Consider the following 54,086-nt stretch of genomic DNA (forward strand, 5'->3'; position numbering starts at 1 on the left):
GAACAGATTCGCCGATATCAGGCCCGTTGGGAATCCGACAGGCTGCTAGAGCGGGTTCCGTGAGCCTATGCGAACGGAAACCGCTCTGGCGCGCCGGGATCACGCGGCGCGCTGCGCCACCGCCGGCGGCGCCGGCCCGCCCGCCATCCAGTCCAGCAGCTCGACGGTATGCACCACCGGCATCCGGTCCCCGGCGAGCTGGGTCAGGCAGCCGATATTTCCCGCCGCGATCAGGTCCGCCCCCGTCCGGTCCAGATTGCCGAGCTTGCGGTCGCGGAGCTGCGCCGCGATCTCCGGCTGCAGGAGGTTGTAGGTGCCCGCGCTGCCGCAGCAGATATGCGGCTCGGCAGGCTCCTTCACCGTGAAGCCCGCCCGTGCCAGCAGCTGCTTGGGCGCCGCCGTCACCCGCTGCCCATGCTGCAGCGAGCAGGCCGCGTGATAGGCGACCGTCAGCCCCGGCGGCTCCCGGCTTGGCAGGTAGCCGAATTTCACCAGCGCCTCGGAGACATCCATGGCCAGCGCGGCGACCTCCGCCGCCCGCTCCGCCTCCGGCTCCTCCCGGAACATGAAGCCGTAGTCCTTCACCGTTGTCCCGCAGCCGGAGGTGTTGATAACGATGCCGTCCAGCCCCTCGCCGTCGATCTCCCGGCCCCAGGCGGCGATGTTGGCCCGCACCAGCCGCATCGCCGGGTCGTGCTGGCCCATATGGTGGTCGAGCGCCCCACAGCAGCCCTGCTCCCGGGTGATGACCACCTCGACCCCCATCCGGGTCAGCAGGCGGATCGTCGCCTCGTTGATGGACGGGGCGAGCACCTGCTGCGCGCAGCCGGTCAGCAGCGCGACGCGCCCGCGCCGCTCGCCGACCGCGCGATGCACCTGCGGTGCCTGCATCGGGCTCGGCGGCGGCAGCGCGCCGGGCGCCAGCCGCAGCATCGCCCGTAGCCGCTGCGCCAGCACGTGCCGCCCCGGGATCAGCCCGGCGACGCCCCGCCCCAGCCGCGCCCCGGTCAGCGCCGCCCGGAACCGCTTCGGATAAGGCAGCACCCCGCTGAGCACCCGCCGCAGCGCCCGCTCGTGCCAGGGCCGGTCATAGGTCTCCTCGATGTAGCGCCGCGCATGGTCGACGAGGTGCATGTAGTGCACGCCGGACGGGCAGGTCGTCATGCAGGACAGGCAGGAGAGGCAGCGGTCGACATGCCGCACCACCTCCTCCGTCGCGGGCTTGCCGCCCTCCAGCATGTCCTTGATCAGGTAGATGCGCCCGCGCGGGCTGTCGAGCTCGTCGCCCAGCAGCAGGAAGGTCGGGCAGGTGGCGGTGCAGAAGCCGCAATGGACGCAGGTGCGGAGGATGCCGTTGCTTTCGCGGGTATCCGGGTCCCGCAATTGCTCCGTCGAGAAATGGGTTTGCATCGCCCGAATATAGGCTGCCGCCGGCCCGGGCGAATAGGGCGCCGGGCGCCGGGGCGCCGCCTGTCGCGGCATCGTATGCGGCGCGGCGGCCGAACCGCCGCGCCAGCGTCAACCCGGGCCGGGCCGGGCGAGCGCCTTCCGGAACACCACCTTGTCCTCGCCGGCCCGGAAGAAGTCGCGGATCAGCGCCTCCCGCTCATAGCCCTGGCTGCGGTAGAAGGCGCGGGTGCCCTCGAAATCCAGCAGGCCCGAGGTCTCGACGAGGAGCAGCCGCCCGCCCTGCGCCGCCACCGCCCGCTCCACCGCCGCGACCAGCGCCGTCCCGAGCCCGGCCCGCTGCCGGTCGGGATGGACCGCGATCAGCAGCATGTTCCAGGTCCCCTCCGTCATGCGCTCCGGCGCGGCATAGGCGACCGTCGCCCCCGCGAGCGCGGTCAGCCAGACCTCGCCGGCCGCGCCGCGGAGATGCGCATCGAGCATGCCGGCCAGCATCTCAGGCGGGAAGAGCCCGGTCGCGGCGATCATCGATTCCAGCGCGGGGAGGTCGTCCCGCCTCACCGGCCGGATCGCAGCGGCGCCTGCAGTGTCGGTCGTCGTCGCCATCGGCCTCGCCTCGTCCCCGGGGATCGAGGCGCTTCGCCCCGCCGGGCGCTGAGGTTACGCGGGCGCCATCGCCCGGCCGGCCTATCGCTGTCCCGGCCGCCCCCTGGCCTCGGTCACCCCGTCGCGGATCAGCAGCTGCATCGCCTGCGCCAGGCAGTCGTTGAGCTTGTCCGTCGCCGCCACCCGCTCATGCCGCCCGGCCCGCTCGACATCGACGATGTCGGCCTCCGCCCAGGCCTGCATTAGGTCCCACCGCCGCAGCACCGGCACGCCATGCGCCGCCGCTGTCAGCCGGAGCGCATCCCGGTAGGCATCGACATTGGCATTGGCGCGGAGGAAGCGGGAGAATTGCTGGTCCATCAGCACCGCATCCGCCCCCGCCGCAACGATCTGGCCGAGGCCCTCGTTCAGCTCCGTGACCATCTCGTCGAGGTCGAGGCCGCGGATCGCCTCGGTCGCCCCGGTCTGCCACAGCACCAGGTTGAAGGGCACCCGCGCCAGCTCGGCCGCGATGACCGCCGCCGACTCCGCCGTGGTGATGCCGCGCCCGCCCCGCGTCACCATCTCGAGCTGCAGCCGCGGCACCCGGGCGCGGATCAGCGCCTCCAGCCGCGCCGGCCAGGCGGCTTCCGGCCCGCTCGTCCCCGGCCCCAGCACCGAGGCGCTGCCGACGACAAGGATCCGGAGGGTCCCCTCGCCCGCCGCCCGCGCCGTCGCCGGCAGCGCCGCATTGGCGGAGAGCAGTTCCGGCGGCGCGTCGCAGGCCATGCCGCCGGCCCTCGCCGCAGGCGGGGCCAGCAGCAGGCCAAGCAGCAGCAGGACGCGGCCGGCGCTGAGGGTCATGATGCTTTCGTAGAAGAGCCAGCCGGCGCCCGCAAGTCGACAGGCGCCGGATTCGTTGCATGATGCGGCATTTCGCCCCGCTCCCGCATCCGGTACCAGGCGCCGACCACCCCGATCGAGACCAGCGCCGCCAGCCCCGCCAGGTTCACCGCCGCCTGCATCGCCCAGCCATCGTCCTGCTCGAGCGCCAGCCGCCCGAGGAAGGCAAGGAAGATCCCGGCGCAGAAGACCGGCAGCCCGTGCTGGCCCATCAGCACGAAGGGCGCCGCCAGCCGGCCCCGCAGCCAGTGCGCCCCGCGCGGCACCGCATGCCCGACCAGATAGGCAAGCGCCAGGATGGAGAGCAGCCGGAAGGGGTGCAGCCCCGTCTTGTCGATGGTCGTCAGCAGGTCGGCCAGCGGCTGCGGCAGCGCCGCCAGCCAGAGCTGCCCGTAATCCCCGAGCAGCACCACGCCGAGCCCGAGCACCAGCACCACGACGGCCGCCGCGATCAGCAGCGGGTGGAAGGGCACCGCCGGCGCCGGCCCCCGCCGCCGCGGCGCATAGCCGAGCAGCGCGCCGGTGACGAACAGCACCTGCCAGGCCAGCGGGTTGAAGAACCATCCGCCTCCCGTCCAGTTCGGCAGGTTGATGTCGAGCAGCCGCACTCCGACATAGCCGGCGGCCGAGAGCCCCATCAGCAGCCAGGGCCGGCGCAGCAGCGGCAGCACCGGCACCAGCAGCAGCAGCAGCACGATGTAGAGCGGCAGGATGTCGAGGAAGGCCGGCTGGAACCGCAGCAGCAGGGCCTGGAGCAGGGCGAGGTAGGGCTGCTCACCGAACACGTCGAGATGCATCTCGTCCAGATAGGCCGTGCTCTCGAGCGCCGCGGCGGAATAGCCGACCTGGGCGGTGAAGACGACGAAGAGGAAGATATGCGCCACATAGAGCGTGCCGACGCGCCTGAGCAGCGCCGCCGCCGCGAAGGGCCAGCCCCGCCGGTCGAGCGTCGCGCCATAGGCGAGCCCTGCGGCATAGCCGGCGAGCAGCACGAAGGCCTCGGTTGCGTCGCAGAGGGCGGCGTTGCGGAGCGTGAGCTCGCCGAGCCGGTTGCCCGGGATGTGGTCGATGAGGATGAACCAGAGGGCGATGCCCCGGAAGACATCGGCCCGAAGGTCGCGGACCGGCTTGCCCGCTACCGGCTGCATGCCCCGGATCAGCCCCCGCATCGTCACCTCCGGGCGGAGACATGGCTGCCTTGCGTCCGCTGCGCAAGCCGCAGCGTTTCGGGGCTGGCGCGCCGCCCCCGCTTGGGGCAGCCTGGGGCCATGCGTGCCGTCCTTCCCGCCTTCCTGCTCGGCCTGGCGCTCCTGTTCCCCGCGCCGCTCCGGGCGGAGGAATCCTGCCCCAAGGCCCCGGCCCAGCGCCTGTCCCTGCCCGTCACCCGCGCCACCCTGTCGCGGGGCGGGCCGGTGACGGTGATCGCCTTCGGCTCCTCCTCCACGGAGGGCGCCGGCGCCACCGGCCCGGACCGGACCTACCCCGCCCTGCTCGAGGCCGGCCTGCACGCCGCCCTGCCCGAGGCCCGCCTCACCGTGCTGAACCGCGGCCGCGGCGGCGAGGACGTGACCGAGATGATGGCGCGGATGGAGCGGGACGTGATCGAGGCCCGCCCGACCCTCGTCATCTGGCAGGCCGGCGCCAATGCGGTGTTGCGCGGCCTGGCCCCTGAGGCCTTCGCCGCCCTGCTGGAAGACGGCATCGGGCGCCTCCGCGGCCTCGGCGCCGATGTCGTGCTGATGGACAGCCAGCGCGCCCCCCGAATCCTGAGCGCCCCGAATTTCGCGCTGTTCGACCGGGCGATCCGCGACACCGCCGCGCGGCTGCAGGTCCCGCTCTTCTCCCGCGCCGCGCTGATGGAGGCCTGGGCCGCCGCCGGCACGCCGGCCAGCGAAATGATCGGCCCGGACGGGCTGCACCACAACGACCACGGCTATGCCTGCCTGGCCCAGGCCCTCACCCACGCCATGGTCGACGCCGCCGGCCCGCGCCGCATCGCCGGACGCTGAGGCCGGGCTTCCTTGCCCCGGCCTGCCGGCGGGGTTATAGGAATATTTTCAAATCCCGGCCCGCATCCGGGACCCTGGGCCCGGGCCGGCCCCTCCCTAAAACCCTCAATTCCTCAATGGCCGCCCCGAAGGCGAGGCGGTTCAACCGCTTGGCTCCGCTCGGCTTCAAGCGTTGAGGCAGTCGCAGCCGGGCAACCTGGCTCAGCTCAGAGATACCACTGCCCGGTCGCCGCATGATGCGCCTCGACCTGCGCCGCCAGCGCGTGCCAGTCGGTGGCGGCCTGGCCCGGCGCGGGCACCCGGTCCGCATGCGAGTGCCCGGTGGCGGCATGGTTCGCCTCCACCTGCTTCGCCAGCGCGTTCCAGTCGACCGGCGCGGGCGCGGGCGCGGGCGGCGTCACCGGGTCGGCGAACCACTTGCCCGTCGCCGCGTGGTTCGCCTCAACCTGCTTCGCCAGCGCGTTCCAGTCGACCGGCTTCGGCGCCGGCGTCACCGCCTCGAAGGCGTCGAGCGCGATGGCAGCCACCTGCCGCCCCATCGCCTGCCCCGCCTGGTCGTCGAAGGCGAAATGGATGCCGCCGTAGATGCGGCTCATCCCCGCCTCCTTCGCCGCATCCTCGAAGCCGTCGAAATGCCGCGTCACCCCCGGCATGCCCGGCGAGGTGGTGTCGAAGGGCACGTCTTGGCCGTAGACGGAGCCGAGCACCGCCGCCGCCGCCGCGCTGAAGGTCGAATGGCCGGAGACGTAGGAGGGGAAGGCCGGCGTCGGCAGCAGCGGCAGCCAGTCGGGCTGGCCCTCGGTCGCGCGGATCGCCGTCACCGGCCGCCAGAACTCGTAGTCGAATTTAGCGTCCCAGGCCGCGATCCCCGCATCGGCCAGCGCGACGTTCAGCTTGGCAAGCATCAGCGCATCCGCCGCCAGCCCTTCGCCGCGCTGCTCGGCGATCTGGTCGGCGATGACGTTCCAGTGTCCGGGCGGCGTGTAGGTGCCCGCGCCATCCGCCCAGAATTTGGCGATCTCGGTCTGCTCCGCCGTGCGCAAAGTGCTGTTCGCCGCGCCCAGCGCCTCCACCTGCTGCAGCGCCTGCCGGTAGGCCGCGCTGTCGAGGGCGGGCGGCGGCGGCGGCCGTACCTGGTCCGGGCTCGTCATGGCAAAGGGCTGAAGCGTCGCCCATTGCGGGTTGATCGCCGGGAGGTAGAGGTTCGGCGTCGGCTGCCAGACGCCCGGCGCATCGCTCCGCTCCGGCAGCGTCACCGCCTTGTCCCAGCCGTCATTCGCATAATGCGCCGCGACGCTTGCCCCGACCGCGTGGCCGAAGTCGAGGCTGGCGGCGTTGCAGGCATCCTTCGAGAGTGCGGCGAGATCGGCCTGGAAGCTGGCCTTCAGTGTGGGGAAGAGCGCCTCCAGCGCCGCCTCGGCCGCGGCTGCGGCGGCGACGGAGGCATCCGCATGCGCCGGCGCGGCGGCGGTCGGCAGGAAGGTCGTGCCGTGCTGGACGGCGGCGACGGCGTCATAGACGGCGATGCTCTCGATCGCCAGCACGCGCGAGGCTTCGGGCGGCGTGATGCCCGCGCTGCGGATGGCCTCGAGGGTAATCCTGTTCCATTGAAGGGCGGCGTCGTCCTGCACTCTGCGTAATCCTTAGGACCCGTTGCCCCGGCGGGGCGCAACCTGCACCGGGGCGCGGCGGCGGGGAATGCGCGCCGCGCTCAAGATCCCGCAAGGACACGTCCCTATGCGGTGTACATCCGCCCTGGGTTGAGGATACCCTTCGGATCCATCACCGCGCGGATGCGCCCGCGGATGCCGGCGAGCACCGGCCCCTCCTCCGGCAGCACCGGCAGGGCGGCGCGCAGCGGCTCCGGCGCGCGGAACAGGGTGAAGCTGCCGCCCGCCTCCCGCGCCGCCGCCATCACCCGCTGGTGCGATCCGGCCGTCGCCGGCCCCGCCAGCCAGACCAGCCCGCCGCCCCAGTCGAGCAGCGCCCGCGGCAGCCCCGCCGCCGCGACCACGCCCGGCCCCGCGGTCGGCTGGACGGAGACGCGCCAGACGGCATCCTCCGGCGTGGCGCCCAGCGGCTCCGCCTCGCGGATGCCGCGCCAGAGCTCGCGGCTCTCCGCATCCTCGATCACCACGGCATCCCCGAAGCGCGCCAGCGCCTCGCGCAGCCGGCCGAGCCGGTAGGCGACGGACTCGGCGAATTCCTCGATGCGGAGGAGGGCCCGCGGCGCCTCGCCCGGCAGCAGCGCCGCGCCGCTCACCCCATAGGGGCTGCCGAGCCCGGCCGAGAGCACCCGCACCCCCGTCGCCAGGTCCGGCACGGTGACGGCGAGCGTGCCGCTGCGCTCGGCGGCCGGCAGCACCTTCAGCGTCACCTCGGTGATGACGCCGAGCGTGCCATGCGCCCCGGTCAGCAGCTTGCAGAGATCGAGGCCGGTGACGTTCTTCAGCACCCGCCCGCCGCTGCGGAAGACCTCGCCGAGCCCGTTCACCGCGCGGATGCCCATGACATGGTCCCGCATGGCGCCCGCGGTGATGCGGCGCGGGCCGGACAGGTTGGTGGCGACGAGGCCGCCGAGCGTCGGCGGCTCGCTCCCGCCGAAGATGGCGAAGAGCATGGGCGGCTCGGCGATCACCTGCTGCCCGCGCTCGGCCAGCGCCGCCTCGATCTCCGGCAGCGGCGTGCCCGCCCAGGCCGAGAGGATCAGCTCCTGCGGCCGGTAGAGGGTGATGCCGGAGAGGTTGCGCAGCGAGAGGGTGCGCGCCGCCTGCACCGGCCGCAGCAGGGCACGCTTGGTGCCGCGTCCCTCGATCGCCAGCGGCTCGCCCGCGCCGGCCGCCGCGGCGACCGCGGCGGAGACCCCCGCCTCGTCGGCGGGCGCGATGAGCGAGGTCATGCCGCCTGCCGCAGCACCGGGTTGTCCGCCAGCGGGAAGACCTTGGCCGGGTTCAGCAGCCATTGCGGATCGAAGGCGGCCTTCAGCGCCCGCATCTGCTGCAGCTCGAAGGGCGTGAACTGCACCGGCATCAGGTCCCGCTTCTCAACGCCGACGCCATGCTCGCCGGTGAGGCAGCCGCCGACCTCGACGCAGAGGGTCAGGATGTCGGCGCCGAATTGCTCGGCATCGTGGAAGCTCTTCGGGTCGTTGGCGTCGAACATGATGAGCGGGTGGAGGTTGCCGTCGCCCGCATGGAAGATGTTCGCCACCTGCAAGCCGTAGCTCGCCGACATCTCGCCGATGCGCTTCAGCACGAAGGGCAGCTGTCCCGTCGGGATGGTGCCGTCCATGCAGAGATAGTCGGGCGAGATGCGCCCGACCGCACCGAAGGCCCCCTTCCGCCCCTTCCAGATGGCGAGCGACTGCTCCGCCGTCTCGGCGACCTTGAGGCTGATCGGGTCGAACCGCTCGCAGATCTCCTTCAGCCGGCCGAGCAGCATGTCCTGCTCCTCCGTGCTGCCCTCGACCTCGATGATGAGCATCGCCTCCGCATCGAGCGGGTAGCCAGCGTTGGCGAAGGCCTCGCAGGCATGGATCGCCGGCCGGTCCATGAATTCGAGCGCGACGGGGATGATGCCGGAGGCGATGATCGCATCCACCGCCTGGCCGGCGACCTCGTTGGCGCGGAAGGCGGCGAGCATGGCGCGCTGCCCCTCGGCGGCATGGAGGATGCGCACCGTCACCTCGGTGATGACGGCAAGCTGACCCTCGGAGCCGGTGAGCAGGCCGAGCCAGTCATAGCCCGCCGCATCGAGGTGCCGGCCACCCACCTCGAAGACCTCGCCCTCGATGGTGACGCCCTTGAGGCCAAGCAGGTTGTTGGCGGTGACGCCATACTTCAGGCAATGCGCCCCGCCCGAGTTCATGTTGACGTTGCCGCCGATCATGCAGGCGAGCTGCGAGGAGGGGTCGGGCGCGTAGAAGAAGCCGTCGGCCGCCACATGGTTGGTGATGCCGAGATTGGTGACGCCCGCCTCCACCACGGCGAGGCGGTTGGCGTAGTCCACCTCAAGGATCCGGTTCATCCGCATCAGCCCGAGCACCACGGAATCGGCCAGCGGCAGCGCCCCGCCGGAGAGGCTCGTCCCCGCCCCGCGCGGCACGACGCGGACGCCGTTGCGGTGGCAGAAGGCGAGGATCGCCGCGACTTCCTCCGTCGTCCGCGGCAGGGCGACGGCAAGCGGCGGCTGGCGATAGGCGGAGAGGCCGTCCGTCTCGTAGGGCTTGACGCGGGCCGGCTCGATGATGATGCCATCGCCGGGCAGAACGGCCTGGAGGCCGGCCAGGATCTCGTCGCGGCGGGCCATGACGTCGGGCTTGGGGGCGGGCAGTTCGATCATGGCGCGGGCTCCTCCTGAGGCTGCAAAATGGGCGGCGGGGTGGCATCGGGCAAGCGCCGGGCTTGCTCCGGCGGGGGCGCAGCGTCACTCTCCGCCGCCTTTTCCTTCCGGGAGCCACCCTTGCCCCTCCGCCGCGTCCTGTTGCTGGCCCTCGGCCTGATCGCCCTTGCCCCTGCCGCCTTCGCCCAGCTCCGCGAGGGCCGCTATGCCGTCGAGGGACAGAACCCCGACGGCACCCCCTATGACGGCGAGTTCGAGCTGCGGGAGGGGCCGAACGGCGCCTGGCTCGCCCGCTGGCTGGTCGGCAATGCGCAGATCATCGGCCTCGGCCTGATCCAGAGCGGGATGCTGGCCATCTCCTTCGTGGTGGACAACCGGCCCGGGGTTGCGATCTACGGCGTAGAGCCGGATGGCAGCCTGCGCGGCACCTGGACCACCGGCGGCGGGCTCGGAACGGAGACACTGAAGCCGCAATGACGCAGAAAAACCCGCCGCGGCGAGGCCTGCGGCGGGTCCGAACCCTTTGACGAACGGCCTGCGGCCGGTGCTTAGCCCTGGCGGGCCTTGAGGCGCGGGTTCTTCTTGTTCAGCACGTAGAGGCGGCCGCGGCGGCGCACCACCACGCAGTTCTTGTCGCGCGTCTTGGCGGTCTTGAGGCTGTTGCGGATCTTCATGACGCGGACTCACTGGCAAGGCGAAGGGGTTGCGGCGAGGGCTCGCGCCACCGCCGGGGAGGGCGCGGGATAAGCGAAGCCCCTGCCCGAGTCAATCGCGACCGCCCCCCTGGCGCAGGAAGCCGTCCCGCGTCTGCGGCAGCTTGCGGCCGAGGATCCCCTCCGCCACCTGGGTCCGCAGCACCTGCGCGGTGCCGCCGGCGATGGCGAACATCCGCGCATCCCGCACCATCCGCTCCAGCGGGTTCTCCCGGCTGTAGCCAGCCGCGCCCCAGAGCTGGAGGGCATTGTTGGTGACCTCGATGGCGGTATCGGCCGCCAGCACCTTGGCCTGGGCGGCGGCCAGCCGATCGGGGAAGCCTGCCGGCCCGGCGCTGCGCGCGGCGCGCCAGACCAGGGCGCGGGCGGCCTCCAGCCTGATCGACATGTCGGCCAGCATCCAGCCGACGCCCTGGAACTCGGCGATCGGCCGGCCGAACTGGTGCCGCTGCCCGGCATAGTCCAGCGCCTCGCGATAGGCCCCGGCGGCGATGCCAAGCGCGACCGTCGCCGCGCCGACGCGCTGGCCGTTATAGGCATCCATCAGCCGGCCGAAGCCGCGGGCGAAGCCGCCCGGCGGATGCAGCACCATCGCATCCGGCACGACCAGCCCCTCGAAGCGGATCTCCGCCTCCGGCATGCCCTTCAGCCCCATCGAAGGGATGCGGCGATGGATGACGAGGCCGGGCGGGTCCCGCTCCCCCTCCCGCACCACGAGGAACCCGCCGATGCCGAGGTCCCGCCCCTCCTCGAAGGCGCGGGCGAAGATGAGGTGCAGGCGGGAGATGCCGCCGCCGGTGATCCAGTGCTTCACCCCATCGATCACCCAGCCGTCGCCGCGGCGGACGGCGCGCGTCGTCATCTCGGTGGCGGCGGAGCCGGCCTCGGGCTCGGTGATGCAGATGGCCGGCTTGTCGCCCCCGAGCACCAGCCCGGCGGCGAGGCGGCGCTGCTCCGGGCTGCCATAGGCCATGACGGCGCCCAACGCGCCCATGTTGCTCTCGACCGCGATTCGGCCGCAGACGGCGCAGGCGGCCGAAAGCTCCTCGATCACCAGCACTGCATCGAAGTAGGAAAGGCCCGGCCCGCCCCATTCGCGCGGAATGGTCAGGCCCATCAGCCCGGCCTCCTGCATGCGGCGGACCATGGGCCAGGGGTATTGTTCCGTACGGTCGGTGGTGGCGGCCTGGGCGGCGGCCTCCTGCGCCACCTCCTGCGCCCGGTCGCGCAGGCGCACCTGTTCCGCGGTCAGCCCGTCCATGTCGTTCGTTCCCATCCCTTGCCGACAGGGTTAGGACGCTTGCAGCGCCGCCGCAATGGCCGGGGCGAGGCCGCGGAACTCCGCCGCGCGCGGGCTGCGCGGGCGCCAGGCCAGCGCCAGGCTGCGGCTCGGCGGTGCGCCGCCCTCCTGCTCCAGCAGGCGGATCTCGACCGCGGCGCCGGCCAGCACGCCGCCCTCGAGGGCAAGCTGCGGCAGCAGGGTCACGCCGAGGCCGCCGGCGACCATCTGCACGAGGGTATGGAGCGAGGTGGCGGCGACTCCGTCCTCGGCTGGCAGCACGCCGCGCGGCAGGCCGCAGGCATCGAGTGCATGGTTGCGAAGGCAATGCCCATCCTCCAGCAGGAGCAGCCGCTCCGCGCCGAGGGCGGCGACCGGCACCCGCTGCTTCGCCGCGAGCCGATGGCCGGCGGGCAGCGCGGCGAGGAAGGGGTCGGCCGCGATCGGCAGCGTCTCCATCTCGCCGCAGGCGCAGGGGAGCGCGAGCAGCAGCAGGTCAAGCCGCCCGGCTTCGAGCTGGGCCACCAGGCGGTCCGTCTGATCCTCCCGCAGCCAGAGGCGGAGGCGGGGAAAGGCCTGGCGCAAGGCCGGCATCAACCGCGGCAGCAGGAAGGGGCCGATGGTCGGGATGACGCCGAAGCGCAGCGGGCCGGAGAGCGGGTCCCGCGCTGCGGCCACCGTCTCCGCCACCGCCTCCAGCGCCGAGAGGGCGGTGCGGGCGCGGCCGACCACTTCCAGCCCGAGCGGGGTGAAGACCGGGCGCTTGGCGGAGCCGCGCTCCAGCAGATGGGCATCGAGCTGCCGCTCGAGCGCGATGATGCCGGCCGAGAGGGTCGATTGCGTCACCGCGCAGAAGGTTGCTGCCCTGCCGAAATGGCCATGGTCGGCGAGGGCAAGCAGGTAGCGGAGCTGCTGGGGGCTGGGGAGGGACAGCATGGGCAAGAGATGGTCGATTCGATCGACTACGTCAATCGAAATTCCAAAAACTATTCATTGGACCGAAATGCTGCGCTGCGTCATAAGCGGGACCGTGCCTGAAGGCGCCACCCATTCGGCTCCGTTTATGGCGCTGGCCACATTCCTAGGGGATTTCCTGCATGCTGACCGTCGGCGACAAGTTTCCGTCCTTCGCCCTGACCGCCGTGAAGGCCGGCCCCGAGGGCCTTGGCGGCCCCGGCAAGTCCTTCACCGAGATCAACTCCCAGACCGATGCCGGCAAGTGGAAGATCGTCTTCTTCTGGCCGAAGGACTTCACCTTCATCTGCCCGACCGAGATCGCGGCCTTCGGCAAGCTGGCCGGCGAGTTCGCCGACCGTGACGCCGTCCTCTACGGCGTCTCGACCGACAGCGAGTTCGTCCACCTGAACTGGCGCGTCTACAACGAGGACATCAAGAACCTCGAGATCCCGATGCTGGCCGACGTCAAGCGCGAGCTCTCCGAGGCGCTCGGCATCCTCCACAAGGAGGAGGGCGTGGCGCTGCGCGCGACCTTCATCGTCGACCCCGACGGCACCATCCAGTGGGCCTCGGTGAACGGCCTCAATGTCGGCCGCAACCCGCAGGAAGTGCTGCGCGTGCTCGACGCGCTGCAGACCGACGAGCTCTGCCCCTGCAACTGGACCAAGGGCCAGGAGGCCCTCGACGCTCAGAAGCTGTTCAACAAGGCGGCTTGATCCGGCCGAGGGGGGCAAGGCCCCCCTCGCCTACCCTTTCCTGCCAAGGAAAGGGTGCGCCGAACGGACCGGCCGCGGTCCGCTCCACCCACCCCCAAAAATCGATCCGGAAGGAGCCAAGCCATGTCGCTGGAAGCCCTGCGCAACCGCCTGCCTGACTACGCCAAGGACCAGAAGCTCAACCTCGGCAGCCTCTCGACCGAGCCGGTGCTGACCGAGCAGCAGCGCGCCGGCACCTTCGTCGTCTCGGCGCTTGCCTCCCGCAACCCTGACGTGATCCGCGACATCCTCGCCGAGTTCGGCCCGAAGCTGAGCGCCGAGGCGCTGACCGCCGCCAAGGCCGCGGCCTCGATCATGGGGATGAACAACATCTACTACCGCTTCACCCACCTGGTCGTCGGCGACTACAACACCATGCCGGCTCGGCTGCGGATGAACGTTATGGCGAAGCCGGGCGTGGAGAAGGTGGATTTCGAGCTCTGGTCGCTCGCCGTCTCCGCCATCAACGGCTGCGGCATGTGCATGGAGGCGCATGAGAAGACGCTGCTGCAGCACGGCGTCTCGAAGGAGACCATCCAGTCCGCCGTCCGCATCGCCGCCGTGGTGCATGCGACCGCCGCGACCCTCGATGGCGAGGCCGCGCTGGCGGCCTGATTCACCAGGGCTTAACGCGGCTGATCCATCCTCGGGCATGAACCGAGGATGGGGAGCGCCCTGATTGATGCCCGACGGCGCCGAGCCCATCACCCCTGCCGATTCCCGCCGGGCGATGGATCGGGAGCTCTTCCTGACCTTCGCCCTCGCCGCGGCCGAGCTGCTGGTGGAGGTGACGCCCGAGGGCCGCGTCGCCTTCGCCGCCGGCGCCTTCCAGAGCCGGCTCGGCCAGCCTCCCGAGGCCTGGCTCGGCCGCCCGGTGCGGGAGCTGGTGGCCCTCGCTGACCGCGCTGCCTTCGATACCGGTTTCAGCCTGCTCCTCGGCCGGGACCGGATGGCGCCGACGGCCTTCCGCCTGAACGATGCCGCGGGCACCCGGGTCTCCATCGGCGGGCTGCGCCGGCCCCGGCACGAGAGCCGCAACATCTGCCTCACCATCGCCGCCGCCCCGCAGGGGGCCGCGCGGCCGGCGCTGGCCGACGCCGCGGAAGTCCGCCGCAGCCTGGAGACGGATGGCGGGACGGGCAGCCTCGGCCTGATCGAGATCGAGGCGGCAAGGCCCGAAGCCGCCGCCATGATCGACGAGCACCTGACGGAAGCCCTGCCGGCCAGCACCCTGGCCACGGCGCTGAGCCAGGGGCGCTATGGCGTCATCGGGCAGGGGCTGGAGGTCGGCGCGCTCGGGCGGAAGCTGGAGGGCCTGCTCCAGGAGGCCGGGCATGCGGCCTCGGTCAACGCGGCCAGCCTGCCGCTCGAAGCGCCTGGGCTGACGCCGATGCAGGCGACCCGGGCGCTGCGCTACGCCCTCTCCACCTTCGGCCGCGGCGGCGTGGCAGCGGTGTCGGAGGCGGGGTTCGACCATGAGCTGAACGGCTTCGTCACCCATGCCTATGCGCGTGCCGCGGGACTGCGCCGGGCGATCGCCGAAAGCCGCTTCCGCCTCGCTTTCCAGCCCATCGTCGCCCTCTCCACCGGCGAGGCGCATCACCACGAGGCGCTGATCCGGCCGTAGCCGGGCGGCGAGGCGCCGCAGGACCCGCAGCAATTCGTCCTGCTGGCGGAGGCGCTCGGGCTGTCGGCGGAGCTCGACTGGGCGGTGCTGCGAAGCGTCGGCGCCCTACGCGCCCGCGGCCTGCCGCTCTGCATCGACGATTTCGGCTCGGGCGCGGCGAGCTTCCGCTACCTGCGCCTGCTGCGCGTCGACTACGTGAAGATCGACGGCGCCTATGGCCGGCACGCGCGGCGCAGCGACAAGGACCGGGCCATCATCGCCGCCATGGTGGACCTGGCGCATGGGCTCGGCGCCGCCGTGGTCGCCGAGCAGATCGAGACGGAAGCGAATGCGGCGGTGATGCGCGAGCTCGGGGTGGAGCTGGGCCAGGGCTGGCATTTCGGCCGGCCCGGGCCCCTGCCGGGGCGCGGCTGAGGCGGCCTCAGGCGACGCGGTGCGGCGGCTCGGTGCCCTTCAGCAGCACGGCGTCGAGGTTCTCGAGCGCGCGGTTGCCCATGGCGTCCCGCACCTCGATCGTGGCGCTGCCGAGATGCGGCAGCAGGGCGACGTTCTCGAGCGTCAGGTAGCCGGGATTCACGCGCGGCTCGCCGTCATAGACGTCGAGGCCGGCGGCGCGGATATGGCCCGACTTGAGTGCGGCGATCAGCGACTCGTCATGGACGGAGACGCCGCGGCCGCTGTTCACCACCAGCGCCCCCTTCTTCATCTTGGCGATGCGGGCGGCGTTCAGCCAATGGCGGTTGGCCTCGCCCCCCGGGACATGCATCGAGAGGATGTCGATGGTGCCGAGGAAGCCGTCCTCGTTGTCGTGGTAGATGGCGCCCTGCTCCAGCTCGGGGGGGAGCTTCTGGATGTCGCGGTAGTGGATCTCCATGCGGAAGCCGCGGGCCATCGCCGCCAGCTCCCGCCCGATGCGGCCGAAGCCGAGGATGCCGAGCTTCTTCCCCTCCAGCGTCACGCCCATGAGCTGGGTCGGGGCCCAGCCCTTCCACTGCCCGGCGCGCACGAGGCGCTCGCCCTCGCCGGCGCGGCGGGCGGCCATCAGCATCAGGGTGAAGGCGCACTCTGCCGTGGCGAAGCTCAGCACCTCCGGCGTGTTGACCACGGCGATGCCGCGGGCGCGGGCGGCGGCGAGGTCGATATGGTCGGTGCCGACGCTGAAGGTGGCGATGACCTTCACGCTCTCCGGCAGGGCGTTGATGCAGGCGGCGCCCAGCGCGTCGCCGGCGGCGCCGAGGATGCCGGCGGCGCCCACCTCCCCTGCCCGGCGGGCGATCTCGGCGCCGTCGGTGGCCCAGCCCTCGTCCCCCGGGTTCAGCCGGGCGTCGTAGTCGCGGGCGGCGCGGGCCTCGATGGCATCGGGCAGCTTGCGGGTGACCAGCAGGACGGGCTTCGGCATGGGGGACGTCTCCTCGGTTGGGCCCGTCTTAGCATCGGGGCGGCGTCTTGCCAGCCGGGGCGGCCAAAGGCAGGGTCGCGCGACAGGATGGCAATTCCCCACGAAGCCGCTTCGCGGCTTTGCGGGGACCCCCAATGCAAGGGAGCGGGACGCATGGATCTCGGGTTGAAGGGCCGCCGGGCTCTGGTCATGGGCGGCACCAAGGGGCTCGGCCGCTCCATCGCCGATGCGCTGGCGGCGGAGGGCGCTGCGGTCGTCATCAGCGGGCGCGACCAGGGGCGGCTGGACGAGGCGGCAGCGGCGCTGAAGGCGGCGGGCGCCCCCTCGGCCAGCGGGATCGTCGCCGATGTCGCCTCCTCCGCCGACATGGACCGGCTGGCGGACGGCGCCGTCGCGGCCATGGGGGGCGTCGACATCCTCGTCCTGAACCATGGCGGGCCGCCGCCCTGCACCGCCAGCCAGATCACCGAGGACGCGCTGCTGGAGTGGTTCCAGCACATCGTCGTCTCGCCCATTCGCATCACCAACCGGCTGCTGCCGGCGATGCGGGAGCGGGGCTGGGGGCGTGTCATCGTCGTCGGCAGCACGGGGATGCAGCACCCGATCCCGACGCTCGCGCTCTCCAACACGCTGCGCGCCTCGATCTGGGGCTGGCTGAAGACGCTCTCGGGCGAGGTGGCGAAAGATGGGGTGACGATGAACGTCCTCGCCCCAGGCACCATCCAGACGGATCGGGTGACGCAGACCAGCACGGCGCGGGCGAAGCAGAAGAACATCTCCCTCGAGGAGGCGCTGGCCGAGGCGGCCGCCGAGATCCCGGCCGGGCGGCTCGGTACGCCTGCCGATTACGGGCCGATGGGCGCCTTCCTCGCCAGCGAGCGCGGGGCCTACATCACCGGCAGCATGATCCGGGTGGATGGCGGCCGGGTGCGGGGGATGGTCTGATACTCCCGACGACGCCGCTGCGCAGCGCGGCGGGACCCCCATTGATAATCCCCACAATGCCGTTGCGCGGCGCCGTGGGGGCCCCAGTGATTATCCCCACGGCACCGCTGTGCGGCGCCGCGGGGGCCCCAAGGGAGCGCGGCTCAGGTCTTGCATTCTGGCGGCGCGAAGGAGTGCGTGGATGCTGCCGAACCTGACCCCGGATGTGGACCTGGCCGACCGGCTCTTCGCCGAATTGCGGGCGCGGAGTTTCGACGGCGTCGGCGTCACCCGCGAGGCCTATGGGCCCGGCGAGCGGATGGCGCATGCGCTGGTCAAGGATGCGGCGGAGGCGCTGGGGATGGAGACGCGGGCCGACCCGGTCGGCAACCTCTACATGACGCTGGCGGGGGCGGACCGGGGGGCGAAGCGGGTTATCCTCGGCAGCCATCTCGACAGCGTGCCGCAGGGCGGCAACTACGACGGCGCGGCGGGGGTGCTGGCCGGGCTCGCCGCCGTGGCGGGGATGAAGCGGGCGGGCTTCGTCCCGGCGCGGGACGTCACCGTCATGGCGATCCGCGCGGAAGAGGCGGGGGCCTGGTTCCCGACCAGCTATCCTGGCAGCCGCGGCGCGCTGGGGATGCTGGCGCCGGCGGAGCTCGCGGTGAAGCGGATGGACAATGGCCGCCCGCTTGCCGACCACATGCGGGAGGAGGGGTTCGACCCCGGCTTCGTCGAGCGCGGCGAGCGGGTGCTGGGGCCGGACAACGTCGCCGCCTATCTCGAGGTCCACATCGAGCAGGGGCCGGTGCTGGATGCCGAGGAGATCCCGGTCGGCATCGTCACCGGCATCCCCGGCAGCCGGCGGCTGCGGGCGGCGCGGGTGATCGGTGAGTACAACCACTCCGGCGGCACGCCGCGGAAGTACCGGCGGGACGCGGCCATCGCCCTCGCCGAGCTGGCTGTCGCCCTCGACGAGGCCTGGTGCCGGATGGATGCGGAGGGGCGCGCCATGGTCTGCACCTTCTGCACCCTGGCGACCACGGCCGAGGCCGGCTTCACCAAGATCGCCGGCGAGGCGAGCTTCATGCTGGATGTGCGCAGCACCGACCTGCGCAACTGCGACCGGCTCTTCGAGGTGCTGCACAACAAGGTGGCGGAGATCGAGGCGCGGCGCGGCGTGCGCTTCGAACTCGGCGCCGAGGGCGGCAGCACGCCGGCGCTGATGGATGCCGGCGTGCAGGAGGGGCTGCGGCGCGCGGCCGCGGCGCTCGGCATCCCGGCCAAGGTGATGGCCTCGGGCGGAGGGCATGACGCAGGCGCCTTCGCCAATGCCGGCATCCCAGCGGGGATGCTCTTCGTCCGCAACCAGAATGGCAGCCACAATCCGCACGAGGCCATGCGAATGGAGGATTTCGAGAAGGCGTGTGCGGTGACGCAGCGCTTCGCAGCGGAGTATGGCTCTTGAGCGCAAAGCTGGCCGTCGATATCGGCGGCACCTTCACCGACCTCGCCGTCGAGACCGAGGAGGGACGCTGGACCGCCAAGGTGCTGACCACTCCGGCGGCGCCGGAGCGGGGCGTGCTGGAGGGGGTGCGCGCTGTGCTCGAGCGCGCGGCGCTGCGGCCTTCCGACATCGCCCTCGTCATCCATGGCACGACGCTCGCCACCAATGCCGTCATCGAGCGCAAGGGAGCGAAGACCGCGCTGCTGACGACGGAGGGGTTCCGCGACGTCCTCGCCCTCGGCAATGAGAGCCGCTACGACCAGTACGACCTGAATATCGAGCTGCCGCAGCCGCTGGTGCCGCGCCGCTGGCGGCTGCCCGTCCCGGAGCGGCTGGACAATACCGGCAAGGTCCTCGTGCCGCTCGATGCGGCCGCCGTCGAGCGGCATGTCGCTTTCATGCGGGAGGAAGGGATCGAGGCGGTTGCCATCGGCTTCCTCCACGGCTTCGTCAATCCGGCGCATGAGCGGCAGGCGGCCGAAATCGTCCACCGGCTCTGGCCGGAGGTGCGGGTCTCGCTCTCCTCCGAGGTCTCGCCGGAGATGCGGGAGTGGGAGCGCTTTTCCACCACCGTCGCCAATGCCTATGTGCAGCCGCTGATGGCGAGCTACCTGCACCGGCTGGAGGTCGGCTTGCGCGAGGCGGGGCTCGCCTGCCCGCTCTTCATGATGCTCTCGGGCGGCGGGCTGACCTCGCTCGAGACGGCGGCGCGCTTCCCGATCCGGCTGGTGGAGAGCGGCCCGGCGGGCGGCGCCATCTTCTCCGCCCATGTGGCGCGGCAGCGCGGGCTGAAGGAGGTGCTCTCCTTCGACATGGGCGGTACCACGGCCAAGATCTGCCTGATCGATGGCTACCAGCCCCAGGCGAGCCGCACTTTCGAGGTGGCACGGGTCGGACGGTTCAAGAAGGGCTCTGGCCTGCCGCTGCGCATCCCGGTGATCGAGATGGTGGAGATCGGCGCCGGCGGCGGCTCCATCGCGGCGGTCGATAGCATGGGGCGGATCACCGTCGGGCCGGAGAGCGCGGGGGCGGATCCCGGGCCGGCCTGCTACGGGCGCGGCGGCACGAAGCCCGCGGTGACGGATGCCAACCTCACCCTCGGGCGCTACGACCCGGCACTATTTGCCGGCGGCAACCTGCGCCTGCACCCGGAGCCCGCACGGGATGCACTGGCATCGGCCGTCGGCGGGCGGCTCGGGCTGTCGGCCGAGATGGCGGCGCTCGGCGTTGTCGAGATGGTCGACGAGAACATGTCGAACGCCGCCCGCGTCCATGCGATCGAGAGCGGCAAGGGCTTCGGCGGGCGGACCATCATCGCCTTCGGCGGCGGCGGCCCCGTCCATGGCTACCGCGTCGCCGAGAAGATCGGGGTGAAGCGGCTGCTGGTGCCGAGCGGGGCCGGCGTCGGCAGCGCCATCGGCTTCCTCCGCGCGCCGGTCGCCTATGAGGTGGTGAAGAGCCTCTACCAGCGATTTGCGTCATTCGACGTCGCGGCGGTGAATGCGCTGCTCGCCGGCATGGCGGCGGAGGCGGCGCGGGTGGTGGCGGAGGGCAGCTTCGGCGCACCGACGACCGAAAGCCGCATCGCCTATATGCGCTATGTCGGGCAGGGGCATGAGATCGCCGTCGCGCTGCCCTCGCGCAATCTGACGGCCGATGATGTGCCGGCGATCCGCGCCCTCTATGACCAGGAATATTCCCGCTTCTACGACCGCCCGGTGCCCGGCAGCGATGTGGAGATCATGAGCTTCGCCGTCACCGTGGCGACGCTGGTGGAGCCGGTGGAGCCGGCCGCCGAGGTCCTGGATGCCCCCGTCCCCTCCCCGATCCGCCACCAAGCGGTGCGCGACACGGCGACGGGCGAGGTGGAGGATTGGGCGGTCTATGATCGCGAGGCCATGGCGCCGGGCGCCACGCTGCGCGGCCCCTGCATCGTGGCGGAGGCGGAGACCAGCACGCTGGTGGGGCGCGGCTGGACATGCCGGATGGATGGGCTCGGCTATCTCGATCTGGTGCAGGAGGCGTGACCATGAAGGAAACCGGGGCTCTCGCAACCATCCAGCGCCAGATCCAGTGGAACCGCCTCATCGCGGTGGTCGAGGAACAGGCGCAGACCATGATCCGCACCGCCTTCAGCACCACGGTGCGCGAGGCGGGGGACCTCTCGGCCGGCATCTTCGACCTCCAGGGCCGCATGTTGGCCCAGGCGGTGACGGGGACGCCGGGCCATGTGAACTCGATGATGGAATCGGTCGGGCATTTCCTGGCGAAATTCCCCGCCGAGACGATGCAGCCGGGCGACCACTACATCACCAACGATCCCTGGCTCGGCACTGGGCACCTGCACGACCTCACCGTAGTCACGCCGGCCTTCCGGGGCGGCAAGATCGTCGGGCTCTTCGCCAACACCGCGCATATCATCGATATCGGCGGGCTCGGCATGGGGCCGGAGGGGCGGAGCGTCTTCGAGGAAGGGCTCTACATCCCGATCGTGAAGTGCTTCGACCGGGGGCGGCCGAACGAGACCTTCTTCGACTTCCTCCGCGCCGGCAGCCGCACGCCGGTGGAGCTGGAGGGCGATGTCTACTCCCTCTGCGCCTGCAACGATGCCGGCGCCAAGCGGCTCGTCGAGATGATGGACGAGTTCGGCATGGAGAGCATCGACCCTCTCGCCGAGTACATCTTCGAGAGCTCGCTGCACGCGACGCTGGAGGAGATCCGCAAGTTGCCGCAGGGCACCTATGGCGGGCAGATCAAGTCGGACGGCTATGAGTTCGAGGTCACGCTGCAGGCGGCGATGACCATCGAGCAGGATCGGATCACCGTCGACTATGCCGGAACCTCCGGCCTCTCGACGCGCGGGATCAATGTCCCGCCGGCCTATTGCCGGGCCTATTCCTGCTTCGGGATCAAATGCGTCGTGGCGCCCGAGATCCCGAACAACTGGGCCTCGCTCAGCCCCTTCCACATGGTGATCCCGGAGGGCTGCATCCTCAATGCGCCGCGACCCTATCCGGTCTCCGTCCGCCATGTCGTCGGACAGTTGCTGCCGGACCTAATGATGGGCTGCCTGCACCAGGCGGTGCCGGACCGCGTCAATGCCGAGGGGTCCTCGGCGCTGTGGAACCCGCCGCTTAGGGGCGGCAGCCAGGTCTCCGGCCAGGCGGCGGAGGTCGAGGATTTCGAGATCATCACCTTCAACTCCGGCGGCACCGGCGCGCGGCCGGTGAAGGACGGGCTGGACGGCATCGCCTTCCCGAGCGGCGTCCGCACCATGCCGGTGGAGGCGACGGAGAATGTCGCGCCGGTGATCTTCTGGCGGAAGGAGCTGCGGCCGGACTCGGCCGGGCCCGGCCGTACCCGGGGCGGCTTCGGCCAGGTGATGGAGATCGGCGCCAAGGGCGATGCGGAATTCGCCGTTAACGCCATCTTCGACCGCGTTGCCAACCCGCCGAAAGGGCGCGAGGGCGGCGGCGAGGGCGCGGGCGGCTGGGTCGGGCTGAACGACGACAACGGCACGCCGCTCCGTACCAAGGGCTTCCAAGTCATCCCCAAGGGCCGGCGGCTGCTGCTCAAGCTGCCGGGCGGCGGCGGCATGGGCGACCCGAAGCAGCGGGACCCGGCGCTGGTGCGGCGCGACGTGGCGGATGGGCTCATCACCCGCCAGGCAGCGCGGGAGATCTACGGCGTCGAGGTCTGACGCCGTAGCCCGGGGTCAGGTCCGCACGAGCGGGCAGCCGCCCTCGGCGAGTGGGCGGAAGGCCTCCTCGGCCCCGACGGTGCCGAGGAGCTTGTAGTAGTCCCAAGGCCCCTTGCTCTCGCCGGGCGCCTTCACCTCGAAGAGATAGGCCGGGTGGATCTTCCGTCCGTCCTCCCGCACCCGGCCGGGACCGAAGCAGTCGTCGTCGGCCGGCATCGCCTTCATGCGCTGCACCACGTCGAGGCCGCTTGCCTTGGCGCGCTCCAGGCCGAGATCGGCCACCGCCTTCAGGTAGTGCAGCACGCCGGAATAGGTGCCGGCATGTTCCTGGTTCGGGGTGTTGGTCGGCGTCTTCGGCTTGACGCGGTTGAGGAAGGCGCGGGTGCGGTCGTTGAGGTCCCAGTAGAAGGCCTCGCAGACCGTCAGCCCCTGCGCCACCTCGAGGCCCATGCCGTGGATGTCGGTGACGAACATCGGCGTGCCGACCAGCCGCGCCCGGCGCGTCACGCCGAATTCCCGTGCCTGCTTGATGCAGTTGACCATGTCGGCACCGGCCATCAGCAGCCCGACCACCTTGGCGCGGCTCGCCTGGGCCTGGACGAGGAAGGAGGAGAAATCCGAGGTGCCCGGGAAGGGAAAGCGCGCCGCGCCCAGCACGCGCCCTCCGGCGATGCCGATGAAGCGCGTCAGGTCCCGCTCCATCTGGTGGCCGAAGGCGTAGTCGGCGGTGATGAAGTACCAGCTGTCGCCGCCGCTCCTGACCGTCGCCTGGCCAACCGAATTGGCCAGCATCCAGGTATCCGCCGTCCAGTGGATGGTGTTGGCCGAGCAGCGCTCGCCGGTGATCGCCGCATTCAGGGCGCCGCTGTTGACCTGGACCTTGTTCTTCTCCTGCACGAGCCCGGCCAGCGCCAGCGCGATGGCGGAGTTGTTGACCTCGCAGATCATGTCGACGCCGCGCTGGTCGATCCATTGCCGGGCAAGGGCCATGGCGACATCGGGCTTGTTCTGGTGGTCGCCCTGGATCACCTCGACCGGGATGCCGCGGACGGCAAGGCCCAGATCTTCCACGGCCTGCTGCGCGCAGGCGAAGGAGGTGGGGCCGGAGGTGTCGCGGTAGGGGCCGGAGAAGTCGGCCAGCACGCCGATCCGGATGGCATTGCCCTGCGCCCCGGCCCCGCCCGGCCAGGCCAGCGTGGCGCCGAGGCCGGCCAGCAAGTGCCGGCGGTCGAGTGCGATCATGGTCCGTCCCCTCGTCTTTGGCGGCGAGACTGCCGCCCCGGGTGCGGAATGGCAACGGCGAGCCCGGCACGGCCTTCCCCCCGGCCCGGCGGAGGGGTAACCCTGGGGAGATAGAACCCGACCCGGGAGACCCACGCCCATGGCCCTCCGCTGCGACCTCATCATCCGCGATGCCACCCTCTTCGACGGCACGGGCGGGCCGCGCCGCGTCGGCGATGTCGGCGTCACCGGGGAGCGGATCGTGGCAGTCGGCGATCTCGGCGGCGCCAGCGCCGACCGGGAGGTGGTCGCCACCGGCCGCGCCCTCGCGCCCGGCTTCATCGACGCGCATACGCATGACGACCGCGCCGTGCTCTGCGGCCCCGCCTGCCTGCACTGCAAGTCGAGCCAGGGCGTCACCACCGTCGTCGTCGGCAATTGCGGCGTGTCGCTCGCGCCGCTGCGCATCACCGGCGACCGGCCGCCGCCGCCGCTCGACCTCGTCGGCGACAGCGGCCTCGCCTTCGACAGCTTCGGCGAGTATGCCGAGGCGCTGCGGAAGACGCCGGCCGCCGTCAACACCTACGCCCTCGTCGGCCACCAGACGCTGCGCTACCGCGTCATGGGCGAGGACCTCTACCGCCCCGCGCGCGATGCCGAGATCGCCAGGATGCGGCAGATGGTCGCCGAGGCGCTGGCCGAGGGCGCCTCGGGCTTCTCCACCGGCCTCTGGTACAAGCCGAACATGCATGCGACGACGGAGGAGGTGATTGCCGTCGCCGAGCCGCTGCGCGCCGCGGGCGGCATGTACTTCACCCATATGCGGGACGAGGCGGACCGCGTCTGCGCCTCGATCGAGGAGACGCTGAAGATCGGCAAGAAGGTCGGCGTGCCGGTCTGGATCAGCCACCACAAATGCTCGATGCCGGAGAATTACGGCCGCAGCGTGCAGACCCTCGCGCTGCTCGAGGCCAGCGCCTCCCTCCAGGAGGTGGCCTACGACATGTACCCCTACCCGGCCGGCTCCACGGTGCTGATGCCCGACCGGCTGCGCGAGGATGTGCGGGTGATCATCACCTGGTCGGTCCCGCATCCGGAATTCGCGGGGAAGGACCTCGCCGAGGTGGCGCGCAACTGGAACATGGACCAGCGCGCCGCGGCGGAGAAGCTGAGCCCCGCCGGCGCCATCACCTTCCAGATGGACGAGGAGGATGTGCGGCGCATCATGGCGCATCCGATGTCCGTCATCGGCTCCGACGGCATCCCGCATGACGACCATCCGCATCCGCGCCTCTGGGGCACCTTCCCGCGCGTGCTCGGCTTCTACTCGCGCCAGCTCGGCCTGCTCGACATGGAGACGGCGATCCACAAGATGACGGGCCGCACCGCCTCGCTCTTCGGCATGGTGGACCGCGGCGTGCTGCAGCCCGGTGCCTATGCCGACCTCGTGCTGTTCGACCCGCACCGGATCATCGACCGCGCGACCTTCGAGGACCCGAAGCAGGAATCGGAGGGAATCGAAGAGGTCTGGGCCAATGGCGTCCCGACCTTCCGCGCCGGCGCTGGCCTCACCGGCGAGACGCCGGGCCGGCTGATCCGCCGCCACCGCGCCGCATGACGGAGGCGGAGGCCGCGGCCGGGGCGCTCCCGGTCCAGCGCGGCACCATGCTCCGGGCGACGCTGCTCGGCGGGGCGATCCTCGCCGCGGTGGCGGCTGCGTCCTGGCTCGGCGGGCAGGAGCAGGCGGCCTCGCCGCTCGAGCGCTTCCAGCGGCTCGGGCCAGCGGGGGCGGCTGCGGCGCTGAAGGCGGAGCTGGCGCAGGACTTCCCGCCCGGCACGCCGGTGACGCCGCTGCTGCAGCGGTTGCAGGGGCTCGGCCTCGCCTGCAACCCGCCGACAGGAGAGCGGGCGGGATGGGAGTGCGCGCTCGCCTTCCGCACAGAGGGCCAGCGGAGCACGCAGTTGCGCGCCAGCATCGGGGTCGCGGGCGACCGGATCCTCGGCATCGAGACGGCGGCGGAGACCCGCAACTAGGCCACGACCCGCGGCCAGCAGATCGTGGTTCGGGCAGTCGTTTGATCGCGTGTTTCACGCCCCCGGCCATTCCGGCCCGTGGCGATCACGCTCAGGGAGCAAGGCATGGCCACGGCGGCGGAGCGCATCGTCGAATTCCTAGGCGCGCAGGGCATCGACCGCGCCTTCTGCGTGCCGGGCGAGAGCTACATCGCACTCCTCGATGCGCTGCACGGCTCGCCGGTGGACCTCGTTACCTGCCGGAGCGAGGGCGGGGCGGGCTTCATGGCCGTCGCCGATGCCAAGCTGACGGGGCGGCCCGGGGTGGTGCTCGTCTCGCGCGGGCCGGGGGCCTGCAATGCCTCCATCGCCGTGCATACGGCGGAGCAGGATGCGGTGCCGCTGATCCTGCTGATCGGCCAGGTGGAGCGGCGGGACCTGCGGCGCAACGCCTTCCAGGAGATCGACTACGCCAACATGTTCCGCGGCATCGCCAAATGGGTGGGCGAGGCGACGGATGCGGAGCAGGTGCCGGAGCTGATCGCCCGGGCCCATGCGCAGGCCTGCGGCGGCGTGCCCGGGCCGGTGGTGCTCGCACTGCCGGAGGATGTGCTGGCGACGGATTGTGTCGCCCCTGCCCTGCCCGCGACCCTGCCCAGCCCCCTGCCCCCCTCGCCCGCCGATGCCGCGCGCCTCGCCGCAATGCTGCGGGCCACGGAGCGGCCGATCCTGCTCGCCGGCCATGGCTTCGAGGCCGAGGGCGGGCGGGAGGCGCTACGCGCCTTCGCCGAGGCCTGGGCGTTGCCGGTCGCCGTCTCCTTCCGGCGGCAGGACCTCTTCCCCAACCGGCATCCGCTCTATGCCGGCGATCTCGGCCTGCGCAACCCGGATGCGCAGCGGGCGGCCTTCGCCGAGGCCGACCTGGTGCTGGCGCTGGGGACGCGGCTGACCGACATCACGACGCAGGGCTGGTCCTGGCCGGCGCCGGGGCAGCGGCTGGTCCATGTCTGCGCCGACCCGCGCCTCCTCGGCTGGCTCTTCCCGGCGGAGCTGGCGATCGCCGCCGACGCGCGGGCGACCATCGGCGCGCTGGCTTGGGAGGCGCCGGGCGCGCCGGCCGGGCGCGAGGCCTGGGTGGCGCGGCTGCACGACCTGCATCTCTCCGACTGCCAAGTGGCGCCGTGCCAGTGGGCGGATGGCGTCGCCTTCGCCGAGGTCGCCAGGCTGATCGAGCGGGTGGCGCCGGCGGATGCCATCGTCACGCTCGATGCCGGGACCTTCGGCGCGCCCTTCTATCGCAAGGTCGGCTGGGCGCCGCCGCAGCGGCTGCTGGCGCCGGTCTCGGGCGCGATGGGCTTCGGCGTGCCGGCCGCGGTCGCGGCCGCGCTGCGCCATCCGGAGCGGCGCGTGATCGGCCTCGTCGGCGATGGCGGCGCGCTGATGACGGGGGGCGAGTTCGCCGTCGCCGTGGCGCGCGGGGCACCGATGACGCTGATCCTCTCCGACAATGGCAGCTATGCCAGCATCCGCATCCACCAGGAGCGGGCGCATCCCGGCCGGGTCTCCGGCACCAGCCTCGTCAATCCGGATTTCGCCGCCTGGTGCGCCGCCTTCCGGGTGCCGGTGACGGTGGTGGAGGGCCAGGGCGACCTGCCGGCGCTGGAAGCGGCGCTGCGGGCACCGGGGCCCTCGGCGGTGATGGTGCGGACCTCGCTGGAGGCGGTGCTGCCCCGGCGGTAGCTCCCTCCATCCGGTGCCAGTCGCCGGCGGCCTCGCGGGCGGCGACCTCCTCGGCCAGCAGGGCGAGCACCAGCGCGGTGGCGCGGGAGGGCGCGCGGTCGGTCGGCAGGGCCAGCACCACCTGGCGGCGCGCCACCGGCCGCACCAGCGGGGCGGAGCGGAGGCGGCCGGCCTCCTCCTCCGCCCGGATCGCCGAGCGGGGCAGAACCGCCTCGCCGATGCCGCTCACCACGAGTTCCTTCAACACGCCGAAGCTGTCCGCCTCCACCGCCACCCCGAGGGCGATGCGGGCTCGGGCCGCCGCCGCCTCGAGGATGCGGCGGAGGCCGTGCTGGCGGCTCGGCATCACCAGCCGCCGGCCGGCGAGCGCGGCAAAGGGCACCGGCTCCGGCCCGATGCCGCTGCCGGCGGCGCCGACCAGCACCATCTCCTCCGTCAGCAGCGGCGTGACGCGGAGATGGAGCGCCGTTGCCGGACCATAGAGCAGCGTCGCATCGGTGACGCCGCGCTGGACCCATTCGATGAGATGGCCGGTATAGCCCTCGACAATGCGGAGCGAGAGGCCGGGATGCTCGAGCGCCACCCGCCGCGCCAGCGGCCCCGCGAGGACGGTGGCGATGGTCGGCATCATGCCGAGCGCCACCTGCCCGGCGACGGCGCCGGCGAAGCCGCGCACCTCCTCCACCGCGCGCTCGAGCTGGCGGACCGGGCCGTCGATCCGCTCGAGCAGCGCGACCCCGGCCTCGGTGAGCTGCATCCCGCGCCCGTGCCGGGCGAAGAGCGGCAGGCCGATCTCCGCCTCCAGCAGGCGGATCTGGCGCGAGAGGGCGGGCTGGGCCAGGTGCAGCCGGTCCGCGGCGCGGCTGAGCGAGCCGGAATCGGCGACCTCGCGGAAGGTGCGGAGCTGCTTCAGGTCCATTCCCACAGCCTATAGCGGATGGTTATGGGTGCCATCGCTGATTTCGAATTCCGTGAAGCCTCGCCCGGGCGCATCCTCCCCGTCCTTGCCAGGGCCCGGAGCGCGCCCTAATCCCGAAGCCCGGAGGAACACGCCATGGACCAGTCGATGCCGATCGCCGACCCGCATGCCGAGATCCGCGAGGAGGTGGCGAAGCTCTGCGCCCGGTTCCCCGGCGAATACTGGCGCGAGGTGGACCGCGAGCGCGCCTATCCGACCGAGTTCGTCCGCGCCCTCACCGAGGCCGGCTATCTCGGCGCGCTGATCCCGGAGGAATATGGCGGGGCGGGGCTGCCGCTCTCGGCGGCCGCCGCGATCCTCGAGGAGATCCACCGCTCCGGCGGCAATGCCGGCGCCTGCCATGCGCAGATGTACATCATGGGCACCATCCTCCGGCATGGCAGCACAGCGCAGAAGCAGCGCTACCTGCCGGCCATCGCCTCGGGCGAGCTGCGGCTGCAGGCCTTCGGCGTCACCGAGCCGACCAGCGGGACGGACACCACGGCGCTCCGCACCTTTGCGAAGCGGGAGGGCGACAACTACGTCGTCAACGGCCAGAAGATCTGGACCAGCCGCGCCGAGCATTCCGACCTGATGCTGCTGCTGGCCCGCACCACGCCGCGCGGCGAGGTGGCGAAGAAGACCGACGGGCTCTCGACCTTCATCGTCGACATGAAGGCCGCGCTCGGCAACGGCCTCACCATCCGCCCGATCCGGACGATGATGAACCACAACACCACCGAGGTCTTCTTCGACAACATGGTGGTGCCGGCGGAGAACCTGGTGGGCCAGGAGGGCCGCGGCTTCCGCTACATCCTCGACGGCATGAATGCGGAGCGGCTGCTGATCGCCTCCGAGAGTATCGGCGACGCCAAGTGGTTCATCCGCAAGTCCGTCGGCTACAGCAAGGAGCGCGTGCTCTTCGGCCGGCCGATCGGGCAGAACCAGGGCGTCCAGTTCCCCATCGCCCGCGCCTATGCGCAGATGCGCGCCGCCGAGGCGCTGCTGCAGCAGGGCCTCGCCAAATTCGAGCGCGGCGAGGCCTGCGGCGAGGAGGCGAATGTGGCGAAGATGCTCGCCGCCGAGGCCGCCTGGGCGGCGGGCGAGGCCTGCATCCAGACGCATGGCGGCTTCGGCTTCGCCGAGGAATACGACGTGGAGCGGAAGTACCGCGAGGCGCGGCTCTACCAGGTGGCGCCGATCAGCACCAACCTCGTGCTGAGCTATGTCGGCGAGCACGTGCTCGGGATGCCGCGGAGCTACTGAGATGCCCGTCAACCCCTGGCCTCCGACGCTCGGTGGACGCGTCACGGCGGATGGCTGCATCACCAGGCTATGCTCCGTCATCAACCAGCCCTCCGACGAGATCGAGAGGCGAATCGGCTATTCCGCCGGCAGGCTGGACGGCGGCTGGTGGCTCCTCTTGCTGATGGATCGCGTGCAAGCGGGGGAGTTCGAATTCTTCGGCTATTCCAACTCGTCCGGCGGGCGGAGCGGCCATCCGCGCGAAGGCAACGGCCGCGAGACGGTCGAGGCGTCGTTGCGCTGCATGCTGACACCCTCCGGCTTCCGGAAGAAGCAGGAGGAGATCGCGGCCAGCATGGTGAGCAGCGGCCCCGACCGCATCGCCAAGATCCTGCCCCGGTCCGGCGAGGATCCGACCATCCCGGCGAGCGAGGCCTGGCGTCACTACCCTCCCGGCAGCGGCATCCCGCAATGGCGGCTCACGGTCGCCAAGCAGTTCGTCGTGGCGGCCGACATCGCGGACGGACGGGTCTTCCGTGGCGGCGGCGCGGGATTCTGGCTCGATCCGAAGCGCGCGCAGACGATGGGGAACTGACATGGCAGGATCAAAACCGCTCGAAGGTCTCCTCGTCGTCTCGATGGAGCAGGCCGTCGCCGCGCCCTACTGCGCCTCGCGCCTCGCCGATGCGGGGGCGCGGGTGATCAAGATCGAGCGGCCCGAGGGCGACTTCGCCCGGGCCTATGACGCGGCGGCCAAGGGGCTGTCGAGCTACTTCGTCTGGCTGAACCGGGGGAAGGAGAGCCTGTGCCTCGACATCAAGGCGCCCGGCGACAAGGCGCTGCTGGAGCGGTTGGTGGCGCGGGCGGATGTCTTCATCCAGAACCTGGCGCCGGGGGCGATGGCGCGGGCCGGCTTCGGCTCGGCGGCGCTGCGCGAGCGGCATCCGCGCCTCATCACCGTGGACATCTCCGGCTATGGCGAGGAGGGCGAGTACGCCCGGATGAAGGCCTATGACCTGCTGGTGCAGGCGGAATCGGGCCTCGCCAGCATCACCGGACGGGCCGAGGGGCCGGGGCGCGTCGGCGTCTCCGCCTGCGACATCGCCTGCGGGATGAACGCCCATGCGGCGGTGCTGGAGGCGCTGATCGAGCGCGGTATCACCGGCCGCGGCAAGGGCATCGCCGTCAGCCTCTTCGACGGCATGGCGGACTGGATGACGGTGCCGCTGCTGCAATACGAGGGCACTGGGCGGAACCCGCCGCGCATCGGCCTCGCCCATCCCTCCATCTGCCCCTATGGCGCCTTCGAGACGGCGGGCGGCGTGCCGGTGCTCATCTCCATCCAGAACGAGCGGGAATGGGCCAATTTCTGCACCCACTTCCTGGAGGAGCCGGACCTGCCGGAGCGCGAGGGCTTCCGCAGCAACAACGAGCGGGTGGCCCACCGGCCGATGGTGGATGCGCATATCGCGCGGATGTTCGCCTCGCTCGACCGTGCGGCCTGCGCGGAGAAGCTGCAAAGGGCCAACATCGCCTTCGGCTTCGTCAATGACTGCGAGGGGCTCCGCACCCACCCGGCTTTCCGCCGTGTCGCGGTGGAGACGGAGGCGGGGCCGGTCGCGATCGGCGCGCCGCCAGCGCGGCTCTCGGACGGGGCGCGGAGCCTCGGCCCGGTGCCCGCGCTCGGCCAGCACGGCGCGGCCATCCGGGCGGAATTCGCCGCATGAGGACCTATGCGTCCATTGCGTTGCTGCACTGCAAAAAAGCGCTTGCACCTTGCCCAGGCCGGACCTAGATTGTGCATCGCAGCAACACGGCGTTGCCGGGTTGTTGTCTTTCTTGGACGTTTCCTCCCTAAACTCGGCGGTGGCGCAAGCCACCGCCCTTTTTTTGTCCGCGCGCCGGGAGAGGCAGAGCACCGCCGCCGGAGGCCGGGACGCCGAAGGCGCAAGTTGCGCGGAAAAACAACAGCTTGAACCGCGATCCCGCGATTACGGACGTGCCTTAGGCCAGAAAGCGCCAATCCGTCGCGGCGAGGCCGACGATCAGCCGGGTGATGTCCGCCTGCAGCACCGCCATGCGGGGCAGGCGCTCGATCCGCGCCTCATCCATGTAGAGCGGCCGGGCGACCTCGATCTGCAAGGCATGCACGCCCTCCCGCGGGCGGCCGTAATGGCGGGTGACGTAGCCGCCGGCATAGGGGTCGTTCCGCCGCACTCGGTAGCCCATGCCGGCCAGCGCCTCCTCCACCAGCCGGGTCGCGCGCGGGGCGCAGGCGGTGCCATGCGCGTCGCCGAGGACGAAGTCGGGCGGGTTGGCGGCCTGGGCCGGGTGGGTCGGCATGGAGTGGCAGTCGATCAGGAGGCAGGTGCCGAACTCGGCCCGGGTCTCGGCAATCAACGCCGCCAGCGCCGCATGGTAGGGCTGCCAGAAGCGGCGGATGCGGTCCTCCGCCTCGGCGAAGCTCAACTTCCGGCGATAGACCGCCTCCCCCGAGGCCACCACCCGGGCGATGGTGCCGAGCCCGGCGCCGACGCGGGGCGAGGCGGTGTTCACCCAAGGCGGCAGCGGCCCGTCGAACATGCCCGGGTCGAGCTCCCAGGGCTCGCGGTTCACGTCGCAGAAGACGCGGGGAAAGGTCGCGGCGAGGAGCGGCATGCCCTCGGCCGGGGCGGCGCCGAAGAGCTCGTCGACGAAGCCATCCTCCGACTTGCGCAGCGCCACGGGGTCGAGCCGCGCGGCGGCGACGAAATCGGCCGGATAGGCCCGCCCGGAATGCGGCGAGGCGAAGATGACCGGCACGCGATGCGCGGCGGGACGCACGAGGCAGTAGGGCTGCAGCTCATCCTGAAGCGGCGGCCTGGCATCCGGGGTCAGGGGAAGGTCCATCGGGACCGATCAAGCCATAGCTGCGGAGAAGTGTCATCACCGGCTGCGGGATGGCTTGCCGTGACGGCAATGCCGGGCTAGATAGCCGCTCCACAAGGCATGGGCGCATAGCTCAGCGGTAGAGCACTACCTTGACACGGTAGGGGTCACAGGTTCAATCCCTGTTGCGCCCACCATGCCTTTTCTGCTTTGAAAATCAGTGGGTTGGATGGGGCGGCGCCGCAGCACCGCCCCGCTTCGTCACGGCTTCTCGTTGGCGAAGACGACCGTGCCGCTGGCGCTGAACATGCCGCCCACGCCATGACAGACCGAGACCTTGGCGTTCGGCACCTGGGCCGGCGCCGTGCCGCGCATCTGCCGGATGCTCTCCTGCAAGGCGAACATGCCGTACATGCCGGTATGGGTGTAGGACAGGCCGCCGCCATTGGTGTTGAGCGGCAGCTTGCCGCCCGGGCGGGTGTTGCCCTCGCGGATGAAGCCCGCCGCCTCGCCCGGCTTGCAGAAGCCGAGGTCTTCCAGCCCATAAAGCGGCAGATGGGCGAAGGCGTCGTAGATCATCATGTGATCCACGGCCGAGCGGTCGATGCCCGCCGCCTCGATCGCCGTCGGCCCGGCCACGCGGAAGGCGCGCGAGGAGGTAAAGTCCTCCATCTGCGAGACCATGTTGGTCTCGACCGACTCGCCCGTGCCGAGGATGTAGACCGGCTTGGTCGGGAAGTCCTTCGCGCGATCGGCGCTGGTCAGGATCAGCGCCCCGCCACCATCCGTCACCAGGCAGCATTGGAGGATGCGGAAGGGATAGGCGATCATCCGGCTGTTCAGCACGTCATCGACCGTGATCGGGTCGCGGAACATGGCGCGCGGGTTCTTGCCCGCCCATTCCCGCTGTACCACGGCGACCATGGCGAGGTCCTCGTGGCTGACGCCGCGCTCCTTCATGTAGCGCAGCACGGGGATGGGGAAGAGCGTCGGCGGGCCGAAGGGGCCGTAGGGCACCTCGAACTGGCCGTTCAGGCCCTCGGGCTCCGGCGGCCGTGGCGTCGCGTTGATGCGGGACTTGCCGCTCTCGCCATGGGTAATGAGGATGGTCTTCGCATAGCCGGCATGAATGGCCGCCGCCGCATGCCGCACATGCAGCATGAAGGAGCAGCCGCCGACGCCGGTGCCGTCCACCCATGTCGGCGTGATGCCGAGGTAGTGCGCGATCTGCTGCGGCATCATCGGGCCGACACAGGCGACGCCGTCGATGTCGCTGGGCTTCAGCCCCGTCTCCTCCATGGCGTTCAGCGCGGCGTCGGCATGCAGCATGATCTGCGACATGCCGGGCACGGCGCCGATCTTCGTCGATTCGGCGGCGCCGACGACGGCGATCTCTCCCGGACGGATCATCACTTGCTCTCCTTGGCCGGGCGGAAGAGGGGCAGCGTGACCTCCTCGTCGAGCGGGGTGAAGGCGACCTCCATCGGCATGTCGAGCTGGAGCGCCTCCGGCGTCTGCTCGCAGTCGACGATGTTGGTCATCATGCGCGGACCTTCCTCGAGCTCCACCACCGCGATCGCATAGGGCGGGGTGAAGCCGGGGACGGGGCGGTGGTGGATGACGTAGCTGTGGAGCTTGGCGCGGCCTGAGGCCTCGAAGACCTCGACATTGCGCGTGCCGGTATAGGGGCTGAAGGGCCGCGGCGGGAAATAGGCGCGGCCTGTGTCGCCGCAGCGCTGCAGCAGCAGCTTGCCCTGCTTGCAGCCGTCCCAGAAATGCTGGGTCTCGGGCGTTGGTTTCGGCTTCGGCCGACCCGGTGCGAGCATGCGCCATTCCTCCCATTGCGTTGGTGGCGGCGCACCCTGCCACGCTAGAGCGCGGTCGCCCAGGCCTCCGGGACCAGCGCATAGCCCGTGCCGCGATGGGCCAGGTGCAGCAGGCCGGGGAAGTGCATGTGCATCCCGGCGGCCGCCAAGCCCTCGCTCGCCACCATGTCGAAGACGCGGCGCCGCGTTGCCTCGGCCTGGGCGGGGTCGATGTCGAAGGCCATGGTGACCTCGGGCCGCGGCACCTGGATCTCGGGCAGGTGGATGATGTCGCCCCAGACCAGCAGGCTCTCCCCGCCCGAGGCGAGCAGGTAGCCGCTATGCCCCGGCGTATGGCCCGGGAAGGGCATGGCGGTGACGCCGGGGAAGACTTCGCCGCTGCTGAACAGCTTCAAGCGGTCCCGATAGGGCGCCGACTGGTCGCGGCAGGCCTGGAAGTTGCGCTCGCGGCTGGCCTCGTCGGCCCGCGCCATATGCGCGTCGTCATGCCAGAAGCGGTGCTCCGCCTCATGCATGGCCAGCTCCGCCCGGGGGAAGAGCGGCAGCCCGTTGGCCGAAAGCCCGTTCGAGTGGTCGGGATGCATATGGGTGAGGAAGACCGTGTCGATCTCGCCCGGGTCCACCCCCGCCGCCGCCAGGTTGCGGAAGAGCTTGCCGGCGCTCGCCGCCATCGCCGTGCCGCAGCCGGTGTCGACCAGCGCCGTCCGCCCGGCCGAGCGGATGAGGAAGGTGTTCACCGCCGTCCGCCGCGGCACCGGGCGGAAGGCCTCGCGCAGCATCCGGGCGGCCTCCTCCGGCGCGATGTTCTGGATGACGGCCATGGAGCCATCGAGATGCCCGTCGCCGATGGCGGTCAGGGTGATGTCGCCGACCCGGCGGTGATAGACGGCCGGGACCTGCTCGATCGGCTGCATGGCCTTGCGCTCCTCCAGGGATTTCAAGCGCAGGCTATCGCCGGCCAGGGCCGGGCGCTATGCCCGGCGGATCCCCTCGAGGAACTCGCCGGCGCGGGCGCGGAGCGTGCCGGCATCGCCGCTCAGCCCATCCGCCGCGCCGAGCAGGCTGGCCGAGGCCTCGCCCGTCTCCCGCGCGGCGCGCTGCACGTCCTGGATGCGGCGGGCGACATCCGCCGTGCCGGCCGCGACCTGGCCGGCGCTGCGGGCGATCTCCTGCGTGGCGCTGCCCTGCTGCTCCACGGCCGCGGCGATGGCCGCCGTCACCTCGTTGATGCGCTCGATGATGCTGCCGATGGAGCGCAGCGCCGCGACGGCCTTCTCGGTCGCCGACTGGATGCCGCCGACCTGGCTGGCGATTTCCTCCGTGGCCTTGGCCGTCTGGCCGGCGAGCTGCTTCACCTCGCCCGCCACCACGGCGAAGCCCTTGCCGGCCTCGCCGGCGCGGGCGGCCTCGATCGTCGCGTTCAGCGCCAGCAGGTTGGTCTGCCCGGCGATGTCGCCGATCAGCCGCACCACGTCGCCGATGCGCTGCGCCGCCTGGGCAAGGCCCTGCACCGTCTCGTCCGTCGCCCGCGCCTCGGCGGCGGCGTCGCGGGCGACGGAGGCGCCGTCGGCCACCTAGCGGCTGATCTCGGCGACGCTCGCGGCCAGTTCCTCGGCGCTGGCGGCAACCGCCTGCACGTCGGCGCCGGCCTGCTGCCCGGCCGCGGCGACCGCCTCCGCCTCCCACCCGCTGGTCTCGGAGGCGCCGGTCAGCGCCCGCGCCGCCGCCTGCATCTGCGCCGCCGCGGCCGAGACCGCGCCGACCACGCCGCCGATCTCCGCCTCGAACCGGTCGGCGAGCCGCGCCTGGGCGGTGGCCAGCGACCAAACCAGCATGGCGTTGACGTAGTTGCCGTCCGCATCGCGGATCGCGCTGACGGTGAGGTCGAGCACCTCGTCGCCCAGCTGGATCCGGGCCTTGTGCGGCAGGCGGCTCGGATCGCTGAGCAGCTCCCGCTGCCGCTCCGGATGGCGATGCAGCACGTCGATGCTCTGGCCGGGCAAGTCCTCCACCGGACAGGGCAGCAGGTGGGCGACCTGGCCGAGCAGCGCGCGGGCCGCCGGGTTCATGGTGCCGATGCGGAAGCCGTCGCGCGGATCGGCGGTCATCACCGCTATCGGCAGCTGCTCCAGCATCTGCTGCTGGGCGAAGGCGCACTGCACCGTGCCGCGGAGATCCTCGAGCGCCTTGGCGATGCCGCCGATCTCGTCCCGGCGCGCCTGGTCCGGCACCTGCGCGGTCGCATCGCCCGCGGCGATGGCGCGCACCGCCCCGGCCAGCCGGCGCAGCGGGGTGCCGATCGCCTTGGCATTCGCCCAGCCGGAGAGGGCCAGCAGCAGGGCCACCGCGACGTCGATCCAGAGCACGTTGCGCTCCAGTTGGGCCGCCGCCGCCGCGCTGGCCTCGCCGGGCTGCGCCGCCTCCGCCGCCAGCAGGCGCTCGGCCGTGGCCATGCGCGCCTCCAGCGCCTCGCGGACGGGGTTGGCGCGCTGGGTGCGCAGGGTGGCGATGGGTTCGGCCAGCCGCACCACCTCGACCGAGGAGCGGCCGGTGGCCTGTGCCAGGGCGGCGAGGCGCTCCAGCGGCGCCCGCGCATTGCCCTCGGGGATCAGCGCGGCGAGCGCGCGCTGATGCACCCCGAGCTGGGCCGCGGCCCGGCGCACGCGGCGGGCCTGCGCCTCGTCCTCGGTCGCCAGGAAGCGCTGGATGCCGAGGCGGACCTCGTTCACCGCGCCATGCAGCGTGCCCAGCCGCTGCCTCGCTTCCTCCCGCAGCGCGGCGGGCACGTCGAAATCGACCATGGAGGCGGCGGCCTCGTAGGCCTGGTCGTACTCGCTGCTGGCGCGGGCCAGGGGGTCGTCGCGCTCGGCGATCATCTGGCGGCGCTGCGCGGCCTGCTCGGCCGCCACGGCCTGGTACTCCCCGAGCGCCGAGGCGGCGTCCGCCAGCGTGTCGTGGGCGACCGCGATGGCGCCGGCCACCTCCAGCTCATGCCGGGCGAGCCGCGCCTCCTCCTCCACCTGGGCGAGTTCGGCGGCCAGGCCCTCCGGCTTCTGCGCCGTCGTCAGGCCGCGGGCGGCGCCGCCGATGCGGGCCACATGGATCGCCGCCTGCTGCGCCGCCCGCGCCGCGGCGATGGCGGCACGCTCCGCCAGGGCCTGCTCGTGGGCAAGGCCGAGGTCGCGCCGCACCAGCCCGACGAGGCCGACCAGCAGCAGGACGGCGAGGATGGCGCTGGCGGCGAATTTTCGGCCGACTGACAGGTCACGGAACAGGCGCATCGGGGATCTCCTCATGCGCCCAGCATGTCCCGGCAGGTTTTAACATCCGGCAAACGCCCACTCGACAGGCCCGCCGCCGGACGTCACTTTCCGGCCGCCCGCCGCGAGGAAGGATGCGCCACCGATGCTGTTCGATTTCGAGACGCTCAACCCGCAGGACCGCTACAAGCTGGTCGTCTCCTCCGTGGTGCCGCGGCCGATCGCCTGGGTCGTCACCCGGGATGCGGCGGGCGTGACCAATGCGGCGCCCTATTCCTTCTTCAATGCCTTTTCCTCCAACCCGGTGGTGGTCGGCATCGGCTGCGGGCCGAAGGCGCCGGGCGCGCTGAAGGACACCTGCGCCAATATCCGGGAGACCGGCGAGTTCGTCGTCTGCCTGGTGCCGGAGGAAGCGGTGCACCAGATGAATGCCACGGCGGTCGACTTTCCGGCCGGGGTGGACGAGATCGCCGAGGCCGGCCTCACCCGCATCGCCTCTGCCAAGGTGAAGCCGCCGCGCATCGCCGAGAGTCCGGTGGCGCTGGAATGCGTCACCTTCCAGCTGATCCCGGCCGGGGAGCACACCATCGTCCTCGGCCGCGTCGTCGCCATGCACATCCAGGACGACTGCGTGCTCGATCCTGCGAAGTGCTACGTCGACACGCCGAAGCTGAACCTGGTCGGCCGCATGCATGGCCGCGGCTGGTACGCCCGCACCACGGACCGGATCGAGGTGCCGCGCCTCACCGTCGCCGAGTGGGAGGCGAAGAAGGCCGCCGAATAGGCGCCGATGGGCCGCGCTCCGTTCTGGGCTTGGCTCGCCCTGCCGCTGGCCGCGCTGGTCGCCGCGCCACTGCTCGCCGTGCTAGCGGCGGCGGCGGGGCCGCTGGGCGCCGCCTCGCGCTACATCGCCCGCACCACCCTGCCGGAGATGCTCGGGAATTCCGCCCTGCTGGCCCTCGGCGTGGCGGTGATCACGGCCCTGGCCGGCACGGTCACGGCCTGGCTCGTCACCGCCTGCCGCTTTCCCGGGCGCCGCGTGCTGGAGGTGGCGCTGCTGCTGCCGATGGCGATGCCGGCCTATGTCTGCGGCTATGCCTATACCTGGCTGCTCGATGTCGCCGGGCCGGTGCAGACGGGCTTCCGCAACGCGACCGGGCTGCGCTGGGGGCAGTACTGGTTCCCCGAGATCCGCAGCCTGCCCGGCGCGGCGCTGATGCTCGGCCTGGTGCTCTACCCCTATGTCTACCTGCTCTGCCGCAGCGCCTTCGCGCAGCAGAGCCTCGGCCTGGTCGAGGCGGCGCGGACGCTCGGCCATTCGCTCGGCGGCTGCTTCCTCCGCCTTGCCCTGCCGATGGCGCGCCCGGCCATCGCCGGCGGCGTGGCGCTGGCGCTGATGGAGACGCTGGCGGATTTCGGCACGGTGCAGCATTTCGCCATCCGCACCTTCACCACCGGCGTCTACGAGGCCTGGTTCAGCCTCGGCGACCGCGGCGCGGCCAGCCAGCTCGCCGCCTGCCTGATGGGGCTGGCGGCGCTGCTGCTGGTCGCCGAAGGGGCGAGCCGCGGCGGGCGGCGCTTCCATGCGACCACGGCGCGGGAGGTGCCGCTGCGCCCGGCGCCGCTGCGCGGGTGGTGGGCGGCGGCCGCCTTCCTCGCCTGCGCGCTGCCGGTGGCGCTCGGCTTCCTGGTGCCGGCGGGGACGCTGCTCGTGCTGATGCTGCAGGTCGGCGACCCGCTCTCGCCCGAGCGCTTCCTGCCCTTCGCCCGCAACAGCATGATCCTTGCCGCGCTGGCGGCGTTGCTCGCGGTCGGGCTGGCGGCGCTGCTCGGCTGGGCGGCAAGGCTGCACCCGCGGCCGGGCCAGCGGGCGGCGCTGCGAATCGCGGGGCTCGGCTACGCGCTGCCCGGCTCGGTGATCGCGGTCGGCACGCTGGTGCCGCTGGGGCTGTTCGACAATGCGCTGGATGGCTGGATGCGGGCGCGCTTCGGCGTCTCGACCGGGCTGCTGCTCTCAGGCGGCATCGCGGCGCTGGTCTTCGCCTATCTCGTGCGCTTCCTGGCCGTCGCCCTCTCCGCGGTGGAGGCGGGCCTGGCGCGGCTGCGGCCGAGCCTGCGCGAGGCGGCGCGCAGCCTCGGCGCCGGGCCGGCCGGGGCGGTGCTGCGGGTGGAGCTGCCGCTGGCGCGCGGCAGCCTGCTGACTGCCGGCCTTCTCGTCTTCGTCGACACGATGAAGGAGCTGCCGGCGACGCTCATCATCCGTCCCTTCGACTTCGACACGCTGGCCGTCCGCGTCCACAACCTCGCCGCCGATGAACGGCTGGCGGAGGCCAGCACCTCCGCCCTGCTCATCGTGGCTGCAGGGCTGCTGCCGGTGCTGGCGCTCACCCGGGCTTCCCGGCGTCGCTGAGCTGCGACACTCGCGATAATCCTGCCGGGATTGATTGACGCGTCGTGCGATAGCGTGGTCTGCAACTAGCAACCTGCAGGTTAGTCGCATCATCACGCGTTGCTCAATCCATGATTTTCTAAGTATCTCAACCCCGCCTACACGTTCGGGTTGTATCCAGCTCCTAAGCTCGCGCGTACTGTTGCACACGGCCGTTCTTGTATGACTGGTGGTCTGACCCTGATGCCCAACTTGGCCGCATTCTTCGATACCGATGCCCTGGCGCCGCACGGCGTCTGCCTGCTCTGGCGGCCCGAGCTGCTCTGGCTGCACATTGTCTCGGATGCGCTGATCGGGCTTGCCTACTGGTCCATCCCGGTCGTCCTCATCATGATCGCCCTGCGCCGGCGGGACCTCGTCTTCCCCTGGGCCTTCGAGTTGTTCGCGCTCTTCATCCTGGCCTGCGGTGCGACGCATTTCCTCTCGATCTGGACCCTGTGGTACCCGGATTACGGGTTGGAGGGCACGGTCAAGGCGGTGACGGCGGCGGTGTCGGTGGTCACCGCCGTCGCGCTCTGGCCGCTGCTGCCCAGGGTGCTCGCCCTGCCCTCCGCCGGCGAGCTGGCCGATGCCAATGCCGCGCTGTCGCGCGAGGTCGCCGAACGGCGCGAGGCCGAGATGCGGGCGCGCCAGAGCGAGGCGCGGCTGGCCGGCTTCTTCGAGCACATGTCGGATGCGCTCTTCGTCGTGCGAGCGGAGCGCGGCGGCTTCGTCTTCGAAACCGTGAATCCGAGCTTCTGCCGCCTCTTCGGCCGGCCGCGCGAGGCGGTCGAGGGCAGCGGCCCGGTCGCGTTGCTGGAGGCCGCTCCGGCCCTCGAGCTGGACCAGGCTTTCACCGCCTGCCTCGCCAGCGGCAGGCCGCGCGACTGGGAGACCGCCATCGCCGGCGCCGAGGGCACGCAGCACTGGCACACCGTGCTCGTCCCGCTGCCTGTGCTGGAGGGGCAACCGCGCCGCCTGCTCGGCAGCCTGCGCGACGTGACCGAGCTGCGCCGGCTGCAGGCGGACCTGGTGGAAGCGGCGCGGCGGGCGACCATCGGCGCCATGTGCGCCGGCGTCGCCCATGAGATGAGCCAGCCGGTCAACATCATCAGCCTCTGGGCCGACCGCGCCCGCGCCACGCTCGATGGCGCTGTCGCGCCGCGCCGGGCGATCGAGGTGATCCTCGGCCAGACCCGCCGGCTCGGCGCCCTGCTGGAGCGGATGCGCGAGCTCGCCCGCGACGCGCCGGGCGAGGCCGAGACCTTCGACGCCGCCGAGGCCGCCGCCGCGGCGGTGGAGGTGGCGCGGCGCTCCTGGGCGCTTGACCGCATCGAGGTTGCGATCGAGGCGGCGGAGCCGTTCCCGATGCTCGGCCGCGCCGCGCAATTCGAGCAGGCCCTGCTCCACCTGCTGGAGAATGCCCGCGACGCCGTGCTGCGCCGGCGGCGGCAGGAGCCGGATGCCCCGGCGCAGATCCACGTCACCCTCCGCCCCGGGCCGCAATCCGGGCAGATCACGCTCGCCGTGCAGGATACCGGCGGCGGCGTCCCGGCGGCGCTCGGCTCGCGCATCCTGGAGCCCTTCGTCACCAGCAAGGAGCCGGGCGAGGGCACCGGGCTCGGCCTGCCGATCGCCGCCGGCATCCTGCGCGGCATGGGCGGGCGGCTCGGCTGGTTGAACCGGGACGCCGGTGCGGTGTTCCAGGTCGCCCTGCCCCTGGCGAGAGAACGTCCGGCATGAGCCATGCGCCAATGCTCCGCATCCTGATGGCCGAGGATGAGCGCCTCGCCGCCGAGGTGCTGGAGGAGGGGCTGGTCGATGCCGGCTTCGAGGTCCTGGCCGCGCCGGATGGCGAGGCGGCGCTGGCGCTGGCCAGCAGCGGCGCCCGCTTCGACGTGCTGCTCACCGACCTCCGCATGCCGCGGCTCGACGGGCGGGAGCTGATCGCCCGGCTGCGCGCCGGGCGGCCGGAGCTGCCGGTGGTGGTGATGACTGGCTACCCGCCCGACGGCGGCAAGGGCGAGCTGCATGACGGCTCCGCCCCGCTGGAGCTGCTGACCAAGCCGATCGAGCTGGCACGACTGGTCGATGCCATCCGCCATGTTGCGGAGCGCGGCTGAACCCCACGGTTTCGTTTCAGCGGCTTGCCGGACGGGTCCCCCGGCCAATCTCCCCCGGGGCGTCGAGGGGGAGGGCGGGGTGGCGGAGTCGAAGGGGAGGCGGCGGGGCAAGGCCCTCGCCCTGGCGCTGCTCGCCCTGCTGCCGGGCTGCGGCGCCCTGGCGCCGCGGCCGGCCGGGATCGACCAGCGGCTGGCCACCCTGCCGCGGCAGGGGCTCGGCCTCGCCGGTCCGGTCACCATCCGCTGGAACGAGCACCTGGTCCCCTGGGTCGAGGCGGGGTCGGATGCCGACCTCGCCTATGCGCTCGGCCTGGTGCACGGGCACCTGCGCGGCGGCCAGATCGCCCTGCTGCGGATGGTGGCGCGCGGGCGGCTCTCCGAGATGGCGGGGCCGCTGGCGCGGGACTACGACCATGCGATCCGCATCCTTGGCTTCGACCGGGCGGCGCCCGAGATCGAGCGGCGCTGGCCGCCCGAGACCCGGGCCTTCATGACCGCCTTCCTCGCCGGGCTGAACAAGGCCGCGCTGGAGGGGCCGCGGCCGCCCGAGTTCGGCTTGCTCGGCCTGCGGCGGGAGGCCTTCACCCCCACCGACCTGCTGGCGATCGGCCGGCTGGCGGGGACGGATGTGAACTGGCTCTCCTACTTCTCGCTGCTCGCCGAGCGGGGGAAGCCGGGCTTCGCCGCGGCCTGGCGGCGGACGCTGGAGGCCGGCGCCAACCTCACCCCGCCAGCGCCGCGGGAGGCGAATCTGCCGGGGCTGCTGGCCGGGCTGTCGCGGGCGGGGAGCAATGCGGTGGCGGTCGCGCCCTCGCACAGCGCCTCGGGGGCGGCGATGCTGGCCTCGGACCCGCATCTCGGCCTGTCGCTGCCCAATCTCTGGCTGCTGGTCGGGATGCGCTCGCCCTCCTTCCATGCGGTCGGGATGATGGTGCCGGGGGTGCCGATCATCGGCCTCGGGCGGAACCCGGACGTAGCCTGGGGCGGGACCAACCTGCGCGCCGCCTCCTCCGACCTCTTCGACGTCTCCCGCCTGCCGCCGGAGGCCTTCACCGAGAGCGAGACCACGATCCGGCAACGCTTCTGGTTCGGCACGACGCGGCGGGTGCGGGTCTCGCCGCTCGGGCCGGTGCTGACGGATGCGAGCGTGGTGCCGAGCCGGCCGGGCGAGGCCATCGCGCTGCGCTGGGCCGGGCAGGAGCCCGCGGATGAGATCACCAGCCTGCTGCGCGCCGCCCGGGCCCGGAGCGGCGCCGAGTTCCGCGCGAGCTTCGACAGCTTCGCCGTCTCGCCGCAGAATTTCCTCTATGCCGACCGGGCCGGGACCATCGGGCGGCTGACGGCGGCGATCCTCCCTGCCCGCAGCGGCTTCCCCGCCGGGGACCCGGTGCTGGACGGGGCCGACCCGTCCGCGACCGGGACCTGGTCGCACCTGCTGCATGCGCGGGACCTGCCGGCGCTCGAGAACCCGCCGGAGGGCGTCCTCGCCTCGGCGAACGAGAACCCGGCCCTCTGGGCGCAGGACCCGCCGCCGATCAGCTACTTCTTCAGCGACGGCGACCGCGTGGCCCGGCTGCGCGCCCTGCTGCTGGCCCGGGCGAAGCTGACGCCCGGCGACCTCGCCGCCCTGCAGCGCGACACCCTGGCGCCGAAGGCCGCGGTGCTGGCCGCCGGGCTGCTCGCCCGCTTCGACGCCCAGCCGGGCGGGGCACCGCAGTTCCTCGCCCCGCTGCGCGGCTGGGACGGCGACTATGCCGCCGACAGCCGCGCCGCCCTCCTCTTTGAGCTGGTGCTGGCCAAGCTGCTGCCCGGCCTGCTGCCGGAGGGCCGCAGCGGGCGCGGGCCGGAGACGGGCTGGAATTTCATCACCACCTTCCTGCTCCGCGACCTCGATGCCCTGCCGGGGGAGCGCCGCGCCGCCCTGCTGCGCCAGGCGGCCGCGGAGGCGGCGCCGCTCGCCGCGCGTCACCGGGCCTGGGGCGACGTGCACCAGCTGCGCGCCGCGCATTGGCTGGTGAACCTGCCGGTGCTCGGCCGCGCCTTCGTGCTGCAGGAGCTGCCGGTCGGCGGCTCGCGCGAGACGCCGATGAAGACGGGGCACGGCCTCGTCAACGGCCCGCACAAGGTGAGCTTCGGCTCCATGGCGCGCTACGTCTCGGACCTCGCCGACCTCGACTCCAACTGGTTCACCCTGTTCGGCGGGCAGGATGGCTGGCTCGGCAGCGCCGCCTTCGCCGACCAGATCCCGCTCTGGCGCGAGGGGCGCAGCATCCGCCTGCCGCTGCGGCCGGAGACGGTCGCGACCGAATTCCCACGCGTGACGGTGCTCCGGCCGTGAGCGCGCCCGACGGCGGGGGCGGCTCGGCGCCTGCGCCGGAGGGGCGCGGCCGCCTGACCGGGCCGCGCCGCGCCTTGCCGCCCTTCGATGCGACGCCGCTGCTGCGCGCAGCCTCGGCGCTGCGCATCGCGCAGGTGCAGCGCATGGATCCCGTCGCCGCGCAGGAGCGCCTGCTGCACCGGCTGCTCCGGCGCGCGGCGGGCACGCGGTTCGGCCAGGCGCACGGCTTCGCCGACCTCCGCACCGTCGCCGGCTACCAGGCGCGGGTGCCGCTGCGGCGCTACGAGGATTTCTGGCGCGACTGGTGGCAGCCCGCCTATCCGCTGCTGGTCGACGTCACCTGGCCGGGGCGGGTGCCCTACTTCGCCCTCTCCTCGGGCACCACCTCGGGGACCACGAAATACATCCCCGTCACCGCCCCGATGATGCGCGGCAACCGGCGGGCAGCGCTCGACGTGCTGGCCTGGCACCTGCACCACCATCCGCGCAGCGCGATCTTCGGCGGGCCGTCCTTCATGCTCGGCGGGTCGACGGCGCTGGAGCGGGTGGCGCCCGGCGTGCGGCAGGGTGATCTCTCCGGCATCGCCGCGGCGGAGGTGCCGGCGCTGCTGCACCGCTGGAGCTTCCCGCCGGCGGAGATTGCCCTCCTCCCCGACTGGGACCGCAAGCTGGCGGTGCTGGCCGAGGCGACGCCGGCCGCCGCCATCCGCGTCCTCTCCGGCACGCCGAGCTGGCTGCTGGTGCTGCTGGGGCGCCTGGCCGAGCGGCACGGCACCCCGCCGCTGCCGGGGCTGGAGCTGCTGGTGCATGGCGGCGTCGCCTGGGCGCCCTACCGCGACCGGCTGCGTCCCTTCCTGCCCGGCGGCTGCGCGACGCGGGAGGTCTATCCGGCGAGCGAGGGCTTCGCCGCGGTGGCCGACCGGGGCGACGGGGAGGGCCTACGGCTCACCCTGGACTGCGGCGTCTTCTGGGAATTCGTCCCGCTGGCGGAGCTGGACGGGCCGAGCCCGACCCGCCATTGGGCGGCGACCATCGAGACCGGCATCGACTATGCCGTCATCGTCACCTCCTGCGCCGGGCTCTGGTCCTATGTGCTCGGCGATACGGTGCGCTTCGTCGACCGGGCGCCGCCGCGGCTGCTGGTCACCGGCCGCACCTCCTACAGCCTCTCGGCCTTCGGCGAGCATCTGAGCGGGGAGGAGATCGAGGCGGCGCTGCTCGGGGCCGCGAAGGCGCTCGGCATGACGGTGGCGGACTACACGGTGGGGCCGGTCTTCCGCGGCGCGCAGGGGACGCATCGCTGGCTGGTGGAGCCGGAGGCGGCGGCCGCGCCGGCGCTGGCGGAGCGGCTCGCCCCCGCGGTGGATGCGGCGCTGGTCGCGGCGAACGAGGACTACGCTGCGCATCGGCAGGGCGGGCAGATGGCGGCGCCGGAGGTGGTGGTGCTGCCGCCCGGCGCCTTCGCCGGCTGGATGCGGGCGCAGGGGAAGCTCGGCGGGCAGCACAAGGTACCGCGGGTGCTGGCCGATCCTGAGCGCTTTGCCGCGGCGGAGGCGGGGTTGCGCCGGGGCCGGCACGGCGCCGCCGGGACGTGATCCGGCGTCAGCCTCCGGCGAAGGTGACGCCGTAGCGGCCGCAGATCGCAGCGACCTGCTGCGGGTCCATGCTGCGGCCCAGCGCGGCAAGCTCGGCGAACATCGCGCTGGTCCCGGTGCCGGGCGTGACGAGGACCAGCAACTTGGCGGTTTCCGCTCCATCGCAGCGGAAGCCATGCACTTGGCCGCGCGGACCGTAGAAGAGGCCGCCCGCGCCGAGGCGCGTGCCGGCTTCGCCGCAGTCGTCGCCCTCGATGACGACCTGGCCCTCCAGCACGTAGAAGGTCTCATCCTCGTTGCTGTGCCGGTGCGGCGGGACGCCGATGCCGGGCGGCACGGTGATCTCGACGCAGATGAATTGCCCGCCGGTCTCGGACGCTTCCGCCTTGTAGGCCAGGCTCGTGCCCAGCACCGTCTCGATGCGCCCCGCCCCGGCAGGCGAGACATGGTTGCGAGCCCCCTGCACCTCGGTGATTCCGCTCATTCCTGGCTCCCCGTCATTCGTCGCACGTCCGGTGGAAAGAATGCCTGCCCGATATAGACAGACAGACTGTCCATACGTCAAGATCCATCGATGGATGGGCGGAACATCAGCGCGACGGCACGGACGCTCGGCTACCTGCTGCGGCTGCCCTATGAGCGGTTGTCGGAGCAGGTCTACGGCGCGCTCGCCGCGGAAGGATTCCCCGAGGTCAGGCCAGCCCACAGCGCCGTCTTCCGGCACATCGCGGCATCGGGGTCGCGGGTGAGCGACCTGGCCGAGCAGGCAGGGCTGACGAAGCAGAGCATGGCCTATCTCGTCGAGACGCTGGCCTCGGCGGGCTACCTGTCGATCGCGCCGGATCCGTCGGACGGGCGGGCCAAGCTCGTCCGCCTGACCCGGCGCGGCCAGGCGGTTTCCGCAACGCTCGTCCGGCTGAGCCGGGACGCCGAACGGGAGTTCGCCGCCCGGCTCGCGCCTGGTCAGATGGCAAGCCTGCGCAGCTTGCTCGGCGAACTGGCCGAGGTGCTGGAGCGGCGCTGACCCGGACCGGCCACTGGCGGAGGCGGCGTTAGGGCAGCGCCCCTGCCCTGCCCTTCCGCGTCAGCAGGTCGAGCAGCAGCGCGTCGCGCTGGCGAACCATTTCCGCCTCGTCGCGCCCGGCCAGTTCCGCGGCGACGCCCTCGGCCACCTGTGCGCCAAGCGCCGGGTCGACCGAGAGCTGGCCGAGGTCGCGCCACATGCCCTCCGTCGCCTGCCAGAGCGGCTTCCCGAAGAGCGCGCCGATGCCGCCCGGCCCACCCGACAGATGCAGGTTGAGGAAGGGCCCGAGCAGCGCCCAGCGCAGTCCCGGTCCGTGCGCGATGGCGGCATCGATATCCGCCACGCTGGCGACGCCGGCCTGGACGAGGTGGAAGGCCTCCTGCCACAGCGCCGCCTGCAGCCGGTTGGCGACATGGCCGCGAACCTCCCGCCGCAGGTGGATCGGGTGCTTGCCCATTGCCCGGTAGAAGCCGAGCGCCTGCTCCACCGCCGCGGCCGAGGTGGCGCCGCCGCCGGCCACCTCGACCAGCGGGATCAGGTGCGGCGGGTTGAAGGGATGGCCCAGAACCACCCGCTCCGGATGGCGGGTGCAGGCATCCTGGAACTCGCTGACAGTGATGGTGGAAGAGCTAGTGGCGAGGATCGCGGCCGGCGGCGCGGCATCGAGGGCGGCGAAGAGCTCCCGCTTCAGCGCCAGCCGCTCCGGCCCGTTCTCCTGCACGAATTCCGCTGCCTCCACCGCCTCCTCGGGCGAGGCGCAGAAGCGCAAGCGCCCGGGCGAGGCGCCGGGGGCGAGGCCCATCGCCTCCATCGCCGGCCATTGCCGGGCGATGGTCGCGCGCAGCGCCGCCTCGGCGCCGGGCGCCGGGTCGCTGGCGGTGACGTCGAGGCCGCGGGCGAGGAAGCAGGTCGCCCAGCTCGCCCCGATCACGCCGGTGCCGATGATGGCGGCGCGCCGGATGGAGGGCTCGCTCATGCCGAAGGATCCACCACCTTCGCGCCGCGCCTGGCGACGAAATCCTGGAGCCGCGCCGCCGCCTCCGGCCCGGTCTGGGCCAGCGCGGCCATCATGCTCTCGACGAAGAGCCCGTCCTCCTCGCTCATGTCCTGGATGCGCGGCAGGGCCTGCAGCACGCCGAGCACGGTGAGCGGCGCCATCCCGGCGACCTTGGCCGCCAGCTCCGCCGCCTTCTCCAGCGCCTGTCCTGGCTCGACCAGGTACTGGGCGAGGCCGGCGCGCTCCGCCTCGGCGGCGGAGAGCACGCGGCCGGTCAGCATCATGTCCGTCATCCGCACCGCCCCGAGCAGCCGCGCGACATGCACCGAGGCGCCGCCGCCGACATAGATGCCGCGGCTGCCCTCCGGCAGGGCGAAGAAGGCGGTGGCGTCGGCGACGCGCAGGTGGCAGGCGCCGGCGAGTTCCAGCCCGCCGCCGACGGTCGCGCCATGCAGCGCGGCGATGGCCGGGATCGGCCCGCGGCGGATGACGGAGAAGGCGGCATGCCAGGCGCGGGAATGGTGGAAGACCTCCGCCGGCTCGCGCGCCTGGTGTTCGGCGAGGTCGAGCCCGGCGCAGAAGCAGGGGCCATGGCCGAAGAGCACCATCGCCCGCGCCTCGGCCTGGGCACGGCGCGCCGCGGCCTCGATCGCCCGGAGCAGCGCCTCGTTGATGGCGTTGCGCTTCTGCGGGCGGTTCAGCCCGATCCAGGCGGTGCGGTCGCGGAGCTCGTAGGTGACGTCGGTCATGCGGCCCTGCCTCCCGGAGCGGGGTTGCGCCGATTATTAAGCAGCATAATAATCCCCTCAAGGGGAAAAGCGTCTCAGCGATGCAGGAGCTTCCGCAGCAGCATCACGAACTGGCCGCGCTCGGCCGGGGTCAGCGCCGCGGCGAAGCCGGCATCCGTCTCGCGGTGGGCGCGGTCCATCTCGCGCCAGATGCGGCTGCCGGCCGGGGTCGGGTGGAGGAGGCTCGCCCGCAGCTCCGCCTGGTCCGCCTCGCGCCGCACCAGCCCGGCGGCCACCAGCCCGTTCACCAGTACCGCGACGTTGGAGGGCTTCACCCGCAGCTCCTCGGCGATGGCGCCCGGGCGGATGCCGGGATTGGCGACGATCAGCGCGAAGACGGAGAAGCCCGCCGGCGTCACCCCAAGGCCGGCGAAATTGCGGTGGAATTCGTCGAAGGACCGGAGCTGGGCGAGGCGGACGAGGAAGGCCGGGCTTTCCGCCAGGGAGGAGGTGATTGCATTCTCCCGGGGCGGGGCGATCTCGGGCTCGGGGACGGGCTTCGGCATGGCGCCGGTCTATCGCGGAAGCCTTGCCATCGGAAGCCCGGCAGGAGAAGAGAGGTATGATGCGCACACAGGTCGGGATCGTCGGCGCCGGCCCTGCGGGGCTCCTGCTCTCGCTGATGCTGGAGCGGCGGGGCATCGCCTCCGTCATCATCGAGCAGCGCGAGCGGGCGGCGATCGAGGCGACGATCCGCGCCGGCATCCTCGAGCAGACGACCGTCGACCTGATGGCGGAGCTCGGCGTCGACGGCCGGCTGCGGCGGGAGGGCGTGGTGCATCACGGCACCATCCTGCGCTTCGGCGGGCAGGACCACCGCATCGACTTCGAGGCGCTGACCGGCCGCGTCGCCACGCTCTACCCGCAGCACGAGGTGCTGAAGGACCTAATCGCCGCGCGCCTCGCCCAGGGCGGGGAAGTCCTGTTCGGCGCCCGCGTCACGGAGGTGGCGGGCGTCACGACGGAGCGGCCGGTGCTGCGCTTCACCGATGCCGAGGGCGCGGCGCAGGAGCTGCATTGCGACATGGTGGTCGGGGCCGACGGCTCCTACGGCGCCTGCCGCCCCGCCATCCCGGCCGACAGGCGGCGCGACTTCCTCCGCATCTACCCCTTCGGCTGGTTCGGCATCCTCTGCGAGGCGCCGCCCTCCTCGGAGGAGCTGATCTATGCGCGGCACGAGCGCGGCTTCGCCCTCATCAGCAGCCGCACGCCGGAGGTGCAGCGCATGTACTTCCAGTGCGACCCCAACGACAGCGTCGACAATTGGTCCGACGACCGGATCTGGGCGGAGCTGCAGGCGCGCGTCGCGGGCGAGGACGGCTTCCGGCTGAAGGAGGGCCGCATCTTCCAGCGGAACATCGTGCCCATGCGCAGCTTCGTCTGCGAGCCGATGCAGTATGGCCGCCTCTTCCTCGCCGGCGATGCGGCGCATGCGGTGCCGCCCACCGGGGCGAAGGGCCTCAACCTGGCGGCCAGCGATGTCTGGCACCTCGACCGCGCGCTCGGCGCCCACTTCGCCGGCGAGGGGATGGCGAAGCTGGAGGCCTATACGGCGACGGCGCTGCGGCGCGTCTGGCGCGTGCAACATTTCTCCTGGTGGATGACCTCCATGCTGCACCGCTTCGAGGGCGCCAGCGAGTTCGACGAGCGGCGGCAGCTCGCCGAGCTCGAGCATGTCACCACCTCCCGCGCCGCGGCGACGGCGCTGGCCGAGACCTATGTCGGCATGCCCTATGCCTGAGCCGCCGGGGTGACAGGCCGCTGCCGATCCGGCATAGCGGTGGCATGACCCGCCGCTCGCCCCTGCTGACGGCGATGCTGGCCCTGTTGCTGATGCTGCAATGGGGCCAGGCCTTCGCGCATTGCCTGGCGGCGCTTGGGTCTGGCACGGGCATCGAGATCTGCACGGCGGATGGCATCCGCATCCTGCACGTCGATGCCGATGGGCAGCCCGCCGGACCGGCCGGGGCAATGCATGACAGCTGCCCGGTCTGCCCCGGCGGCGAGGCGCCGGCGGCGCCCGAGCCCGGCCTTCCGGCGCTGCGCATCGCCTATGCGCCGGCGCCCGCCCCCAGCCGCGCGGGGCTACCGCCCGCCCCGGCCCGTGCCCCGCCGCAGCAGCCGCGAGCCCCGCCCGCCGCCTGACGTCAGCGCCCATCCCGCTCTCGTCAGGAGTTTCCGATCATGCATTCGCTTCCCCGCGCCACGCGGCGTGCCCTGCTGCTGGCCGGCCTTGCCGCGCCGGCCCAGGCCCAGACCACCCTCCCCGACCTCGTCGTCACCGGCCAGGCGCCGGGCTCGCCGACCGCCCCCTCCGTCGCCGAGCAGCGGGAGGCGCTGGAGCAAACCCCCGCCGCCGTGCGCTTCGTCGACGGGCGGGAGGTCGCCAACCGCTACGCCTTCACCCTGCGGGACGTGCTGGCGGATACGCCAGGCGTCTTCGTGCAGAGCCGCTACGGGCAGGAGCTGCGGCTCTCGATCCGCGGCTCCGGCATCGCCCGCGGCTTCCACCTCCGCGGCATCGAGGTGCTGCAGGACGGCGTGCCGGTGAACCTCGCCGATGGCAGCGGCGACTTCTACCAGATCGACCCGCTGGCGGTGCGCTCGGCCGCCGTCTATCCGGGCGGCAATGCGCTCGCCTTCGGCAGCTCGACCCTGGGCGGCGCGATCAATTTCGTCACGCCGACCGCGCGCACGGCGTTGGAGGCGAACAGCCTGCGCGCCGAGGGCGGGAGCTACGGCACCTGGCGGCTTTCCGGCCAGGCCTCGGCGGTCCTTGGCGACTGGGATGCGCTGGCGGCCGGCACCGTCACCCATTCCGACGGCTGGCGGCAGCACAGCCGGGGCCAGTACGAGCAGTTCAACGCCAATCTCGGCTACCGCATCAATGACCGGGTGGAGACGCGTTTCTACGCCGGCGCCTATATCGTGCGGCAGCTCCTCCCCGGATCGCTCGCCCTCTCGGATGCGCTGAACCGGCCGCAGATCGCCAATCCCAGCGCCGTCAGCGGCAACCAGGCGCGCAACATCTGGGCGGAGCGCTTCGCCAACCGCACCAGCATCCGGCTCGATGCCGGCCAGGTGGATGTCGACAGCTGGATCATCCACAAGCGGCTCTACCACCCGATCTTCCAGGTGCTCGACCAGGACGGGCTGACCTGGGGCATCGCGCCGCGCTGGACGCAGCGCTACGAGCTGGCGGGGCTGCGCGGCGAGCTGGTGCTCGGCGGGCGCTATTTCGCCGGCACCAACGACGCGCTGCAGTATGTCAACATCCGCGGCTCGCGCGGGGCGCTGACGGCGAATGGCGTGCAGCGGGCGCAGAACTACGAGGCCTTCGCCGAGAACCGGCTCTGGGTGCTGCCGACCATCGCCCTCGTCACCGGCGCCAAGGCGCTGCGCAACGAGCGGGACTACGAGAACCGCTTGAACGGGCAGAGCTTCAGCCGCGCCTATGAGGGGCTGAACCCACGGATCGGGGTGCTGTGGCAGCCGCGGCCGGCGGTGCAGCTCTTCGCCAACCTCACCCGCAGCCAGGACGTGCCGGATTTCTCCGACCAGCTGCAGACGGTGAACAACCGGCCCTTCTGGGTTCCGCTGCAATCGCAGCGCGCCTGGACGGTCGAGCTCGGCACCCGCGGCCGCTACGAGGGCTATGGCTGGGACCTGGCGCTGTTCCGCTCCAACATCCGCGGGCAGCTGCTGCAATTCACCGTCGACCCGAGCATCCCGGCGAGCACCTTCAATGCCGGCAACACGGTGAACCAGGGCGTGGAAGCCGCGGGCTATGTCGACCTCGCCCGCGGCGCCGTCGCGGCCGGGGACCGCGTCACCCTGCGCGGAAGCTGGACCTTCAACGACTTCCGCTTCCGCGCCGACCGGCAGTATGGCGGCAACCGCATCGCCGGCCTGCCGCCGCATGTGCTGCGGGCGGTACTCACCTATGCGGCGCCGGAGGAGCGTGGCTTCGTCTCGCCGGTGCTGGACTGGGTGCCGGAAGGCGCCTGGGCGGATTACGCCAACACGCTGCGGGCGAACCAGTATCTCAAGATCGGGCTCGAGGCGGGGCTGCGCGTGGCGCCCAACCTCTCGCTCTTCCTCGATGCGCGGAACCTCACCAACAAGCGCTATGTGAGCGACCTCGGTACCATCCAGAACGCCAGGGCGGCAGGGGCCAATACGGCGGTCTTCTACCCGGGCGAGGGGCGGAGCTTCTATGTCGCGGCACGCATGGGTTTCTAGAGCAAACGCCGATTAGGTGGAATCACCTGACCGAAGTAATTTGCTCGATCAAACAATGAGCTAGAGCGGGCTCCGTGAGCCTATGCGAACGGAAACCGCGCTAGAAGCCTGCCCGGGCATGATGGGCATTGGCCGGCTTGTTGCCGTGCACCGCCCGAACCTTTGGGAAATGCGGAGCAACGAGCACCAGGCAGGACTGCCTGCCCTCAGGCGGAACGACCGAATGGTGCCGGGCACCCCCAGGCGGCTGGCAGTGCTGTTGAGGAACCGAACCGCTTCGCGGCGTTTATGCACGGCGACCGTGGAAATCGGTCTCCATGAGAATCAGTGGAGCATTGGCATGAACAACATCATCTACATCGTCGGTCTCGTCGTCGTGGTCGTCGCGGTGCTGTCTTTCTTCGGGCTGCGGTGAATACGTAAATCCCAGGTTGGGCTGCAAGCGCTCGCGTTTCGGCTGCAAGATTTGCCGATGCGCCGATGGTGGACCGGGTGCTCGCGCGACGCTGATCGAAGCGTGGCCGAGCACGGCTCCGGCTTGATCGCCCAACAGCCCCGCCTCGTCCGCGACGGCCAAGGGCATGGCACTCTTTTCGAAGCCATGATCCCTATCGTCTTGGACAAGCCATCCATCAAACGCGTCGCCCAACCCCGGCACCGCTCCCAGGCGCCGCGCGGCGGTCAGCCGAGAAAGACCGCCCCCAGCATCCCACCCCCGGCCAGCACCCAGAGCGGGCTGTAATTCGTCCGCCAGACGAAGAGGGTCGAGGCCGCGACCACGACGAGCGGCATCACGCCATGGCTGTGCGAGGCCTCGGCCATGGTGATGCCGGCGGCGAGGATCAGCCCGATCGCCACCGGCACCAAGCCGCCCTGGGCCGGCTTCAGCCAGGCGGCACCGCGCAGCCGCTGCATCAGCCCCGCCATGCACCAGGCGAGGATGGCTGCCGGCACCAGCATGCCGAAGGTCGCCGCCGCCATGCCGCCGGCGCCGCCGATGCGCCAGCCCATCACGCTGGCGACAAGGATGTTCGGCCCCGGCGCGGCCTGGGCCAGGGCGTAAAGCTGGGAAAAGGTCGCATCGTCCAGCCAGCCGCGCAGCTCCACCAGCTGGCGGTGCATCTCGGGCAGCACCGCATTGGCGCCGCCGATCGCCACCAGCGACAGGATGGAGAAGGTGAGGAGGATCTGCAGGATCACCGCGCCGCCCCCCGGATCAGCCCCGCCCGCCAGAGCGAGAGCGCGATGGAGATCGGCCCCAGCACCAGCACGACCACCGGCAGCGGCAGGCCGAGCCAGGCGGCGCCGAGGGTT

At 71.9% G+C, this 54,086-nt stretch carries 51 protein-coding genes, 1 tRNA gene and 1 pseudogene (1 of these 53 running past the window's edge); 28 read left to right on the forward strand and 25 right to left on the reverse strand.

The window, feature by feature from the left end:
• Nucleotides 1-99: 99 nt before the first annotated feature.
• From glcF to AC5JJ1_RS13625, 4 genes are all read right to left on the reverse strand, one after another.
• Nucleotides 100-1,410, reverse strand: a complete 1,311-nt coding sequence (glcF, locus tag AC5JJ1_RS13610; protein ID WP_495785644.1) for a glycolate oxidase subunit GlcF — start codon at nt 1,408-1,410, stop codon at nt 100-102.
• A gap of 108 nt (nt 1,411-1,518) precedes the next feature.
• Nucleotides 1,519-2,013: a GNAT family N-acetyltransferase gene (locus tag AC5JJ1_RS13615; protein WP_495785645.1), complete on the reverse strand. Its 495-nt coding sequence runs from the start codon at nt 2,011-2,013 to the stop codon at nt 1,519-1,521.
• Nucleotides 2,014-2,094: 81 nt separating this feature from the next.
• Nucleotides 2,095-2,856 (reverse strand): SGNH/GDSL hydrolase family protein, encoded by a 762-nt coding sequence (locus AC5JJ1_RS13620; RefSeq protein ID WP_495785646.1) that lies wholly within the window; start codon nt 2,854-2,856, stop codon nt 2,095-2,097.
• A complete protein-coding gene (locus AC5JJ1_RS13625) occupies nt 2,853-4,064 on the reverse strand; it encodes an OpgC family protein (protein ID WP_495785647.1) in 1,212 nt (403 codons plus the stop codon). Before AC5JJ1_RS13625 ends, AC5JJ1_RS13620 begins: the two co-directional genes overlap by 4 nt.
• A gap of 99 nt (nt 4,065-4,163) precedes the next feature.
• Here AC5JJ1_RS13625 and AC5JJ1_RS13630 point away from each other — a divergent pair, with 99 nt between their 5' ends.
• Nucleotides 4,164-4,904 (forward strand): SGNH/GDSL hydrolase family protein, encoded by a 741-nt coding sequence (locus AC5JJ1_RS13630; RefSeq protein WP_495785648.1) that lies wholly within the window; start codon nt 4,164-4,166, stop codon nt 4,902-4,904.
• Nucleotides 4,905-5,110: 206 nt separating this feature from the next.
• On the opposite strand, the gene AC5JJ1_RS13635 is transcribed toward AC5JJ1_RS13630, so the two are convergent.
• The 3 genes from AC5JJ1_RS13635 to AC5JJ1_RS13645 all read right to left on the reverse strand — a co-directional run bounded on the left by AC5JJ1_RS13635 (nt 5,111) and on the right by AC5JJ1_RS13645 (nt 9,245).
• A complete protein-coding gene (locus AC5JJ1_RS13635) occupies nt 5,111-6,535 on the reverse strand; it encodes a vanadium-dependent haloperoxidase (protein ID WP_495785649.1) in 1,425 nt (474 codons plus the stop codon).
• 104 nt (nt 6,536-6,639) lie between these two features.
• Nucleotides 6,640-7,803 carry an FAD-binding protein gene (locus AC5JJ1_RS13640; protein WP_495785650.1) on the reverse strand — a complete coding sequence of 388 codons (1,164 nt, stop codon included), beginning with the start codon at nt 7,801-7,803 and terminating at the stop codon, nt 6,640-6,642.
• Entirely contained in the window at nt 7,800-9,245 is a 1,446-nt protein-coding gene (locus AC5JJ1_RS13645) for an FAD-linked oxidase C-terminal domain-containing protein (protein WP_495785651.1), read from the reverse strand. Before AC5JJ1_RS13645 ends, AC5JJ1_RS13640 begins: the two co-directional genes overlap by 4 nt.
• A 120-nt stretch (nt 9,246-9,365) precedes the next feature.
• Here AC5JJ1_RS13645 and AC5JJ1_RS13650 point away from each other — a divergent pair, with 120 nt between their 5' ends.
• Nucleotides 9,366-9,722, forward strand: coding sequence for a hypothetical protein (locus AC5JJ1_RS13650; RefSeq protein WP_495785652.1), 357 nt, complete (start codon nt 9,366-9,368; stop codon nt 9,720-9,722).
• 71 nt (nt 9,723-9,793) lie between these two features.
• Here the strand turns inward: AC5JJ1_RS13650 and ykgO are convergent, their stop codons facing one another.
• The 3 genes from ykgO to AC5JJ1_RS13665 all read right to left on the reverse strand — a co-directional run bounded on the left by ykgO (nt 9,794) and on the right by AC5JJ1_RS13665 (nt 12,173).
• Entirely contained in the window at nt 9,794-9,919 is a 126-nt protein-coding gene (ykgO, locus tag AC5JJ1_RS13655) for a type B 50S ribosomal protein L36 (protein WP_043337704.1), read from the reverse strand.
• 91 nt (nt 9,920-10,010) lie between these two features.
• Complete coding sequence (gene acdA / locus AC5JJ1_RS13660; protein WP_495785653.1) at nt 10,011-11,219, reverse strand: 3-sulfinopropanoyl-CoA desulfinase; 1,209 nt, start codon at nt 11,217-11,219, stop codon at nt 10,011-10,013.
• 30 nt (nt 11,220-11,249) lie between these two features.
• Nucleotides 11,250-12,173, reverse strand: coding sequence for a hydrogen peroxide-inducible genes activator (locus AC5JJ1_RS13665; protein WP_495785654.1), 924 nt, complete (start codon nt 12,171-12,173; stop codon nt 11,250-11,252).
• Between the two features lie 161 nt (nt 12,174-12,334).
• Between AC5JJ1_RS13665 and AC5JJ1_RS13670 the strand changes: the two genes are divergently transcribed.
• The 4 genes from AC5JJ1_RS13670 (at nt 12,335) to AC5JJ1_RS13685 (ending at nt 14,990) form a co-directional block, all read left to right on the forward strand.
• Complete coding sequence (locus AC5JJ1_RS13670; protein ID WP_495785655.1) at nt 12,335-12,910, forward strand: peroxiredoxin; 576 nt, start codon at nt 12,335-12,337, stop codon at nt 12,908-12,910.
• Nucleotides 12,911-13,033: 123 nt separating this feature from the next.
• On the forward strand, nt 13,034-13,564 hold the full coding sequence (gene ahpD / locus AC5JJ1_RS13675) for an alkylhydroperoxidase, AhpD family (protein WP_495785656.1): 531 nt from the start codon (nt 13,034-13,036) through the stop codon (nt 13,562-13,564).
• 67 nt (nt 13,565-13,631) lie between these two features.
• Nucleotides 13,632-14,576 carry a hypothetical protein gene (locus AC5JJ1_RS13680; protein ID WP_495785657.1) on the forward strand — a complete coding sequence of 315 codons (945 nt, stop codon included), beginning with the start codon at nt 13,632-13,634 and terminating at the stop codon, nt 14,574-14,576.
• An 84-nt stretch (nt 14,577-14,660) separates the two neighbouring features.
• A complete protein-coding gene (locus tag AC5JJ1_RS13685) occupies nt 14,661-14,990 on the forward strand; it encodes an EAL domain-containing protein (RefSeq protein WP_495785658.1) in 330 nt (109 codons plus the stop codon).
• Between the two features lie 7 nt (nt 14,991-14,997).
• Here AC5JJ1_RS13685 and AC5JJ1_RS13690 read toward each other — a convergent pair whose 3' ends face one another.
• Nucleotides 14,998-15,975 carry a 2-hydroxyacid dehydrogenase gene (locus tag AC5JJ1_RS13690; RefSeq protein WP_495785659.1) on the reverse strand — a complete coding sequence of 326 codons (978 nt, stop codon included), beginning with the start codon at nt 15,973-15,975 and terminating at the stop codon, nt 14,998-15,000.
• 153 nt (nt 15,976-16,128) lie between these two features.
• Here AC5JJ1_RS13690 and AC5JJ1_RS13695 point away from each other — a divergent pair, with 153 nt between their 5' ends.
• The 4 genes from AC5JJ1_RS13695 to AC5JJ1_RS13710 all read left to right on the forward strand — a co-directional run bounded on the left by AC5JJ1_RS13695 (nt 16,129) and on the right by AC5JJ1_RS13710 (nt 22,106).
• Entirely contained in the window at nt 16,129-16,920 is a 792-nt protein-coding gene (locus AC5JJ1_RS13695) for an SDR family oxidoreductase (protein WP_495785660.1), read from the forward strand.
• A gap of 181 nt (nt 16,921-17,101) precedes the next feature.
• Nucleotides 17,102-18,367, forward strand: a complete 1,266-nt coding sequence (locus AC5JJ1_RS13700; protein ID WP_495785661.1) for a hydantoinase/carbamoylase family amidase — start codon at nt 17,102-17,104, stop codon at nt 18,365-18,367.
• A complete protein-coding gene (locus AC5JJ1_RS13705; protein WP_495785662.1) occupies nt 18,364-20,433 on the forward strand; it encodes a hydantoinase/oxoprolinase family protein in 2,070 nt (689 codons plus the stop codon). Before AC5JJ1_RS13700 ends, AC5JJ1_RS13705 begins: the two co-directional genes overlap by 4 nt.
• Nucleotides 20,434-20,435: 2 nt before the next feature.
• Nucleotides 20,436-22,106: a hydantoinase B/oxoprolinase family protein gene (locus AC5JJ1_RS13710; protein ID WP_495785663.1), complete on the forward strand. Its 1,671-nt coding sequence runs from the start codon at nt 20,436-20,438 to the stop codon at nt 22,104-22,106.
• A 15-nt stretch (nt 22,107-22,121) separates the two neighbouring features.
• Here AC5JJ1_RS13710 and AC5JJ1_RS13715 read toward each other — a convergent pair whose 3' ends face one another.
• Entirely contained in the window at nt 22,122-23,348 is a 1,227-nt protein-coding gene (locus AC5JJ1_RS13715) for an ABC transporter substrate-binding protein (RefSeq protein ID WP_495785664.1), read from the reverse strand.
• A gap of 139 nt (nt 23,349-23,487) precedes the next feature.
• On the opposite strand from AC5JJ1_RS13715, the gene AC5JJ1_RS13720 reads away from it, so the two are divergent.
• The 3 genes from AC5JJ1_RS13720 to AC5JJ1_RS13730 all read left to right on the forward strand — a co-directional run bounded on the left by AC5JJ1_RS13720 (nt 23,488) and on the right by AC5JJ1_RS13730 (nt 27,080).
• The gene (locus AC5JJ1_RS13720; RefSeq protein ID WP_495785665.1) at nt 23,488-24,945 is read left to right on the forward strand and encodes an N-acyl-D-amino-acid deacylase family protein; all 1,458 of its coding nucleotides are present in this window, start codon (nt 23,488-23,490) and stop codon (nt 24,943-24,945) included.
• Entirely contained in the window at nt 24,942-25,361 is a 420-nt protein-coding gene (locus tag AC5JJ1_RS13725; RefSeq protein ID WP_495785666.1) for a hypothetical protein, read from the forward strand. The genes AC5JJ1_RS13720 and AC5JJ1_RS13725 overlap by 4 nt, the downstream gene beginning before the upstream one ends.
• A gap of 105 nt (nt 25,362-25,466) precedes the next feature.
• On the forward strand, nt 25,467-27,080 hold the full coding sequence (locus tag AC5JJ1_RS13730) for a thiamine pyrophosphate-binding protein (protein ID WP_495785667.1): 1,614 nt from the start codon (nt 25,467-25,469) through the stop codon (nt 27,078-27,080).
• 55 nt (nt 27,081-27,135) lie between these two features.
• Here the strand turns inward: AC5JJ1_RS13730 and AC5JJ1_RS13735 are convergent.
• Nucleotides 27,136-27,999, reverse strand: a pseudogene (locus tag AC5JJ1_RS13735) (LysR family transcriptional regulator); the annotation flags it as partial.
• Between the two features lie 135 nt (nt 28,000-28,134).
• Between AC5JJ1_RS13735 and AC5JJ1_RS13740 the strand changes: the two are divergent.
• The 3 genes from AC5JJ1_RS13740 to AC5JJ1_RS13750 are packed head-to-tail and all read left to right on the forward strand — an operon-like array spanning nt 28,135 to nt 31,010.
• Nucleotides 28,135-29,304 carry an acyl-CoA dehydrogenase family protein gene (locus AC5JJ1_RS13740; protein WP_495785668.1) on the forward strand — a complete coding sequence of 390 codons (1,170 nt, stop codon included), beginning with the start codon at nt 28,135-28,137 and terminating at the stop codon, nt 29,302-29,304.
• Between the two features lies 1 nt (nt 29,305).
• Nucleotides 29,306-29,878 (forward strand): hypothetical protein, encoded by a 573-nt coding sequence (locus tag AC5JJ1_RS13745; protein WP_495785669.1) that lies wholly within the window; start codon nt 29,306-29,308, stop codon nt 29,876-29,878.
• Between the two features lies 1 nt (nt 29,879).
• The gene (locus AC5JJ1_RS13750) at nt 29,880-31,010 is read left to right on the forward strand and encodes a CaiB/BaiF CoA transferase family protein (protein WP_495785670.1); all 1,131 of its coding nucleotides are present in this window, start codon (nt 29,880-29,882) and stop codon (nt 31,008-31,010) included.
• A gap of 277 nt (nt 31,011-31,287) precedes the next feature.
• Here the strand turns inward: AC5JJ1_RS13750 and AC5JJ1_RS13755 are convergent, their stop codons facing one another.
• Complete coding sequence (locus AC5JJ1_RS13755; RefSeq protein ID WP_495785671.1) at nt 31,288-32,172, reverse strand: N-formylglutamate amidohydrolase; 885 nt, start codon at nt 32,170-32,172, stop codon at nt 31,288-31,290.
• Nucleotides 32,173-32,273: 101 nt separating this feature from the next.
• Between AC5JJ1_RS13755 and AC5JJ1_RS13760 the strand changes: the two genes are divergently transcribed.
• Nucleotides 32,274-32,348, forward strand: a tRNA-Val gene (locus AC5JJ1_RS13760).
• 64 nt (nt 32,349-32,412) lie between these two features.
• On the opposite strand, the gene AC5JJ1_RS13765 is transcribed toward AC5JJ1_RS13760, so the two are convergent.
• Genes AC5JJ1_RS13765 through AC5JJ1_RS13785 form a run of 5 tightly spaced genes read right to left on the reverse strand, consistent with a single transcriptional unit; the run spans nt 32,413 to nt 37,258 of the window.
• Complete coding sequence (locus AC5JJ1_RS13765) at nt 32,413-33,561, reverse strand: thiolase C-terminal domain-containing protein (protein ID WP_495785672.1); 1,149 nt, start codon at nt 33,559-33,561, stop codon at nt 32,413-32,415.
• Nucleotides 33,561-33,977 carry a Zn-ribbon domain-containing OB-fold protein gene (locus tag AC5JJ1_RS13770; RefSeq protein ID WP_495785673.1) on the reverse strand — a complete coding sequence of 139 codons (417 nt, stop codon included), beginning with the start codon at nt 33,975-33,977 and terminating at the stop codon, nt 33,561-33,563. The genes AC5JJ1_RS13765 and AC5JJ1_RS13770 overlap by 1 nt, the downstream gene beginning before the upstream one ends.
• 44 nt (nt 33,978-34,021) lie before the next feature.
• Nucleotides 34,022-34,891 carry an MBL fold metallo-hydrolase gene (locus AC5JJ1_RS13775; protein ID WP_495785674.1) on the reverse strand — a complete coding sequence of 290 codons (870 nt, stop codon included), beginning with the start codon at nt 34,889-34,891 and terminating at the stop codon, nt 34,022-34,024.
• A 57-nt stretch (nt 34,892-34,948) separates the two neighbouring features.
• Nucleotides 34,949-35,551, reverse strand: a complete 603-nt coding sequence (locus tag AC5JJ1_RS13780) for a methyl-accepting chemotaxis protein (RefSeq protein ID WP_495785675.1) — start codon at nt 35,549-35,551, stop codon at nt 34,949-34,951.
• Nucleotides 35,552-37,258 (reverse strand): HAMP domain-containing protein, encoded by a 1,707-nt coding sequence (locus AC5JJ1_RS13785; protein ID WP_495785676.1) that lies wholly within the window; start codon nt 37,256-37,258, stop codon nt 35,552-35,554.
• 124 nt (nt 37,259-37,382) lie between these two features.
• On the opposite strand from AC5JJ1_RS13785, the gene AC5JJ1_RS13790 reads away from it, so the two are divergent.
• From AC5JJ1_RS13790 to AC5JJ1_RS13815, 6 genes are all read left to right on the forward strand, one after another.
• Nucleotides 37,383-38,021: a flavin reductase family protein gene (locus AC5JJ1_RS13790; RefSeq protein WP_495785677.1), complete on the forward strand. Its 639-nt coding sequence runs from the start codon at nt 37,383-37,385 to the stop codon at nt 38,019-38,021.
• Nucleotides 38,022-38,027: 6 nt separating this feature from the next.
• The gene (locus tag AC5JJ1_RS13795; protein WP_495785678.1) at nt 38,028-39,647 is read left to right on the forward strand and encodes an ABC transporter permease; all 1,620 of its coding nucleotides are present in this window, start codon (nt 38,028-38,030) and stop codon (nt 39,645-39,647) included.
• A gap of 222 nt (nt 39,648-39,869) precedes the next feature.
• On the forward strand, nt 39,870-41,408 hold the full coding sequence (locus AC5JJ1_RS13800; protein WP_495785679.1) for a sensor histidine kinase: 1,539 nt from the start codon (nt 39,870-39,872) through the stop codon (nt 41,406-41,408).
• Nucleotides 41,405-41,788: a response regulator gene (locus AC5JJ1_RS13805; RefSeq protein ID WP_495785680.1), complete on the forward strand. Its 384-nt coding sequence runs from the start codon at nt 41,405-41,407 to the stop codon at nt 41,786-41,788. The genes AC5JJ1_RS13800 and AC5JJ1_RS13805 overlap by 4 nt, the downstream gene beginning before the upstream one ends.
• A gap of 79 nt (nt 41,789-41,867) precedes the next feature.
• Complete coding sequence (locus tag AC5JJ1_RS13810; protein ID WP_495785681.1) at nt 41,868-44,126, forward strand: penicillin acylase family protein; 2,259 nt, start codon at nt 41,868-41,870, stop codon at nt 44,124-44,126.
• Nucleotides 44,123-45,721: a GH3 family acyl-acid amido synthetase gene (locus tag AC5JJ1_RS13815; protein ID WP_495785682.1), complete on the forward strand. Its 1,599-nt coding sequence runs from the start codon at nt 44,123-44,125 to the stop codon at nt 45,719-45,721. The genes AC5JJ1_RS13810 and AC5JJ1_RS13815 overlap by 4 nt, the downstream gene beginning before the upstream one ends.
• A 7-nt stretch (nt 45,722-45,728) precedes the next feature.
• Here AC5JJ1_RS13815 and AC5JJ1_RS13820 read toward each other — a convergent pair whose 3' ends face one another.
• Nucleotides 45,729-46,205 (reverse strand): cupin domain-containing protein, encoded by a 477-nt coding sequence (locus tag AC5JJ1_RS13820; protein WP_495785683.1) that lies wholly within the window; start codon nt 46,203-46,205, stop codon nt 45,729-45,731.
• A 90-nt stretch (nt 46,206-46,295) separates the two neighbouring features.
• Between AC5JJ1_RS13820 and AC5JJ1_RS13825 the strand changes: the two genes are divergently transcribed.
• Complete coding sequence (locus AC5JJ1_RS13825) at nt 46,296-46,745, forward strand: MarR family winged helix-turn-helix transcriptional regulator (RefSeq protein WP_495785684.1); 450 nt, start codon at nt 46,296-46,298, stop codon at nt 46,743-46,745.
• Nucleotides 46,746-46,773: 28 nt separating this feature from the next.
• Here the strand turns inward: AC5JJ1_RS13825 and AC5JJ1_RS13830 are convergent, their stop codons facing one another.
• The 3 genes from AC5JJ1_RS13830 to AC5JJ1_RS13840 form a co-directional block, all read right to left on the reverse strand.
• On the reverse strand, nt 46,774-47,721 hold the full coding sequence (locus AC5JJ1_RS13830; RefSeq protein WP_495785685.1) for a 3-hydroxyacyl-CoA dehydrogenase NAD-binding domain-containing protein: 948 nt from the start codon (nt 47,719-47,721) through the stop codon (nt 46,774-46,776).
• Nucleotides 47,718-48,491 carry a crotonase/enoyl-CoA hydratase family protein gene (locus AC5JJ1_RS13835; RefSeq protein WP_495785686.1) on the reverse strand — a complete coding sequence of 258 codons (774 nt, stop codon included), beginning with the start codon at nt 48,489-48,491 and terminating at the stop codon, nt 47,718-47,720. The genes AC5JJ1_RS13830 and AC5JJ1_RS13835 overlap by 4 nt, the downstream gene beginning before the upstream one ends.
• 74 nt (nt 48,492-48,565) lie before the next feature.
• Complete coding sequence (locus tag AC5JJ1_RS13840; protein ID WP_495785687.1) at nt 48,566-49,036, reverse strand: MarR family winged helix-turn-helix transcriptional regulator; 471 nt, start codon at nt 49,034-49,036, stop codon at nt 48,566-48,568.
• Between the two features lie 56 nt (nt 49,037-49,092).
• Here AC5JJ1_RS13840 and AC5JJ1_RS13845 point away from each other — a divergent pair, with 56 nt between their 5' ends.
• From AC5JJ1_RS13845 to AC5JJ1_RS13860, 4 genes are all read left to right on the forward strand, one after another.
• Nucleotides 49,093-50,271 carry a 4-hydroxybenzoate 3-monooxygenase gene (locus tag AC5JJ1_RS13845; protein WP_495785688.1) on the forward strand — a complete coding sequence of 393 codons (1,179 nt, stop codon included), beginning with the start codon at nt 49,093-49,095 and terminating at the stop codon, nt 50,269-50,271.
• A 44-nt stretch (nt 50,272-50,315) separates the two neighbouring features.
• Nucleotides 50,316-50,675: a DUF2946 family protein gene (locus AC5JJ1_RS13850; protein ID WP_495785689.1), complete on the forward strand. Its 360-nt coding sequence runs from the start codon at nt 50,316-50,318 to the stop codon at nt 50,673-50,675.
• 39 nt (nt 50,676-50,714) lie between these two features.
• Complete coding sequence (locus AC5JJ1_RS13855; RefSeq protein WP_495785690.1) at nt 50,715-52,772, forward strand: TonB-dependent receptor family protein; 2,058 nt, start codon at nt 50,715-50,717, stop codon at nt 52,770-52,772.
• A 118-nt stretch (nt 52,773-52,890) separates the two neighbouring features.
• A complete protein-coding gene (locus AC5JJ1_RS13860) occupies nt 52,891-53,187 on the forward strand; it encodes a hypothetical protein (protein WP_495785691.1) in 297 nt (98 codons plus the stop codon).
• 266 nt (nt 53,188-53,453) lie between these two features.
• On the opposite strand, the gene AC5JJ1_RS13865 is transcribed toward AC5JJ1_RS13860, so the two are convergent.
• Together AC5JJ1_RS13865 and AC5JJ1_RS13870 are read right to left on the reverse strand one after the other, a co-directional pair.
• Complete coding sequence (locus AC5JJ1_RS13865; RefSeq protein WP_495785692.1) at nt 53,454-53,972, reverse strand: chromate transporter; 519 nt, start codon at nt 53,970-53,972, stop codon at nt 53,454-53,456.
• Nucleotides 53,969-54,086, reverse strand: partial view of a chromate transporter gene (locus tag AC5JJ1_RS13870; RefSeq protein ID WP_495785693.1) — the 3' end only. The gene runs 461 nt beyond the window's last position; the window shows 118 of its 579 coding nt (coding positions 462-579); the start codon falls outside the window, past its right edge; its stop codon occupies nt 53,969-53,971. The genes AC5JJ1_RS13865 and AC5JJ1_RS13870 overlap by 4 nt, the downstream gene beginning before the upstream one ends.

It is taken from the genome of Belnapia sp. (assembly GCF_059504005.1).

Bases quoted from the DNA above. Each gene is read 5' to 3' on its own strand.
- glcF (WP_495785644.1), bottom strand. From the start codon at position 1,410: ATGCAAACCCATTTCTCGACGGAGCAATTGCGGGACCCGGATACCCGC.
- AC5JJ1_RS13615 (WP_495785645.1), bottom strand. From the start codon at position 2,013: ATGGCGACGACGACCGACACTGCAGGCGCCGCTGCGATCCGGCCGGTG.
- AC5JJ1_RS13620 (WP_495785646.1), bottom strand. From the start codon at position 2,856: ATGACCCTCAGCGCCGGCCGCGTCCTGCTGCTGCTTGGCCTGCTGCTG.
- AC5JJ1_RS13625 (WP_495785647.1), bottom strand. From the start codon at position 4,064: ATGCGGGGGCTGATCCGGGGCATGCAGCCGGTAGCGGGCAAGCCGGTC.
- AC5JJ1_RS13630 (WP_495785648.1), top strand. From the start codon at position 4,164: ATGCGTGCCGTCCTTCCCGCCTTCCTGCTCGGCCTGGCGCTCCTGTTC.
- AC5JJ1_RS13640 (WP_495785650.1), bottom strand. From the start codon at position 7,803: ATGACCTCGCTCATCGCGCCCGCCGACGAGGCGGGGGTCTCCGCCGCG.
- AC5JJ1_RS13645 (WP_495785651.1), bottom strand. From the start codon at position 9,245: ATGATCGAACTGCCCGCCCCCAAGCCCGACGTCATGGCCCGCCGCGAC.
- ykgO (WP_043337704.1), bottom strand. From the start codon at position 9,919: ATGAAGATCCGCAACAGCCTCAAGACCGCCAAGACGCGCGACAAGAAC.
- acdA (WP_495785653.1), bottom strand. From the start codon at position 11,219: ATGGACGGGCTGACCGCGGAACAGGTGCGCCTGCGCGACCGGGCGCAG.
- AC5JJ1_RS13665 (WP_495785654.1), bottom strand. From the start codon at position 12,173: ATGCTGTCCCTCCCCAGCCCCCAGCAGCTCCGCTACCTGCTTGCCCTC.
- AC5JJ1_RS13670 (WP_495785655.1), top strand. From the start codon at position 12,335: ATGCTGACCGTCGGCGACAAGTTTCCGTCCTTCGCCCTGACCGCCGTG.
- ahpD (WP_495785656.1), top strand. From the start codon at position 13,034: ATGTCGCTGGAAGCCCTGCGCAACCGCCTGCCTGACTACGCCAAGGAC.
- AC5JJ1_RS13680 (WP_495785657.1), top strand. From the start codon at position 13,632: ATGCCCGACGGCGCCGAGCCCATCACCCCTGCCGATTCCCGCCGGGCG.
- AC5JJ1_RS13690 (WP_495785659.1), bottom strand. From the start codon at position 15,975: ATGCCGAAGCCCGTCCTGCTGGTCACCCGCAAGCTGCCCGATGCCATC.
- AC5JJ1_RS13695 (WP_495785660.1), top strand. From the start codon at position 16,129: ATGGATCTCGGGTTGAAGGGCCGCCGGGCTCTGGTCATGGGCGGCACC.
- AC5JJ1_RS13700 (WP_495785661.1), top strand. From the start codon at position 17,102: ATGCTGCCGAACCTGACCCCGGATGTGGACCTGGCCGACCGGCTCTTC.
- AC5JJ1_RS13710 (WP_495785663.1), top strand. From the start codon at position 20,436: ATGAAGGAAACCGGGGCTCTCGCAACCATCCAGCGCCAGATCCAGTGG.
- AC5JJ1_RS13715 (WP_495785664.1), bottom strand. From the start codon at position 23,348: ATGATCGCACTCGACCGCCGGCACTTGCTGGCCGGCCTCGGCGCCACG.
- AC5JJ1_RS13720 (WP_495785665.1), top strand. From the start codon at position 23,488: ATGGCCCTCCGCTGCGACCTCATCATCCGCGATGCCACCCTCTTCGAC.
- AC5JJ1_RS13725 (WP_495785666.1), top strand. From the start codon at position 24,942: ATGACGGAGGCGGAGGCCGCGGCCGGGGCGCTCCCGGTCCAGCGCGGC.
- AC5JJ1_RS13730 (WP_495785667.1), top strand. From the start codon at position 25,467: ATGGCCACGGCGGCGGAGCGCATCGTCGAATTCCTAGGCGCGCAGGGC.
- AC5JJ1_RS13740 (WP_495785668.1), top strand. From the start codon at position 28,135: ATGGACCAGTCGATGCCGATCGCCGACCCGCATGCCGAGATCCGCGAG.
- AC5JJ1_RS13745 (WP_495785669.1), top strand. From the start codon at position 29,306: ATGCCCGTCAACCCCTGGCCTCCGACGCTCGGTGGACGCGTCACGGCG.
- AC5JJ1_RS13750 (WP_495785670.1), top strand. From the start codon at position 29,880: ATGGCAGGATCAAAACCGCTCGAAGGTCTCCTCGTCGTCTCGATGGAG.
- AC5JJ1_RS13755 (WP_495785671.1), bottom strand. From the start codon at position 32,172: ATGGACCTTCCCCTGACCCCGGATGCCAGGCCGCCGCTTCAGGATGAG.
- AC5JJ1_RS13765 (WP_495785672.1), bottom strand. From the start codon at position 33,561: ATGATCCGTCCGGGAGAGATCGCCGTCGTCGGCGCCGCCGAATCGACG.
- AC5JJ1_RS13770 (WP_495785673.1), bottom strand. From the start codon at position 33,977: ATGCTCGCACCGGGTCGGCCGAAGCCGAAACCAACGCCCGAGACCCAG.
- AC5JJ1_RS13775 (WP_495785674.1), bottom strand. From the start codon at position 34,891: ATGCAGCCGATCGAGCAGGTCCCGGCCGTCTATCACCGCCGGGTCGGC.
- AC5JJ1_RS13785 (WP_495785676.1), bottom strand. From the start codon at position 37,258: ATGCGCCTGTTCCGTGACCTGTCAGTCGGCCGAAAATTCGCCGCCAGC.
- AC5JJ1_RS13790 (WP_495785677.1), top strand. From the start codon at position 37,383: ATGCTGTTCGATTTCGAGACGCTCAACCCGCAGGACCGCTACAAGCTG.
- AC5JJ1_RS13795 (WP_495785678.1), top strand. From the start codon at position 38,028: ATGGGCCGCGCTCCGTTCTGGGCTTGGCTCGCCCTGCCGCTGGCCGCG.
- AC5JJ1_RS13800 (WP_495785679.1), top strand. From the start codon at position 39,870: ATGCCCAACTTGGCCGCATTCTTCGATACCGATGCCCTGGCGCCGCAC.
- AC5JJ1_RS13805 (WP_495785680.1), top strand. From the start codon at position 41,405: ATGAGCCATGCGCCAATGCTCCGCATCCTGATGGCCGAGGATGAGCGC.
- AC5JJ1_RS13820 (WP_495785683.1), bottom strand. From the start codon at position 46,205: ATGAGCGGAATCACCGAGGTGCAGGGGGCTCGCAACCATGTCTCGCCT.
- AC5JJ1_RS13825 (WP_495785684.1), top strand. From the start codon at position 46,296: ATGGATGGGCGGAACATCAGCGCGACGGCACGGACGCTCGGCTACCTG.
- AC5JJ1_RS13830 (WP_495785685.1), bottom strand. From the start codon at position 47,721: ATGAGCGAGCCCTCCATCCGGCGCGCCGCCATCATCGGCACCGGCGTG.
- AC5JJ1_RS13835 (WP_495785686.1), bottom strand. From the start codon at position 48,491: ATGACCGACGTCACCTACGAGCTCCGCGACCGCACCGCCTGGATCGGG.
- AC5JJ1_RS13840 (WP_495785687.1), bottom strand. From the start codon at position 49,036: ATGCCGAAGCCCGTCCCCGAGCCCGAGATCGCCCCGCCCCGGGAGAAT.
- AC5JJ1_RS13845 (WP_495785688.1), top strand. From the start codon at position 49,093: ATGATGCGCACACAGGTCGGGATCGTCGGCGCCGGCCCTGCGGGGCTC.
- AC5JJ1_RS13850 (WP_495785689.1), top strand. From the start codon at position 50,316: ATGACCCGCCGCTCGCCCCTGCTGACGGCGATGCTGGCCCTGTTGCTG.
- AC5JJ1_RS13855 (WP_495785690.1), top strand. From the start codon at position 50,715: ATGCATTCGCTTCCCCGCGCCACGCGGCGTGCCCTGCTGCTGGCCGGC.
- AC5JJ1_RS13860 (WP_495785691.1), top strand. From the start codon at position 52,891: ATGATGGGCATTGGCCGGCTTGTTGCCGTGCACCGCCCGAACCTTTGG.